The following is a 57671-nucleotide window of genomic DNA, read 5'->3' as shown; positions in this document are numbered from 1 at the left end:
CCGCGCAGACCGCCGTGATCGGCACGTCGGCAACAAACGACAAGGCCTTCTCCAGCGCGGCCTGGATGGTTGGCTCGCTACGTCGCTCGGGCTTGCCGGGCTTGTTCAACCGCTGCCAGCCGGAAAACCCGCCACCGTCGTACTCGACACCCAGCGCCCAACGTTGCAACGAGGTCGGTAACGGCTCCGGAATCACCGCTCCTGGCCGATCTCGCGCAGCAGTTGCTCCGCCTGCTGGCTGGTAGCCACGTCCCCGCTGAGCACCAGTTCGTCCAGCAGTTGGCGGGCGCTGTCGCGGTCACCCAGCTCAAGGTAGGCACGAGCCAGCTCCAGTCGTTCCAACCCGGGCGCGTCGACGTCGAAATCCGTCTCGGTAGCGGGCGCGGACGAAGGACGATTCAGCTTTTGATCGTCGGATCCCGCATGCCAGACCGGCACTGCAGCGGCCCCGGCCATCAACGACGAGTCACTTGAACCCACCGGCACCTTCGACGGCGACGGCTCGGAACCGGCGGCCGCATTGTCGTTCAGCGGTTTCGGCTCATCCGGCGCACTATCGGATCGGGATGGACTCCGGCCATCGGGGAAACCGCTGGCCAAAGTCGATGGCGCCTGGGCCGTGGTCGAAGGCACACGGAACTTCGGTACCGCGACGGCACGCCGACGCGACCACCAGACGCCCAGCAACACCAGCACCAGCAACCCAATGCCGGCCAGGATCCAGGGCAGCCCGGAAACCGCGCCGCCAGCCTCGGCCGCCTGGGCCTGTGCAAGTTGCTGCTGCACCGCGGTCAACTCGCTGTCCTTCATGGTCAGCAATTTCTGCTGGTCGACCTGGAGTTGTTCGAGTTCAGCGATCCGGCTCTCCATGTCTGCCAGCTGTGCATCGCGTGCGGCCAGCGTCTCGGTTGTCTGTTGCAGTTGTTGTCGCACCATGTCGCCTTCGCCTCCGGCACTGATGCCCGATTGTGGCCCCGTCCGGGTCGCGTCGCTGGCGCCCGGCGGAACGATTTGCAGCCGCGCACCGCTGGCTGCGGCCGACGTCGTCGTTGCCTCTGCGGCGGAGGCCGGGTTGGGTTCGCCTTCACCATCGACCAGGGTCGGTTGTGGCACCGGCTGGCTGGCCATCCGCCAGGCCCGGGTCTGTTCGCGGACCTTCGCCATCGCCTGGGCAGCGTCGATGTCCAACACCTCGGCGGCATCGGGGATCCGCAACACCACGCCTTGTTTGAGCAAGTGGATGTTGCCGCCGATGAACGCCTCCGGATTGGACCGCAACAACGCGATCATGGTCTGGTTGAGATTGCCGCCAAGATCCAGCTGTTGCGCGATCTCCGACAACGTGTCTCCGGCCTGGACCTCGGCGGGGTTGCGTCTGGCCGCAGGCGCAGCCGGCACGGCCGTGGTCGCAACGGACGTGGGCGCCGTTGCGATCGCGCTGGCAGCCAGCTCTGCCGGCTCCTCGGCCGTGGCATTCGCATTGGCATCGGCATCCGGAGCCGCGCCCTGCACCATGGATTCGGGCGGACGCAAGATCGTGTTGGAAGGCGTTACCACCGGTGCATCGACCTGTGGCTGCAACGGTGCCGACACGGTGCGCGGCGCGTCCAGCAGCGTCGAGTACTCACGAACCATCCGACCCTGGCCCCAATCGACCTCGACCAGGAAAGTCAGCAGCGATTCGGTGATCGGTTGGGAACTGGTCACCCGGATCACCGGGTTGCCGGCAGCGTCCAGCGCAGACACGAACTGGAGTCCCGCCACCACCCCTTCGGGCGGGCTGAGCCCCACGCGAGCGAACGTTTCCGGCGACGCCAACCCGACCCGCAACTGTTCCAGCTCGCCGGGATCGTTGGAGATAATTGAAATCTCGGCCAGCAATGGCTCGCCCAGCTTGGACTTCACCTCGATCTGGCCCAGACCCAGCGCAGCCACCGAGCTGCTGGCCAGAGCCAGCATCATTATCAGCACCACGCGCATGAATCGCTTCACCGTCACCCCCGACTAACCGTTGATCGCGACTCTAACGGCCGCACGCACTGGCGGCAATGCAACCTCCTATTCACCCGGCGCCAGCTCGGCCATGACCAGTTCGGCCAGCTGGACGGCATTGAGCGCCGCGCCCTTGCGGATATTGTCTGCCACCACCCATAGCGACAGCCCGCGCGGATGGGAGATGTCCTCGCGGATGCGACCGACATACACCGGATCGGTGCCGGAGGCGTGGGTCACCGCCGTCGGGTAACCGCCATCCACCGGCTCGTCGACTACTTCTATCCCGGGTGCGTCCTGCAGCAGCTTGCGCGCATCTGCCGCCGTCAGCTTCGAACCGGTCTCGATATGCAAGGCCTCGGAGTGGCCGAAGAACACCGGCACCCGGGCCACGGTCGCGTTCACCCCGATCGAGTCATCGTCGAGGATCTTGCGGGTTTCCCAGACCAGCTTCATTTCTTCGGTGGTGTAGCCGTTGTCAGTGAACTCACCGCCCTGGGGAATCACGTTGAACGCAATCTGCACCGGGTAGACCTTCGCCTCGACCTCGCGAAAATTGAGCATCCCGGCGGTTTGCCGGCCCAACTCTTCCAGCGCCTGTTGACCGGTGCCCGACACCGACTGGTAGGTCGCCACGTTGATGCGCTCGATGCCCACGGCGCGGTGGATCGGCGCCAGGGCGACCAGCATCTGCATGGTCGAGCAGTTCGGGTTGGCGATGATCCCGCGTGGCCGGTTGCGCGCGGCTTGCGGATTCACCTCGAACACCACCAGCGGCACGTCGTCGTCCTGGCGGAATGCCGATGAGTTGTCGATCACCACCGCACCGGCAGCCACGAACTTCGGCGCATGCAGCTTCGACACCTCGGCGCCGGCGGAGAACAAGGCAATATCCACCCCGGCCGGATCGAACGTGGCCAGGTCCTGCACGACCAGTTGGCGGGCGCCGTACTCGAGCTTCTCGCCAGCGGAGCGCTCACTGGCCAATACATGCAGCTGACCGACCGGGAACTGACGCTCGGCAAGGATCTTCAGCATCGCGGTGCCGACAGCGCCGGTGGCGCCAACGACAGCTACGTTCACGGTCTTGCTCATCGAATTACCTGGGAAGTAGGAAGGAACATCATTCGGACGCGGTGCCCGGGATACGCGGAGAAACGTCGCCGACATCGCCGCATTGCGCACGGTGGCGCAGCGCCTGGTCGATCAGCACCAACGCGACCATCGCCTCGCAGATCGGCGTGGCACGGATACCGACGCAAGGGTCGTGGCGGCCGGTGGTGACCACCTCTACGGGGTTGCCGTGCACGTCCACGCTGTCCACCGGCAGGCGCAGGCTGGAAGTGGGCTTGAACGCGACCGAGCAACGCAACCGCTGGCCGGTGCTGATGCCGCCCAGGATCCCGCCCGCGTGATTGGATTCGAACCCGGACTGGCGGATGGCGTCGCGATGCTGGCTGCCCTTCTGCCCGACACAAGCGAAACCGTCGCCAATCTCCACGCCCTTGACCGCGTTAATGCCCATCAACGCGCCAGCCAACTCGCCATCTAGCTTGCCGTAGATCGGCTCGCCCCACCCCGGCGGCAGCCCGTCGGCGATGACGTCTATCCGCGCACCGACCGAATCACCGGACTTGCGCAGCGCGTCCATGTACGTCTCCAGCGCCGGTACCTGCGCGGCATCCGGCCAGAAGAACGGGTTGTCTTCGATCACCGACAAGTCAATGGCGCCGGGCGTGATATCGCCGATCTGCGACAGGAATCCCTGCACCCTCACGCCATATCGATCAGCCAGCCACCTCTTCGCGATCACCCCGGCGGCGACCCGCATCGTGGTCTCGCGCGCGGACGAGCGGCCGCCACCGCGCGGGTCGCGGATCCCGTATTTCTGCCAGTAGGTGTAGTCGGCATGACCCGGGCGGAACTGCTCGGCGATCTTCGCGTAATCCTTGCTGCGCGCATCGGTGTTGCGGATCAACAGCGCGATCGGGGTCCCGGTGGTGACGCCTTCATGCACGCCCGAGAGGATCTCGACCTCATCGGCTTCATGCCGGGCGGACGTATGCCGGCTCTTGCCGGTAGCGCGACGGGCCAGGTCGTGGCGGAAGTCGTCCGCGGCAATCGCCATGCCCGGGGGACAGCCATCGATCACGCAGCCGATCGCCGGCCCGTGGCTTTCGCCGAAGGTGGTGACCGCGAATATCTTCCCGAAGGTGTTGCTGGCCAATGGCTACTCCGCGCTGACCCGACGCCGGACATCGGCCAAGGCCTTGATCCTCGCATGGTGGGCGAGCAGGTCCGCGCGCTCGGCCACGAAGATGCCCATCTGGCCCACCTTGAACTCGACCCATGCCAGCGGCAATTCCGGCAACAGCGCCACCAGCGCACGCTCCGCTTCTCCCACCTCGCACACCAGCAGGCCGGCCTCGGAAAGATGCTTCGGCGCATCGCGCAGGATCTCCAACACCAGGTCCAGGCCATCGTCGCCGGCCCGCAGGCCCAGCTCGGGTTCGTGGACGTACTCGGCCGGCAGCGCGTCGGTCTCGTCGTTGGTCACGTAGGGCGGGTTGGTCACGATCAGGTCATAGACCTCGCCGTCCAGGTCGTTGAACAGGTCCGACTTGCGCAGGGTGACGTTGTCGGCCAGCAGCCGCGCCTGGTTCTCGGCTGCCAGCGCCAGCGCGGCGTCGTCGATATCGACCCCGTCGACGTGCCACTGCGGATGGTAGTGGGCGGTTGCAATGGCGATGCAGCCCGAGCCGGTGCACAGATCGAGCACGCGGTTGATCTCGCGCCCGCCCAGCCAGGGTTCGTAGCTGGTCTCGATCAACTCGGCGATTGGCGAACGCGGTACCAGCGCGCGCGGATCGCTCTTGAAACTCAGCCCGGCAAACCACGCCTCACCGGTCAGGTAGGCCGCAGGGATACGCTCGTTGATGCGACGCTCGAACAGCGCCAGCACCTCGCGCTTCTCGTCGCTGGTCACCCGCGAGGCGCCATACACCGGGCTCAGGTCGTGCGGCATCCGCAGCACATGCAGCACCAGTTGGGTCGCCTCATCCAGGGCGTTGTCGTAGCTGTGGCCGAACGCGAGGTCGGCGTGGCCGAAGCGGCTACCGCCAAAACGGATCAGGTCGATGATCGAGACTTGCTCGAAGCAGGCGGAGCCGAAATCGGCGCGTTCGACGGTCATGGCGAGGGGTTCGACGGATGGGCGGCAATTATAGCCGCTGCGGCCCGCTATCATGGGCGTTGCCTTCGCCTCAAGACGGTCAACCATGTTCAACCGCAACACCATCATCATCCTCGTCATCGCAGTCGCCATGGGGCTGGGCTTGTGGGCCTCGCAAAGCTATTTCAGCCAGTCGGGTTCTCCGTCCTGGCCGGAGACCCGGGCGGTGAGCCTGTTCGATCCGCCACGCAACCTGCCCGACTTCAGCCTGCGCCAGTCCGACGGCACCCAGTTGGTACCCGGCGAACTGAAGGGCCACTGGACCCTGGTATTCCTGGGTTTCACCCACTGCCCGGACGTGTGTCCGCTGACCCTGACCCAGATGGCGCAGGCGCAGCAGCAATGGGAGTCGATCCCCGACGCGATCCGCCCGCGGGTGCTGTTTATCTCGGTCGATCCCGAGCGCGATACCCCTGACCGGATTGGCGAGTACGCCAATGCGTTCCACCGCGACACGCTTGCCGCCACTGCCGACATCCCGGCGCTGGAGAACTTCGCCCGCTCGTTGAGCCTGGTGTTCGTCAAGGTGGCGCCGGAAGATGGCGCGCCCGCCAACCAATACTCGGTCGACCACAGCGCCACGATGGCGGTGCTGGATCCCCAGGGACGCATGGCCGGTGTACTGCAACCACCCTTCGAGCCCAATGCGATCGCCGCCGACATGGCCGCGCTCACCAGCGCCGCGGCACCCTGAGCGATGAGCTTGGCAACCCGCATCACCCACCTGCTGCCGCATCGCCTGCTGTCCGGGCTGGCGCGACGGATCGCCTACTCCGACCATCCACGCACCAAGCAATGGCTGATCGACACGGTGACCCGCAAGTTCGGGGTCAATCTCGATGAGGCACTGCAGTCGGATCCGAGTGCCTATCCGACCTTCAATGCATTCTTTACCCGCGCCCTGAAGCCGGGGGTCCGCGTGGCCGATCCCGATCCGCGCGCGTTGCTGATGCCCGCGGACGGGCGCATCAGCCAATGCGGGCCAATCGGCAGCGCGGGTGAGGATGCCGGCAGGATCTTCCAGGCCAAGGGCCAGTCATTCACTGCCGCAGAACTGCTGGGTGACGAGCAGGCGGCGCGGGCATACGACGGCGGCCTGTTTGCGACCGTGTACCTGTCGCCGAAGGACTACCACCGCGTGCACATGCCATGGAGCGGGCGGTTGCGCGAGACCGTGCACGTACCGGGACGGTTGTTCAGCGTCGGTCCGGCCGCGGTGCAACACGTGCCGCGCCTGTTCGCCCGCAATGAGCGGCTGGCCTGCCATTTCGACACCGAATTCGGCCCGATGGCCATGGTGATGGTCGGCGCGATGCTGGTGTCAGGCGTGGAAACCGTGTGGAGCGGCGAAGAGATCCCGGCATATGGCCACGCCATCAAGCACAAGGACTACCGCGGCGAGAACATCACCGTGGCGCGCTTCGAGGAGATGGCCCGGTTCAACTATGGCTCGACAGTGATCGTGTTGCTGCCACCGGGGGTCGCCGAACTGGCGCCGGGCCTGTCGGCGGAATCCCCGGTACGGCTTGGCCAGCGGCTGGCGACCCTGCGCGGCTGAGTTTCCTCAGCCGCGACAACCAGCAAGCTCCAGCGATTGCCCGGGACGAAGCCGATGTTGCGGACCCTTGATGTCGTTGGCCCGCACCAGTTCACCCACGTCACACTGGAACTTCTTCGCGATCGAGGCGACTGTCTCGCCGCGCTGGACCTGGTAGTGCCGCGGCGCGTCCGCTGCCGGGAGCGCTGACGAAACTGCGGCAGGCACCATCGGTCCCACCTGGACCACAGGCGCAACCTGCCCGCTCACGATGGCCATTGCCGGGTCACTGGCCACCAGCTCGCGCGCCATGTCCGCAAGCCGGCCATCCACGCACTGGCGCTTGTACAAGCCAACGATCCGGTTGGTGGCCTCCAGGACGGTGCCGGCGGGCAGCCAGTCATCGGCGCGATAACGCGGGTTGAGGTTGCGCAATACCCGCATGTAGCCCTCGCGCGCTCGCCGATTGCCCAGGCAAATGGTCAACTGGTAGATCGACGCAGGCTGTTCCAGCCGCAGCTGTGAGGGCTCCGGGTCAAGCTTCGGCAAGGTCAACCCATACTCCCTGGGATGCAGGAACAGCCAGGCGGCCGCAATCACCATCGGCACGTAGTCCCGTGTCTCCGGCGGAAACTGATGGTAGACATCCTCGTGCCAGAAGCTTTTGCCGGGGTTGGCCTGGTGGATTCGCCGCGCCCGCCCTTCGCCGCCGTTGTAAGCCGCCAGTGCCAGTTCGATATCACGATTGAGCTCACCCATCCGCTCGTTGAGATAGGCGACGCTGGCCTCGGAGGCCGCATACGGGTCGTAGCGGGTATCGAAGCCGGTGCCGTCGTCGCCCAAGCCAAAACGCTGGCCGGTGGCGTACATGAACTGCATCGGCCCGGCCGCGCCAGCGCGCGAGGTGGAATGCACGCGGCCGTTGGACTCCTTGGCCAGGATGCCGAACAACAACGCCTCCGGCAGCCCGGCACGCTGGTACTGCGGCCACATCAGGTGGCGCATGTGCTGGTAATTCTCATAACTGGTCAGGAACGCGCCGCGCATGTCGGTCAACCAGCGGCGGATCCCCTCCTGGACGGCCGGGTTGTACTGGACCATCCGGTCGAAGTGGTGGCCATTGTCGGCCCCCAGCAAGCTGGCAGCGCGGGCGGCTTCCGGCACGTCGCCGGACACCGTGCCGGGGGCGCTGGGCAGAACCGACGGATCGATGTGGTGCCCGATCTCCCGCTGCGCCAGAGACTCCTCGGCCAGCAAGTCCTCATCAGCTTCCAGGTCGGCGTTGAGCTTGAGCAGGCGCTCGTAGGACGTCAGCAACGACGGTACCGAACACCCCCGCTGCGCCGCGCAGGCCACAACCACGTCCTCCATGTCTTCCAGCGCCGTATTGGCCTGTGCAGGACCCGCCGGGTCGGCGTTGCCGATCTTGACCAGCGCGTCGCGGTAGCCGGACTCCGCCACTTGCATGCGCTGATGGATGTCATCAACGGCCGCCTGGTCCCGACTGGAAATCGCGCCTGCATCAAACGGGACCAACACCAACAAGGAGACGACAAGCAGCGCCGCAGCGCGCGGAAAACAGGCATTCACGGACATGGATGGCAACAAGAGGGATTCGTGCTTCAGAGTAGTCGGGCCGATGGGATGCCGCAATTGCAGGGACGCAGCAATTCCGGTGACCCGTCACAAGCCATAGAATCAACCGCAATCCATCAAGGAAGTCGATATGCCACCCATCCCCGCGCCGATCCTGGTCGGCAAAGCCGTCACCACGCCCGATTCATTGCCCGAAAGCCGTGGCCAGGTATTCCTGCAGCCGCGGCTCGCCAACCGCCATGGCCTGGTCGCCGGCGCGACCGGCACCGGCAAGACCGTGACGCTGATGACGCTGGCGGAGGGGTTTTCGAGGATAGGGGTGCCGGTGTTCATGGCCGACGTCAAGGGTGACGTGGCCGGCCTTGCCATGCCCGGCACGACCAGCGAGAAGCTGCAGGCCCGGCTCGACCAGATCGGCATCGACGATTACGCCAACGAAGGCAACCCGACGGTGCTGTGGGACCTGTTCGGCAAATCCGGCCACCCGGTCCGGGCGACCGTGAGCGAAATCGGCCCGACGCTGTTGTCGCGCATGCTCGAGCTGAACGACACCCAGTCCGGCGTGCTCGACATTACCTTCAAGCTCGCCGACGACCGCGGGCTTTTGCTGCTCGACCTGGCCGACCTGCGTGCGCTGCTCAACCTGGTAGCCGAGCAGCGCAAGGCCATCTCGACCGAGTACGGGCTGGTCAACAATTCATCGATTGGCGCGATCATGCGCGCGCTGCTGCGACTGGAGTCCGACGGCGGTGAGATGTTCTTCGGCGAACCGGCGCTGGAGCTGAGCGACCTGATGCGCACCACCACCGACGGTCGCGGGGTGATCAACATCCTGTGTGCCGAGACCCTGATCCTGAAACCCCGGCTGTACTCCAGCTTCCTGCTGTGGCTGTTGTCGGAGCTGTTCGAGCAGTTGCCCGAAGTCGGTGACCTGGACAAGCCGAAGCTGGTGTTCGTGTTCGACGAGGCACACCTGTTGTTCGAGGACGCGCCCAAGGCGCTGCAGCAGCGGGTCGAGCAAGTGGTACGGATCATCCGTTCCAAGGGCGTGGGCGTGTACTTCTGCTCGCAGTTCCCCGACGACGTACCCGACGACATCCTCGGCCAGCTCGGCAACCGGGTGCAGCATGCCCTGCGCGCCTTCACCCCGCGCGACCAGAAGGCGGTGCGGACCGCGGCGCAGACTTTTGTCAGCAACCCGGCATTGGACGTTGCCGAGGCGATTGGCCAGCTGGGTACTGGCGAGGCACTGGTATCGACGCTGCAGGACAAGGGCATCCCGATGCCTGTGGAACGCACGTTGATCGCGCCCCCACGCTGCCGCATGGGGGCGCTCAGCGAACTGGAACGCACCCAGGTCCGTGCCGGCAGCCCGGTCGGCGCGAAGTACGACCAGCGCGTCGATCGCGAATCGGCGATGGAAATACTGGCCGGCAAGGCGGAAGCGGCGACCGAGCAAGCCGAGGCGCCGCCGGCCAAGGCGGTCGAGGATGATGAAGGCGGTTTCGGCACGGCCATCCGCAACGCCGTGTTCGGCACCAAGCGTCGCCAGGGCATGGTCGAAACCATGGCCAAGCAGACCGCGCGCACGGTCGGCAACCAGATCGGCCGCAAGATCCTGCGTGGCGTGCTGGGCGGCATCTTCGGCGGCAGCCGCTGACGTCGGCGTTTCATTCACTTACGCGCAAGTACGTTCACCCGCACCAAGTTCCCACCGAAAGGAGTCACTACATGACCAAGTCGCTGCTTGCCCTCGCCTGCCTGACCGTGCTCACTGTCGCCGCCTGCAAACCCCAGTCGGCCGAGCCGGCCGCGGACACGCCTGCCGTCACCGAAACCACGCCGGCCGCAGTCGATGTCGTTTCCACCGGCGACAACATGCCCTCCGACAACCAGCCCTCCGACAACGCCAACTTCGACATGCGCGGTTTTGCCGGCACGTTCAGCGCGACCCTGCCGTGCGCCAGCTGCCCGGGCATCGACACCACTCTGGTGCTCAACGCCGACGGCAGCTACGAGTTGAGCGAGACCTACCAGGACGAGGACGGCGCACCGGTCAGGACGGATGGCACCTGGACGGTCCTGGCCAAGCAGATCCGCCTGGATCCCAACAGCAAGTCCGAGCCGGACCGGCTGTTTGCGATCACCTCGCAGCAGGAGATCACTTTGCTTGATGCGTCGGGCCACATGGCGGAAAGCGGACTGGATTACAGCCTCGACCGCCAGGCCGAAAACTGACGGCGACTGCGTGTTTCCAGACCAGCTGATGCCAGCGCCTGCCAAGGAGTGAAACCCGTGCAACCTGCTCCTGTCCCTCCCGCGCCCGCGGTACCCTTCTGGCATCGCCTGCGCGAAATCAGCTCGTACCCGGTGCGCGGAGCCGCGTTATACAGCCTGCTGGCGTTGACCTTTGCCAGCTTGCTCGGATTGATCCCAGTGATCGGCTGGGTGGTCCTGATCCTGGTCTGGGTTGGAGCCTACAAGTACGCGTTCGAGATCCTGCAGGCCACTGCCGACGGACGCATGGAAGCGCCCGAGGGGATGCTCGGGGTCGACAACGGCGTCGTCCTGCGACTGCTGCTCATGCACCTCGTCTTCCTGCTGGTAATCGTGATCGCGATGGAGGTTGGCGGCCCGGGCATCGGTCTGGCAACGATCGCCTTCATCGCGTTCCTGCAGCCCGGTTGCGTGATGTCATTGGCCATCGACGGCAGCCTGCCACATGCACTCAACCCGGCGACTCCCTTGCGGCTGGTCCAGCGGATCGGCTGGCCATACCTGGCGGTGGTCGGCTTGCTGTTCGTGATCCAGGCCAGCAAATTCACCGCGACCGTCTGGCTCGCCAAAGTAATGCCGCCGGTGCTGGTCGACCTGGCAACGACTGCGGTCGCGTTCTGGGGTCTGTTCGCCGCCTTCCACCTGATGGGTTATCTGGTCTACCAGTACCACGAAGTACTGGGCTACCAGCCAGTTGGCCCACAGGCGCTGCCGGGTCGCCACACCCCTGACGCCGACCTTCTGGCCGAGGCCGAAGGCTACGTGCAGGACGGCCAACTCGACACCGCGCTGGAACTGTTGCGTGGCGAGATCCGCAGCCGTGCGGTCAGTGTTGAAACCCACGACCTGTACCGTCGCTTGCTGCTCCGCAACGGCGATGCTGCCGCAGTATCGGAGCATGCGCGCGAGTACCTCAATGTGCTGTTGCTGGAGAAGCAGGATCGGCGCGCACTGGGCTTGTTGCGCGAGTCGCTCGACGCCAATCCCGATTTCGTGCCAATGCAGGTCGAACATGCCGAGCACCTGATTGAGCGTGCCCGCCTCGCCGGCCAGAACCAGCTTGCGCTCGACTGTCTGCAGTCGCTGCTACGTGCCCATCCACGGCACCAGACTGCACCGCGCTGGGGCCTGGACGCGGCGCTGCTGATGGTTGACAGGATGGACCGCGACGAAGAGGCACGCGCATTGCTGCAGCAGGCGCGCGAGGGCTGCCAGGACAGCGGGGACGACGGGTTGCTGACCAGGATCGAGGCCGCTCTGACCGCCTTGCAGGTGCCGGCAAACGGCTAGGACCACCCGGCAGTCATGCCGTGGATGCCCCATCACCATGGCCCGCCACCAAGCCGGCCAGCAGGAATTGCGCCTTGGTCGCCTGCGGCTGTTGCGGGTAACGCTTCACCAGCATCCGCAGCGCCCGGGCATGGGCCTCGGCCTGATGCTCATCGCGCCGGGCCAACGCCAGCTGGAACCACAGCCGTGCATGCTCCGGTGCGTCCGCGGCCGAGCCGATGGACGCCAGCCCCGCCTCGGCGGCGTCGAGTTCACCGGCCTCCAACCAGCGCCGCACGAGCGTCATGCGCAAGCCCTGCTCCAGGACAATTCCGGCATCGTCCAATTCCAGCAACACGGTGCGCTGCGCCGCGACTTCATCAGCATCGACAACAGGGAGCTGGAGCAGCCCGGTCGCGCGCTGCGCCACGGCCCCGGCTTGCTTGCCATTGCACGCGACCCGATAAAGTGCCAGCCGCACCTCGAACCGTTCGGGTTGTTCCCGCGTCAACTCCAGCAGCAGCGTTTCGGCCTGCAGCAATCGCATACGGCCAAGATCGGCTTGCGCGCGCTCCCAGCGATCATCAGGTAGTGCGGCCGCATCATCCTTGCCGATGAACCCGTTGCGCACCTGACCCAGGCCCACCAGCACCGCCCCCATCAGTGCGCCGCTGATGATCCCGCCCGCGTGGGCGTCGAACCCGACCCCGAGATCTTCATTGACCAGCAGGTTGTAGACCTCCCAGCCCAGCCACAGCGGCAGCAACCAGATTGCCGGCGCACGCACGTAGTCGAATACCACCCCGAACCAGTAGAAGAAGCGCACCGGCTGGCGGCCCCAGACCACGCAGAACGCGCCCATCAACGCCGCCACCGCGCCCGATGCCCCCAGGCCGCCACTGGCTTCGCCCCAGCGCCACAACAGCGACACTGCACTGGAGGCGAGCGCGCCAAGCAGGTACACACCCAGGAAGCGACCCGAGCCAATCGCACCTTCGACCAACAACCCCAGTGCAAGCAGGAACAGCATGTTTCCAACCAGATGCATCAGCCCGCCGTGCAGGAACGCCGAACTCAACATCCGCCACGGGTCGACCTCGGAACTGCGCAGCAGGTGGCGCAGGGTGAATACCTCGCCCAGCAACGCGTCGTACTCCACCCGCAGCGGCTGCCATGCCTGGAAGTCGGCAACCTGTTCGAACCCCTCGCCCGACTGCAGCATGGCGACAAATGCGACGTCGGTCAGCGTGATCCTGGCCACGTAGGCCGGTCGCGCCGACGTCGACACCCGCTCGAATTCCACCAGCGCATCGGTCTGGCTGGTCCCGAGCAAGTGGCGCTCGTAGGCCGGGACTTCGTAACGTCCCAGATCCGCATCCAGGTAGTGTTGCTGCGCGCGCAGCATCGTGGCGTTGTCGCCGACTTGCCAGCCAAGGAACACCAGCGCGTTGATCGCGATCAACACCACCGTCACGAACGGGAACGTTGCGCGGGTGAGCGGGCGATGGAGTGGCAGGATCAGCATGAAAGACGACAATGGCCGGGCAGGACGCAAGATTCCGCGATTCAACCGTCAAAGCGCAAGCCACCGCGCCGGGATGATCGTCCGCCCTTCAAACCTTTTTCACCGACCGCATGGAGTCCTGATGGGCCGTTGGCGTCCTCCCGCAGCAAGCAGTACTGCCCTGATCACCCGCCAGGGCCATGATCGGCTCAAAGCCGAGCTGGAGCAGCTGTGGCGATTCCAGCGCCCGGAGGTGGTCAAGGCCCTCGCGGCTGCCGCGGCCGAGGGTGATCGCTCGGAGAACGCGGAGTACACCTACCGCAAGAAGCAGCTCGGCGAGATCGACCGGCGCGTCCGCTACCTCAGCAAGCGACTGCCGGCACTGCGGGTGGTGGAATCCACACCATCCAACCCGGAAGCGGTGTACTTCGGTGCCACGGTCGATGTCGAAGACAGCGGCAGCGGCGAGACCTTCCGCTACCGCATTGTCGGCCCTGACGAAACCGACGCGAAGCTGGGGTGGATCAGCATCGATTCACCGCTCGCACGGGCGATGCTGAAGAAGTGCCTGGATGACGAGATCCAGGTGCAACTGCCGGCCGGTCCGCAGCATCTGGTGATCGTGCAGGTCCAGTACCCGGGCTGACCGCACCATTGCGCCATGTCACACGTCAGTGCTTCCGGTCGCTCGACACCAGCATTTCCCGCCGGCCCTCAAGCTCGAACAACGCCAGCGGGTCCGGCGTGCCGGACAGATATATCGGCGCAGCCAGCCGGACAGAGCGCAATTCGGGGCCGTAGACGTAGACCTGCTGGCCGTTATCGAGCGTCGCCGGTTCACTGCGCACCACTATCTGCTCGCCGCGATCCAGGTCCCAGCTGATACGCAGGGTTCCCTGCCCGGCCGCATCGTCGTACTGCTCGACGGACAACTCGACCAGCCGCAGCTTTTGCACGGCGGCATCATAGCGATAGCGGTAGCTGCTCACGCGGACGGTGCCCTCACCGGCGAACTGCTCCACCAGCAGCTGCCCGTTATCGACACTGAGCGACACAGAGGATTGTGGCGTGGCCGCCAGCGGGGTCTCACCCAGCAAGTGCGCACCCAGGCGTGCGGGATCCCCGCGACCTTCGATGACGCCCAGCACCCGCTCGTCGCTGTCGGTGGCGACATAGACCAGCTCCGCCCGCCCATCGCCAGTGAGGTCCACGTCCAGCCGCGCCCCCAGCTCCAACGCGCCCAGGTAAACCCGAATGTCCTCATCGCCGATGGCCGCCGAGCCGTACGCCAGCGCCGGCAACAGCAGACCGGCACAGCAGGCCACACAGGGCACCAGCAACCACTTCATGCTGCCTCCACGGCATGCGGTCGGCACGCGCCAGGCCGTGGCCCGGTGCGTGCATTGTCGACCCTACATAAGCAGATACGCGGTGTGCGCCCGTGTCAGGCCACCGGTAGTTCAATCCCCGAAGGAAACCTCGCCGAACAAGTCGTGCTCGTCGCTGCCCATGATCTCCACGTCGGCAAAATCACCCGGCTTCAGGCCGGCGAAGTAGCCGTTCTGGATTTGCACCACGCCGTCGATTTCCGGCGCATCGGCCATCGAGCGGGCAATGGCCAGTTCGCCATCGACGGCATCAACGATGCAACGCTGCACGCTGCCGACCTTGGCCTCAAGCTTCTCGGCGGAGATCCCGGCCTGGCGCTGCATGAAACGCGCCAGCCGCTCCTGCTTCACGTCCTCGTCGACCGGGTCCGGCAACTCGTTCGCCTTGGCCCCGGTGACCGGCGAATAGGCAAATGCACCAACCCGATCAAGCTGCGCCTCGTCGAGGAAGTCCAGCAACTCCTCGAACTCCGCCTCGGTCTCGCCCGGGAAGCCGACGATGAACGTCGACCGGATCGTCAGCTCGGGGCAAACCTTGCGCCAGTTCTGGATGCGCGCCAGTGTCTTGTCGATCGCTCCCGGACGCTTCATCAGCTTCAGCACGCGCGGGCTGGCGTGCTGGAACGGGATATCCAGGTAGGGCAGGATCTTGCCATCCGCCATCAGCGGAATGATGTCGTCCACGTGCGGGTACGGATAGACGTAGTGCAGTCGCGTCCACAGGCCCAGCTCGCCCAGCCCTTCGCACAGCGCCTTCATCCGGGTCTGGTAGCTCTTGCCGCGCCACTCGTGCTCGGCATAGCGCACGTCCACGCCATAGGCCGAGGTGTCCTGCGAGATCACCAGCAGCTCCCTGACCCCGCCCATCGCGAGCTTCTCGGCCTCGCGCAGCACCTGGTCGATCGGCCGCGACACCAGGTTGCCGCGCATCGAGGGGATGATGCAGAAGCTGCAACGGTGGTTGCAGCCCTCGGAAATCTTCAGGTACGCGTAATGCTTCGGGGTCAGCTTGATGCCAGTGTCCGGCACCAGGCTGATGAACGGATCGTGCCGCGGCGGCACGGCGGCATGCACGGCGGTCAGCACGCTGTCGTAATCCTGCGGGCCGCTGATCGATAGCACGCCCGGGTGCGCCTCGCGAATCACCTCGGCGCGCTTGCCCAGGCAGCCGGTCACGATGACCTTGCCGTTCTCGGCCATCGCCTCGCCAATCGCGTCCAGCGACTCGGCTACGGCCGAATCGATGAAGCCGCAGGTGTTGACCACCACCACGTCGGCATCGTCATAACTGGGCACCAGGTCGTAACCCTCCACCCGCAACTGGGTGAGGATGCGCTCGGAATCGACCAGTGCCTTGGGGCAACCAAGGCTGATGAAGCCGACTTTCGGGGTTTTGGACAGCGTGTCTTGCAGGGGCATGTTGCGACCAGGTAGCGAAGGTTTTCCGATGCGAATTATAACCTTGGCGTTAGAATCAACCCGAAAGACCACCCAGCCAAGCTGAACGGAGCTGACATGAACCGCTGGATTGATCTGGAAACCCCCCACGGTCCCGTACGTGCGCGGCGCTGCGAGCCGGCCGGACCGTCACGCGGCGCGGTGGTGGTGATTCAGGAGATCTTTGGTGTCAACCGCCATATCCGCCATGTTGCCGAGCAGTTTGCGCAGGACGGCTTCATCGCCATGGCCCCCGCGTTGTTCGATCCGATCGAGAAAGCGGTGGAGCTCGATTACGACGCGGCGGGTATCGCCCGTGGCCGAAAATTGGCCAACGCTGTGGGCATGGAGACGGCAGTGGACGTAGTCGGCACCGCCGCCGACCAGTTGCACAGCGAGGGCTTGCGTACCGCGGCGGTAGGGTTTTGCTGGGGTGGCACCGTCGCCCTGCTCGCCAATACCCGCCTCGGGCTGCCTGCGGTCAGCTACTACGGGGCCCGCAACGTGCCGTTCCTCGATGAGCCGCTACGCGCGCCCATCCAATTCCACTTCGGCCAGCGCGACCGCAACATCTCCGCCGCTGACGTGCAGCTGCACCGTGACAAGCATCCCGGCGCAACTGTCCACGTCTACCCGGCCGGACACGGCTTCAACTGCGAGCTGCGCGATGACCACGAGCCTGCCAGCGCAACCCTGGCCTGGCAACGCACCACCGGATTTCTGGCGGAGAACCTGCGATGAGCCACCGACAAGACCACGGCTGGCAGCTCGACCCACGGCTGGCCGATGACACCCATCCCGTCGCGATGTTGGAGCTGAGCGAATTGCGCCTGATGGACGATGCCAACCACCCCTGGCTGATCCTGGTGCCACGGATCGAACACATGGTGGAGTGGATCGACCTGGATCCCGACCAGCAAGCGGAACTGACCCGCGAAATCGCCCTCACCAGCCGGGCGCTGCAGCAGGCCTTCCGGCCCCACAAGCTCAACGTCGCCGCCCTCGGCAACCAGGTCTCGCAATTGCACGTGCATGTGATTGCACGTTTTGAAAGCGACATCGCGTGGCCTCGGCCGGTCTGGGGCAGCGCTACCGCCCGACCGTATTCGCCAGAACAGCTGATTGCCCGAATCCGGCAATTGCAGGCCGTCCTGCCGGACTGACCGCGACTGGCTGATCAGGTGCGCGGCAACGTGACCCCACGCTGGCCCTGGTACTTGCCACCGCGATCCTTGTAGGACGTCTCGCAGACGTCGTCGGCGTCAGCCTGGAAAAACAGCATCTGCGCGACGCCTTCGTTAGCGTAGATCCGCGCCGGCAACGGAGTGGTGTTGGAAAATTCCAACGTCACGTGGCCTTCCCACTCCGGTTCCAACGGGGTCACGTTGACGATGATCCCGCAACGCGCATAAGTGCTCTTGCCCAGGCACACCACCAGGGTGTCACGCGGGATGCGGAAATACTCGACCGTGCTGGCCAGCGCGAACGAGTTGGGCGGGATGATGCACTCGTCGGCCTCGATGTCCACGAAACTGCGCGGGTCGAAGTTCTTCGGGTCGACGATCGTGGAATTGATGTTGGTGAAAACCTTGAACTGGCGCGAGCAGCGCACGTCGTAACCGTAACTCGACGTGCCGTAGCTGACGATGCGCTCGCCGTTGAGCTGCTTTACTTGACCGGACTCATATGGCTCGATCATTGCCTGCTGCTCGGCCATTTGCCGGATCCAGCGATCGGATTTGATGCTCATGCAGTACTTCCCCGTGCGGTCGCGCCAAGCCCACGCGGCAATCCCCGCAGGCGAATGCAGACGATTGTAATGCCTACAACAGCGAAGCCGAGATCGACGGGGTGACCCGCGGCCGCATGGCCAGGCGTATCGCGATCTGACGGGCCGCATCGCGATAGGCTTTCGCCGCCGCCGAGTCCGGCTGGGCGAGCACGACGGGCACGCCGGCATCGCCCTGCTCACGTATCAAGCGCTCCAGCGGCAGGCTGCCCAACAGCGGCACGTCGTACTGGCTGGCCATGCGTTGACCGCCGCCCTCACCGAACACGTGTTCCGCATGACCGCAATTGCTGCACACGTGGACGGCCATGTTCTCGATCAGGCCCAGCACCGGCACCTCCACCTTTTCGAACATCTTCAGTGCCTTCTTGGCATCCAGCGTCGCCACATCCTGCGGAGTAGTAACGATGACCGCACCGGCGACCGGGATCTTCTGCGCCAGGGTCAGCTGGATATCGCCCGTACCCGGCGGCAAGTCGACGATCAGGTAATCCAGGTCGCTCCAGCGCGTTTCGTTGAGCAACTGGGACAACGCCGAAGTCGCCATCGGCCCGCGCCAGATCATTGGCGTGTCCTGCTCAACCAGAAAACCGATCGACATTGCCTCCACGCCATGGGCCCGCATTGGCTCGATCGACTTGCCGTCCGGGCTGTCCGGGCGGCCACTGATGCCCAGCATCATCGGCACGCTGGGGCCGTAGACGTCGGCATCCAGCACCCCGACCTTCGCGCCATCGGCCGCCAATGCCAGCGCCAGGTTCACCGCTGTGGTCGACTTGCCCACGCCGCCCTTGCCCGAACCCACCGCGATCACGTTGCGAACCTTCTGCAACGGCGACAACTTCGGCTGCACGGCGTGGCTGCTGATGCGCTGGGTCAGCTCCAAGCGGGTCAAGGACAAGTCCTGCTCGAGCAGCATTGCCTTGACCGCCGCCTCCAGCTCATCACGCAGCCAGGCGATCGGCACCCCGAGGTCAATCGCCACCGCGACGCTGCCATCGGCCTGCGCCACCCGTACGCGCGCGCCAAGCGCTGTCAGCGTGGTATCGCTGCCCGGCAACAACAAGCCGCCGATGCGGCTCTGCAACAGATCAGTCACTGGAAATCCTCGTCAAATCCGCGTCTGGGAGGCCATTGTCGCAGGCTCATCAAGATGCGGACTGATGTGGGTCAATCAGGGACCAAAAGGACAGTGCGCACACACGTTAAATGCCAATCCGCAGCGTTCAGGCAAAGGGATGATGAACGTACGCACAACATTGTGGCTAAAGTATTAACGTCATGTTAATGTCGAATTTGCGGCAAATTTTGTGATGACCGCACGGTTGGGGATGGCCGAAGCACCAGTAAAAACTAACTTTTAGGGGATGAAGAATGTCGAAAAGTAGCTTGGGGCTGCAACGCAGCCGATTGAGTGCCGCACTGTTTGCCGCGCTTTTGATACCGATGACAGGCACGGTATTCGCTCAGGACACCGCCGACCAGGAAGACCAGCAGCCGGCAACCTCGCAGCAGAAGGCGACCGATATTGATGCGGTCACCGTGGTCGGTTCGCGGATCAAACGTACTCAAATCGAGGGTCCCGCACCGGTCACCGTGATTACGCGAACCGACATGGAGCGCGAAGGGCACCAAACGGTATTCGATGCACTGCAGACCCTGACTCAGAACTCCACTGATGTTCAGGGCGAGATGTTTACCAGCGGCTTCACTCCCAACGCCAGCGTGATCAACCTCCGCGGCATTGGTCCCGGCTACACCCTCCTGCTGGTCAATGGGCGTCGCATGGCTGAGTACCCCCAGCCCTACAACAGCCAGAGCAACTTCGTAAACGCCGCCGCCATTCCGTCATCGATGATTGAGCGGATTGAAGTCCTTGCCGGTGGTGCATCAGCCATCTACGGGTCTGACGCCGTAGCTGGCGTGATTAACGTGGTTTTGCGTTCAAACCTCCAGGGCGACGAAGTCCGCCTGACCGGAGGCACCACCACCGAGGGAGGTGGTGACTCCGGTCACGTGCAGTGGACTGGTGGCCGATCCGGCGATCGCTGGAGTGTCACCTACGCTCTGGAGCACCTGGAGCGCGAACCGATCTTCGGAACCCAACGCGACTTCATCGACTCGGTCTTCGACGGCCCCAACGCGAATCCCGGCCCTTCACTTGCGCTTATTGCCATCGACGCGGTCGGAGGCGTGGGCCCTGTCGGACATGCCGCCTATTATCCCGGCGCGGAGACGTGCGGAAAATTCGGCTATCGCACCTTCGAATCGCAGACTCGCGGCCTGATCTGCGGCCCGGATGACGATGCCGCCCTGCAGACAATCCGCCGCAAGCAGTCCAATAGCGCCGGCTATCTATATGGCACCTTCGACATCACCAACAGCACCCAGATGTGGGCCAGCGCGATGGCCTGGGATTCCGAGGCCATCTCAAGTGGCGGCACCGAGTGGTGGGGAAATACCAGTGACCCGCACAGCGGGTACTTCTACGAACCCACACTTGGAACCATCGTCCAGTTGCAGCGTATCTTCCGGCCTGAGGAGTACGGCGGGCTGGATAAAGTTGCCGCTACTTACAAGGAGCGGGCAACCGAGTTTGCCGCTGGAGTCCGCGGCACCATATTCGAGGATTTCGATTGGGACCTCACGGTGGCCCAGTCCCGGTACAAATACGAGAACGACCGCCCTCGCCTGCTGGCCCAGGCTGCCCACGACAAATTCCTGACCCGGGTTCCCGGCGAGGTCGATCCGTTCTTCGGGGCATACCCGGTCTTTGATCTGGACTTCGATGCTTGGCATAACCCGCTGACACCCGAGCAATATCGCGCGATGTCCACTCGCGTCGTCAACAAAGGGACTTCCAAGGCAACCACCGCGAACTTCGTTGTCTCCGGTGATCTGTTCGACTTGCCTGCCGGCCCGCTTGGCTTTGCCGCCGTGATGGAGTGGGCGTCACAGGAATATGATCTCAACGCCGACCCGCGCATCCTGCCTTCCTACCCTACGACCGCACCCGACAAGCCGTTCAACCTCACGGGAACCGGCGGCGGCGGTGAGCGTGATCGTTATGCCGTCGGCGCGGAGTTGAGCATCCCCATCTTCGACAGCCTCCGCGCAACCATGGCCGGTCGCTACGACAAGTACGACGACGTTACGTCCGTAGACGGTGCCTCCACCTGGCAAGCGGGCCTGGAATGGCGCCCGTTTGACAGCCTGCTGATCCGCGGCAACTACGGCACGAGCTTCCGTGCACCCGACATGCACTATGTGTTTGCCGAACAAAGCGGCAGCTTTTCTACCGTATTCGATGAATACGCGTGCCGAGAGGCCGGCAGGACGGTATCGGATTGCAACATGACCGGAGACCCCACCCTCTACAGCGCTTTCGGGCTCCGCGAGGGAACCCGGGGACTGCGAGAGGAGACGGGCAACTCGTGGACTGCCGGATTCGTCTGGGACATCATGGAAGGCATGTCGACCACGGTCGACTACTACTCGATCGAACTGGAAGACCAGGTGGGCGATATCACCAACTCCTGGATCATGCAGCAGGAAGCAGACTGCCGCCTGGGCGTGAAACGCGACGGCAGCCCGGCTGACAACCCGCTCGGCTCGAGCTTCTGTCAGGACATCCTGGCGCGCATCACCCGCAACGTTGAGCCGGGCACAGCCTTCGACGGTAGGGTTGATGAAATTATCCGTGGCCCCATCAACCGAGCCTATCGCAAGGTGGATGGCCTGGATGCCACTTGGAGCTATCGTCTGGTAACCGATCGCCTGGGCTCATTCAATACCCAGCTTGCCTACTCGCATATCCTGGGATCGGAAAGTCAGGAGCGCTCGGACACCCCAAGGGTCCAGTTGCGTGACCACATGCAGAACTTCGAGCACCGTAGCCGGGTTCGCGGTGCGATCACGTGGCAGATGGATGACTGGACCACAACGCTGTTCGGACTGCGTTACGGCTCGATCCCCAACTGGGGTGAAACCAGCCGTCTCCCGCCGTACATCACCTGGAACTTCAACGTCGGTAAAAAAATCACCAATGACCTTAAGGTGACGGTGTTGGTCAACAACGTTTTCAACAACACCCATCTGAAGGACTCCTCCCACACAAGCTGGCCATATTTCAACTTTTGGGGAGGACAGAGCCCGATCGGACGCGAGGTATTCGTGCAAGCGGACTACCGGTTCTGATACACCACTAAAAGTACCTTCGAAGCCCGGCGCAAGCCGGGCTTCTTTTTTTGGTGCGTCCAATATTCAAACCGGGAATCTGTAATTTCGGCTGCCCGGAAGGTGCGACGTACGATGGGAGCGGAAAGACGTCGCCCCCATCACGATCTGCTTTCGCCCTACCTCGGCGACACAGACATCGCGCCGATCTATTTCATCCCGATGTGGCGATCAAAGAAATCGAGCATCTCGGTATAGAGCTTGAGATTGTTCTCTTCCTTGTAAAAACCGTGCATCTCCCCCGACTGGATGATCATTCCTTCGGGTACGTTGCCCGCTGCAGCCAAAGCCTTATACATGGCTTCGGTATGTTCGGGCGGGCAGCGCGGGTCACGGGCACCGGCCGCCAGATATACGGGAAGCTTGATCTGGTCTACATGATTGATCGGCGACATTGCATCCTGTTCGGCGCGGCTACTGCCAAACGCCCGCAACAGGTAGCGCTGTCCGTCGTTACTTTTGCTCGTATCGCTTCTCGTCATCTGGATCTGGGCGTCATAGAGACCCACGTAACCGAATGCACACTTGAACATTCCAGGCGCGCGCGCCGGTGCCATCAATGACGCATAACCACCAAAACTGCCCCCATAGATGCAGACCCGCTCGGCATCGGCATGACCTTGCTCAATTACCCACTTGGTCGCATCAATGACGTCATTCATGATTCCCTCGGCCCATTGCCCATAGGCCTTGTCCTGGAATCCCTTGCCAAAGCCACCCGAGCCGCGGTAGTTGACCTGCATCACCATGTAGCCACGGCTGGCGAGCAACTGCGCCTCTGAATTGAAGCCCCAGTTGTCGCGGGGCCCCATCGGCCCACCGTGCGGATTGACGATCATCGGCAGATTCTTGCCGTCAGAACCATGCGGAATGGTCAGATATCCATGGATCTTCAAGCCATCGCGCGTCGTCAGTGAAAACGGCTTGACGCTTCCCATCTGCTCCGCATCCAGCCACTGGCGGCCCTGCATCAAAAATTGCGCCTGGCCACTGTCACGGTTGTAGAGGTACAACTCACCGGGGTTGCGGTCGCTCGATACCGAAACGACGATCTGCTTGCCGTCCTGCGTAGCGCTGCTGAAATTGACGAACTGCCCCGGGAATGCTGCCGCCAGCGAGCTGTAGATCAGCGCATCCGAATGGGATTCCTCAATGAGCTGGACCCTGGGAGCGCCTGCCTGGGTAACCACGCCAATCACGGTTTCGCCATCGGTAGCCATGATCAGGCTCGAAGGGTCCGATACCGGGTCATGGAACAACTGCTCGAATTCACCGGTTTCCTGATTGATAATTCCGAACGCTGACGTTCCCAAGCCATCGCGCTGGGATGCGTACACGCGACCATCGCGGGAAGTGCCCATCACGAACAGCGTCTTGCCGGATGACTTGGAGCTGTTGACCAATGTCCAGCGGCCATCTTCGCCACGACGATACAGTTCGCTATGGGAGTCGTATTCACCCTGCTCGTTCTGCGAATCGTGACAAATCGCAAATCGCGCTTCCTTGTCGGCATCCAGCGCAATCGAGCAATTCTCGCGTGGCGCGCGCGCCAGGACCTTGTGGCGCCCGGAAATGGTGTCGAACAGCACCACTTCGGTCCCCATACCTTCCGATGATCGCGCGTAGTTGGCTTCCATCAATACATTGACACCGTCATTTTCCAGCGTATCCAGCAGGCTGAAACGCTTGTTGCCGGTCTGCTTTCCCCTTTCGGTGACATTGCGGGTACCGGAGAAAACCAGCGGCTTTGGGTGGCTGCCGTCCGCATTGACCGCATACCACTCACCCGTCGAGAACGGTTGTGCATAACTTCCAAATTTGCGGATCGAGTTGAACATCAACCGATCGGAACTGGTCCAGTAGAAGCTGCCGACGCTCTTGGAATCGGGCAACTGATTGACCTTGACCAGCGACAGGTCTTTGGTCCTGAGCACAGTGAGCACATCCTGCTCACCGCGGTCCACCGTCATCGCCAGGTACTCCCCGCCTGGTGATATCTTCACGCCACTGTAAGTCGGATGACGTACGAAATCCTCGATCGAAGCCGCAGCACTTGCTGCTTGGATGGTGGAAAGCAGTCCCAACCCCATGATCATCGCGCAAAGCCTTTTCATGCCGCACACTCCCCTTTGATAGTGCTCGCAAAAAACAAATCCCCACTGGGATTTTATCCCAACACCGAGGGGCCCACACATGTTCACCCCGATGCAGCAGCTCGGCGCCGCCGGCTGGCTTACACATACCCTCAGGAGCTCCGGAAACGGCTTGCGTTGCTGGGTCTTCGCGCTGCCCCTGCTGGCGGTGCCGCTTTCCGCCGCCTTCAATCGCGACACTTGATGAACCGCAGCGGCGGGTTATCGCGGATTATCGGCCGGATGCGGTATAAAGATCCGCACTGTCCCCTGCTTCCGGAGGAAACAATATGCGTATGAAGTTGCTCGCGTTGCTGCTGGTACTGCCGATGTCTGCACTCGCCCAGCAAACCCCGATTGGCACCTGGACGACCATCGACGATGACACCGGCAAGGCCAAGTCGACGGTGGAAATCTACCAGGCCGACAACGGCACGCTCTCCGGCCGGGTGCTCGAAGTGATGCAGTCCGCACAGGGCGACAACCCGGTTTGCAGCGAGTGCGACGGCGAACGCAAGAACCAGCCCATCGAGGGAATGGTGATCCTGTGGGATGCCAAGCAGGACGGCGCCGTCTGGAAGGGCGGCAAGATCCTCGACCCGGCCAAGGGCAAGGTCTACTCATTGAAATTGCAGCCGGTCGATGACGGCGCCAAGTTGGAGGTCCGCGGCTTCATGGGCTTCTCGTTGCTCGGCCGCACGCAGACCTGGATCCGCAGATAACGCCGATCGCAAGCGTTTACGCGCAAGGTTTGCACCCCTCGACGGCCCGCTCTTGCGGGCCGTCTTCGTTGGCGCGGGTGCCGGACTGGCGGACACGAACCGGCCGTTGCCTGACGGGTGGGGCAGCTGCTGGCGCATGCGACAATGAAGGTTCTGTCACCGCCGATCCCGCCCATGTCCCGCGAGCTCCTCGTCACCTGCGCCCTGCCCTATGCCAATGGCCCGCTGCATCTGGGCCACCTGGTCGGTTACATCCAGGGCGACATCTTCACCCGCGCGCAGCGCCTGTCCGGAAACACCGCCCACTTCGTCTGTGCCGACGACACCCACGGCACCCCGATCATGCTGGCGGCGGAAAAGGCGGGAATGACGCCTGAGGCCTACATCGCCGGCATCCAGGCCAGCCATGAGCGCGACTTCGCGGATTTCGGAGTGGCCTTTGATCATTACGACTCGACCAACTCGCCGCGCAACCGCGCCTTGACCGAGGCGATCTACACCAAGCTCGACAACAACGGCCACATCAAGCGGCGTTCGGTCGCCCAGCTGTACGACCCAGCCAAGGGCATGTTCCTGCCCGACCGCTTCGTCAAGGGCATCTGCCCGAAATGCGGTACGCCGGACCAGTACGGCGACAACTGCGAGCACTGCGGGGCAACGTACTCACCGACCGAGCTGAAGGAACCGCGCTCGGTGGTCAGCGGCGCGGAACCGGAGCTGCGCGAGTCGGAGCACTTCTTCTTCGAGGTGGGCGATTTTGATGCCTTCCTGCGCGACTGGCTGTCAGGCGACGTCGCCAATCCGGGTGTGAAGGCCAAGCTGCAGGAATGGCTGGACGCCGAGGGCGGCCTGCGCGCCTGGGACATCTCCCGCGATGCGCCCTACTTCGGCTTCCAGATCCCCGGCCATCCGGGCAAGTACCTGTATGTCTGGATCGACGCGCCGATTGGCTACCTGGCCAGCTTCCAGGCGCTGTGCGAGCGCGAGGGGCTGGATTTCTTCAGCTATCTTGCCCGCGACAGCCAATCGGAACTGCACCACTTCATCGGCAAGGACATCGTCAACTTCCACGGCCTGTTCTGGCCGGCTGTTCTGCATGGCGCGGGGTTCCGCGCGCCGACCCGGCTGCACGTCAACGGCTACCTGACCGTGGACGGCGCCAAGATGTCCAAGTCACGCGGCACCTTCGTGATGGCGCGCACCTATCTCGATGTCGGCCTGGAGCCGGAAGCGCTGCGCTACTACTTCGCCACCAAGACTTCCGGCGGTGTGGACGACCTGGATCTCAACCTGGCCGACTTTACCCAGCGGGTAAACGCCGACCTGGTCGGCAAGTTCGTCAACCTCGCCAGCCGCTGCGCGGGATTCATCAGCAAGCGCTTCGACGGTCAGCTCGCCGATGCCTTGCCCGACCCGGCGATGTACGCGCGATTCGTCGAACAACTGGCGCCGATCGCAGCCGCCTACCACCGCAACGAAGCTGCCACCGCGCTGCGGATGACGATGGCCCTGGCCGACGAGGCCAACCGCTATATCGACGAGCACAAACCGTGGGTGATCGCCAAGCAGGAAGGCGCGGATGCGCAACTGCAGGCGGTGTGCAGCCAGGGCCTGAATCTGTTCCGCGTGCTCAACACCGCGCTCAAGCCGGTGCTACCCCGGGTCACGACGCAAGCCGAAGCGTTCCTCGATGCGCCGGTAGCCGATTGGCGCACGCTGGACGCGCCACTTGTTGGCCACCGCATCCACGCCTATTCACCGTTGTTTACCCGGATTGACCCGAAGCTGATCGATGCCATGACCGAAGCCAGCAAGGATTCCATGAAAGCACCCGATGCCCCGCAAACCCCGGCGAACGTCACGCCGACATCCATCGCCCAGCCCGCTCCGGCCGCTACTGCGAAGCCGGCAACGCCCGATGCATCGCAGGCCGCCACGCAGGCCGTCACCATCGGCATCGACGACTTCGCCAAGCTCGACCTGCGCATCGGCAGGGTGCTGGTCTGCGAATTGGTCGAAGGCTCGAACAAGCTGCTGCGCTTCGAGCTCGACGGCGGCGATCTGGGCACCCGGCAGATCTTTTCCGGTATCCGCGCGTCGTACCCGGAGCCAGGCAAACTGGTCGGCCGCAACGTGGTGTTCATCGCCAACCTCACGCCGCGCAAGATGCGGTTCGGGATGAGCGAGGGCATGATCCTCTCCGCCGGTTTCGACGCCGACGCGCTGGCCTTGCTGGATGCCGACAGCAGCGCGCAGGCTGGCATGCCGGTGCGTTGATAACGTTCCAGGCAACGCCATGGCCGACCTGACCGAGCGACTCGACCGCCTGTTGCCGCAAACCCAGTGCGGCCAATGCGGTTATCCGGGCTGCCGGCCGTACGCCGAGGCGATGGCGGCAGGCGATGCGGATATCGACCGCTGCCCTCCCGGCGGCGATGCCGGCGCACTGGCGCTGGCCCGGGCGCTCGGCGTCGAGCCCAAAGCCTTCGACCGCCATCGCGGCGAGCACAAACCGGCCCAGGTCGCGCTGGTCATCGAGGACGACTGCATCGGTTGCACCAAATGCATCCAGGCCTGCCCGGTCGATGCGATCGTGGGCGGCGCCAAGTACATGCACACGGTGATCGAGCCGCTATGCACCGGTTGCGAATTGTGCGTGCCTGCCTGCCCGGTGGATTGCATCACGATGGAGTTTGTGGCCCCTCTGGCGGCGGAATCGAGTCGCTGAGCGCGGCTTCACAAGCCGAGCAGATACGCTCGACCTGGTAACCGTGATCGCGCAGCAGCTCCACGACACCGTCATCCCCGAGCAGGTGCAAGGCACCGACCACCACCATGACATCATCATGATGATTCTCATCGAGCATCTGTCGTAGCTGGGGCAGCCACGACAGGTTCCGCTCCTGGTTGATGGCCCGGTAGGTCTGCGGGGTCTTTTCCAGCATTTCCTGCCGGGTCAGGGCATCCAGCGCTTCAATGTCACCGTCGCGCCAGACCTGGTGCAGATCGGCCAGCATCGCGGGCATCTCCTGCGGGCGGTCGATAAAATCCTTCAGCCCGATCACCTGCTCGTGCATCGGCGCGGCGTCCAGCGCCTGCAATTGGTCATCAATCGACTCAAGCCCGGAGGTCGGTTTGCCGGAGCTGGCCGCGCGCTCCATCAAATGACGATCCAGCCCCAGCTCGGCGCTGAAGCCCAACGATCGTGACAAGCCCAGCATCAGCGACAAATTCACGAACCAGGGGTTGTACTGGTTCACCTGTTCGAGCCCGCTGCCCTGCCGGGCCAACAGTCGGTGCAGCTTCTCGCGCAGTCGCGGCGGCAGCACGTCGGCGAGCACCCGTCCGTCCTCATAGCCGGCGGCCTCAAGGAATTTTTGCCCCGTCGTCGGGTCATCAAGCTCGGCAGGCGCAACCTCGAATACGATCCGGTCCGCCAGCTCATACGCGGCATCAATATCGCCCGATAGCGGGTAGTCATCCTGCTTCAGCAAGTGGAACGATCCCAGCAGGTAGATCGCGTTGTCGGCATCGGAGACTTTCCACAGCAGCGGCACGGGCGGGCTGTACGGCGGCAGCTCGGCAATCTCCACCCCGGGCGGCGGCAAGGTGTCCTGCAGCGCCTCCACGGTACCGACGGCTCCCGCCGACACCGTGGCGCACACGGCCAGCAGCCCGGCCAGCACGATCTTCACTGGTTGCATGTCGCTACTCGGCTTGTGGCGCGGCTGGGTTTCAGGGAGCGTCCCCGACGACATAGGATTTTTCGCCGGCGGTCACCGCCAGGTCCAACCGGTTTTCCAGCGGCGGCAACGGGCAGGTGGCAAATGCGGTGAAAGCGCAGGGCGGGTTGTAGGCCTGGTTGAAGTCAACGACCAGTCGGCCGTCAGCGTCGGGCTTGGGGACATACACAAAGCGACCGGCACCGTAGCTGCCGTGCCCGTTGGTGCGGTCGGCGAAGACAAGGAACAATGTGTCACCGCCTTCGTCGATCGCTTCCAACTGGTAGCTCACCCCATCACGCTCGAACTCGACCAGTCCCGGATTGGCCACCTCATCGAATGCACCGATGATGTTGGCAATCTCCATCGTCTGTCCTGCCGGGTGCGGAACGAATCGCGCCGGCACCACCCATTCGGGGTCTGCCGGCCAATACTCCAATCCGGCAAACCCGGTCCTTGTGGGCGCCTGGGCATGACGGACGCGCAGCGCAAGCCGATCATTGCGCTTGATTACCACCGCGCGCCCATCACCACCGTCGAACCCCAGCGTGGTCGGGCCGGCAGGATCATCGTCCGCGCGCAGCCAGGCCTCACCGGTCAACGGCTCACCGTCCACCGTCAACGCCACGCCGGCCTCGGGCACCAGGCGGACCTGGTCGCCACGCAACTCGATCATGCCCATGTGCTCCGGACCCATCGCCAGGCGCATGCCGTTGTCCGCATCGCTGCCCAGATAGTGCGCGCCCGGCTCGATCCAGTGCAGGCCCACCAGGCTGGTCCAGCCGTCAGCCGCAACCAGCCCGACACGACGCTGCTCACGCCAGGCTTGCTGGCTTTGCTTGAAGGCAAACTCTTCGGCGGACATCGAAACCTCATCATTGGTGGAAGACAGATTATTGCGCTCGCAGCCACCCAGGGCCACGCCGAGAGTGGCCAGGCACAGCAGCACGAGCAGTTGGTGGAGTTTTGTCATATCAGCGTCCGCGCAGGAACCAGTGATCGATCTGGGACAGGTTGAACGCCGCCCAGGTGGGCCGGCCATGGTTGCACTGGCCGGATCGTTCGGTGACTTCCATCTCGCGCAGCAACGCGTCCATCTCCGGCAGGGTCAGGCGCCGGTTGGCGCGCACGGCACCGTGGCAGGCCATGGTCGACAGCAATTCGTCGCGCGCCGCGGCGACCCGTATCCCGCCCAGTGGCGAAGCACCACCATGCTCGCGCAGGTCGCCGATGACATCGCGCAACAACGCCTCGACATCCCCGTGGGCCAGCAGCGCCGGCACCGATCGCAAGGTCAGCGACTGCGGACCGGCACGGGTCACTTCAAACCCGAGCGCGTCCAGCGTCGCCGCTTCGCTCTCGGCGACATCGGCTTCGGGCTCCGATACCGCCAGCGTCGCGGGCACCAGCAGCGGCTGGCTGCGCAGGCCCTCACCATCGTGCGCACGCTTGAGCCGCTCGTACCCGATGCGCTCGTGGGCGGCGTGCATGTCGACCACGATCAAGCCGTCACGCGATTGGGCAAGGATGTAGATCCCGTGCAACTGGGCGATCGCATGGCCCAGCGGTGGCAGCGTCGGCTCGCTGCTGGCAGGCAGGGAGCCGCCGGCCGGGAAGGTCGATCCCGGGGACTGGGCAACAGGGAACGCCGATGCTGCGCTCGCTTCGCTGCTTCCATAAAGTGCCGCGAAACCGGCACGCGCTTCGGCCACCTGCAGCCCCAGCGGTGCCTGCGGCGGGTGCCAGCGCTGCGCAAACCCCTGGTCCTGCTGGGCACCGGCCGCCGCGCCGCCATCGCCCTCCGCTGATGCTCCGGTCATGGCCGAGCCCGCCAGGCCGGCACGCGTCCCGGCGAGGGCGGTCTGCACGGTCCTGTAGACAAAATCGTGGATCAGTCTCGAATCGCGAAAACGCACCTCATGCTTGGCCGGGTGCACGTTGACGTCGACCCGGACCGGGTCGAGCTCCAGGAACAATACATAGGCAGGTTGGCGCCCATGGAACAGCACATCGGCGTAACCCTGCTTGACCGCATGGGCAATGCTGCGGTCACGGATCGCACGACCGTTGCAGTACAGGTACTGCTGGTCGGTACTGGCCCGGTTGTAGGACGGCTGCGCAATCCAGCCATGCAGGCGCAAACCTGCCCCTTGATGGTCCAGGGGCAGGACGTTGTTGGCAAATTCCTCGCCCAGGGTCTCGTGCAACCGTGCGTCCGACAGCCCGGCCTTGTCGAGCATGTCCACATCGCCTTTCCAGCGCCGTGACGGCTTGCCGTTGTGCGACACACGCAACTCGACATCGGGGCGGGCCAACGCCAGTTGCCGCAGCCACTCCTCGATATGGGACAGCTCGGTACGTTCGGCACGCAGGAACTTGCGCCGCGCCGGCACGTTGAAGAACAAGTCGCGGACCTCGACGGTGCTGCCTTGCGGGTGCGGTTTCGGGCCGACTTCTCCAACCCGGCCACCGTCGACTTCCAGCATCGAGCCGTGTTCGGCCCATGCAGTCCGGGAGACCAGGATGAATCGGCTGACCGATGCAATCGATGGCAACGCCTCGCCGCGGAAGCCCAAGGTGAGCACGCGCTCCAGGTCATCAAGGGAGGCGATCTTGCTGGTGGCATGGCGCGAGATGGCCAGCGCCAGCTCTGCGGCGGGGATGCCTGCACCGTCGTCCCGGACCCGGATCAGCCGGGCGCCGCCTTCCTCAAGGTCGATGTCGATCCGCTGGGCACCGGCGTCAAGAGCGTTCTCGACCAGCTCTTTCACCACCGATGCAGGACGCTCGACGACCTCGCCCGCAGCAATCTGGTTGATCAGTGTGTCAGGAAGCGGCTGGATCGGCACTGTGGCGGGAGGTCCGTGAGTGGGCTGGCAGACCTTCGATCATAACCGAGTGTCGCCGCCAACCGACCCCGTCCGGAAGCTACGGACTGCCGCCAGCGGCTCCCGCCGAAGCCGTCGTGACGGCCGCCCGAGCGGCATACATCGTGCCTGGCGGTGGCTGCCGGGTGAAGAATGTATTGACGCCGTCGAGCACCGCGCTCGCCAACTTGCGCTGGAACGCGGGTTGCTGCAGACGGATCTCTTCGGCCGGGTTGGAGATGAAGGCGGTCTCCACCAGCATCGCCGGCATGTCGGAGGTCCGCAGCACGGCGAAGTTGGCGCGTTCGATGTGCGGCTTGTGGATGTTGCCTACCCGCTTGAGGCCATCGAGGATCTCCTCGGCGGCGTCCGCGGAGGCCTTCATATGACCACTCTGGGTCAAATCGAGCAGTACCGAAGCCAAAGTATTGTTGGTCTGTGCCAGGCGTACCCCGCCCACCAGGTCGGAGGAGTTTTCCTTGTCGGCCAACCAGCGTGCGCGCTGCGAAGAGGCACCGCGCAGCGACAGTACGTAGACCGAAGAGCCGTCAGCCCCGCGGTTCTCGGCGGCATCGGCGTGGATCGAGATAAACAGGTCGGCCTTGGCCGCGCGCGCCAGGCGGGCACGCTTGTTCAACGGAATGAATACGTCGTTATCCCGGGTCAGGTAGGACTTCAGGCCGGGCGTGGCGTCGATCTGGCGCGCCAGCTCCTTGCTGATCGCGAGCACGACATCCTTCTCGCGCGTACCATTCTTGCCGATCGCACCGGGATCCTGGCCACCGTGCCCGGGATCGATCGCGATCACCAGCGGACGCATACCGCGACCCTGCATGATCTGCTCCAGGGTCTTCACCGGATCGCTCGCCGCTCGGGCGGGAGCCGCTGGGACCGCAGGCTTTCCAGTGGCAACCCGGGTAGGAATGCCGGTGGCAACCGTGGTCGGAACCACAGCTGCGGTCGTCGGTTCGGCAGCAGCGACGCGCGCCGCAATTTGCGATATCAAGCGACTGGTCGCCTCGGCGGATGCTGCCGTCTGGTCAACCGCTGGCGCGTCGGAAACGGGAGCGGCGACAGCCTGGGCAACGACAACATTGTCGACCACTGCCTGCGGCTCGACGCCGGGCTTGTTGACCGGCGCAGGAGTAGACGCAAGCGCCGCCGCACCGTCGCCCGGCCATTGCACTACCAGACGCGGGCCTGAAGGACCCGATTCGATCCGTGGCGTGATCGCGGTAATCGATTGGCCAAGATCAAAGACAATCCGGACGGTGCCGGGAACCGGCTGACCGGTACGGACGGCCGTGACCACGCCGGCGCCGGCCGGAACCTGCAGGTTTGCCGCCAGCGACGATGCCGGCAGGTCGATCACCAGCCGGTCCGGGCCGGCCAGGCTGATGATGTTGAACTCACCTGCCTTGTCCAACGCGATCTCGGCACGGGTGCCGGTCGCACCATTGCTCAACTGCACGCCCTGAACCTGGCTGGCGCCCGCGATGCCCCAAGCCGACGCCGATACCAGCGTCAAACCCAGCAGGAAATTCTTGAAGGTGGCGCCATCGACTCGCATGGGCGGTAGTCAATCACTGCTTCCCTTCGATTGCAAGCACTTTTTCCCTTAAGAATCCGACACCTGCCGCATACTCTTGTGGAAACGTTCAGGAGTTGATCATGATCGGGGGGTGATTTTCCATCCGATCCAGCCAAGCCTGCCCCACCGGCGTTTGCGGCAGCAACTGCACGCTCCGGCCATCTTTCTGCACCGCCAGCTCGATCAACAGGTCCGGCGACGGCAGGTGACCGCTGCCACGTTCCGGCCACTCCACCAGCCACAGAACCGGGTCCTCGCCATCCAGGCCCAGGTATTCCAGCTCACCGGGATCGCCAATCCGGTACAGGTCGAGGTGCCAGGCCTCACCGCCGCTGGACAACGGATACCGCTCAACCAGGGTGTAGGTGGGGCTGCGGATTGCCCCCTGCACGCCGAGCCCCCGCAGCAGAGCACGGGCAAGACTGGACTTGCCGGCACCCAGCTCTCCGCGCAGGTGCACCACCGCTTGCGGCGGGAGGGACGCCGCAAGCGACCGGCCAAGCTGATCGGTACTGGACGGGTCGGGCAACCAGAACAGGCTCATCGTGGCAATTCCGGATTGGCGAGCTCGCGCAACCAGGGCATCAGGTCGCTCGGCAACAGTCCGCGCTCACCGTCCCGGGCGGCCGCAGCATCTCCGGCAGCGGCATGCAGCAGCGCGCCACAACTGGCGGCATCGAAGGCCTCCAGGCCTTGCGCGCGCAACGCGGCGATAACCCCGCTCAACACATCGCCCATGCCGCCAACCGCCATCCCGGGATTGCCGGCATCAATCAAACGCGGCGTCCGGCCTGGTGCGGCAACGATGCTGCCGGCTCCCTTCAGTACCACCACGGCGTCGAACTGCGTCGCCAGCGCGGTGGCGGCGGCAAATCGATCCCGCTGGATATCGGCGGTATCGCAATCCAGCAAACGCGCCGCTTCACCCGGATGCGGGGTAAGCACCGTATTGGCTGGGGTCGCAAGCGACTGCTTCGCGATCAGGTTCAGCGCATCGGCGTCCAGTACCAACGGCTTGGGTGATTGCAGAACCTGTTGCAGCAACGCACGCGCCCAGTCGCCCTGCCCCAGGCCGGGACCCGCCATGACCACGTTGGCACTGGCTAGAAAATGGCTATCCAGCGCATCGGCATCATCGGCATGACCGTGGACCATGGCCTCGGGCAACCTGGCCAGTAGTGCAGCCACATGCGCGCTGCGGGTCACCACGTCGACCAGGCCTGCACCACTGCGCAGCGCCGCCTCGGCGGCCAGCATGATCGCCCCGCCATGGCCGTGCTCGCCACCGATGCACAGCACCCGGCCATTGCGGCCCTTGTGGCTGTCGCGGCGTCGCGGCGGCAGCCACCGCTGCAGATCGATGGCCTGCAGACGCTCGGCCATCGGGGTGATCCCGTCAAACAATCCGTCGTCCAGCCCGAGGCAGAAGCGCTGCACTTTGCCGACGTGATCGCGTGCCGCGCCGGTGCGCATGCCCGCCTTGGAAACGATGAACTCCAACGTGCATGCGGCATCAACCGCTTCGCCCGCCACCGCGCCGGTCGCCGAATCCACGCCGCTGGGCACGTCCAGCGCAAGCACCGGCGCCGGATGCCGGTTGATCGCCCTGATCAACGCCACCGCCAGCGGGTCGGGCGTCCGTGTCAGGCCGATTCCGAACAGCGCGTCCACCACCAGCTCGGCCGCCGGCAACGCGTCCTCAAACTCGACCACGGCGCCGCCAGTGGCCAGGTAAGCCGCGGCGGCGAGGCGCGCCGGGTCGGTCCTCGGCGAATGGCCTGGCAACCGCACAACCTGGACCTGCCTGCCCGCTTGCCTGGCATGGTGTGCGAGCACGTACCCATCGCCACCGTTGTTGCCTGGGCCGCATACCACCAACAACGACTGGGTCGCCGGCCAACGCTGCAGCACCACTCGCCATGCGCCTTGACCGGCGCGCTGCATCAACTCGGCACTGTCGCCCAACCCCGCCAGCGCGCGGGCCTCGACCTCGCGCACGGCGGCGACGGAAAACAGGGCGGCGGCAGCAAGCATGCAGCGATTCTATACTTGGCAAGCCGTGACCCATACCCGACTGCCCACCGCCCTGCCCCCGGCCACGCCCAGTGACGCTGCGCTGGCGCCCGACTACTCCGCAGTCGCCCAGCGTATCGGCGAGCTTGCCCGCGAGTTCGGGTTCCAGCACTGCGGTATCAGTGGCATCGAACTGGGTGAAGACGAGGCCCACCTGCGTGACTGGCTCGCAAAGGGCCTGTATGGATCGATGGAATGGATGGCGCGCCATGGTGATGCACGGTCACGCCCGGCCGAGCTGATTCCGGGCACGTTGCGGGTGGTATCGGTCGGCCTCGACTACGGACGTCGCGACGACGAAGAGGCCTGGCAAACCCTGGACGATGGCGAGCGCGCCTACGTTGCCCGCTACGCGCTGGGCCGCGATTACCACAAGCTCATGCGCCAACGCCTGCAGCGGCTGGCAACGCGGATCGCCGATCTGGTCGGCCCCTTCGGCCACCGGGTGTTCGTCGATTCCGCCCCGGTGCTGGAGCGGGCACTGGCGCGAAACGCCGGACTGGGCTGGATCGGCAAGCACACCTGCCTGATCGACAAGGATGGTGGCTCGTGGTTTTTCCTGGGCGAGATCTATCTCGACCTGCCGCTGCCCATCAGCGAGCCGGCTACCGCCCATTGCGGCACCTGCACGCGCTGCATCGATGTCTGCCCGACCGGTGCGATCACCGCGCCCTACCGGCTCGACGCGCGGCGCTGCATCTCCTACCTGACCATCGAGCACGAAGGGTCGATCCCGCTGGAGTTTCGCGAGCCGATCGGCAACCGCATTTTCGGTTGCGACGACTGCCAACTGGTGTGTCCGTGGAACAAGTTCGCCAAGCGCACCGACGAGCCCGATTTCCGCGCCCGCAACCATCTGGACCAGGCCAGCCTGGCAGAGCTGTTTGCGTGGACGCCGGAAGAGTTCCTGCAACGCACCGAAGGCTCGGCAATCCGCCGCAGCGGGCACCAGCGCTGGTTGCGCAATATCGCTGTCGCGCTGGGCAACGCACCGTCGACACCGCAGGTTCTGGCCGCGCTGGAATCACGCCGCGACAGCGAAGACCCACTGATCCGCGAACACGTCCAGTGGGCATTGCAGCAACACGCCGCCCGGGCGCAGACCATGGCGCCCGACTGACCGACTCGGCGACGGGCGTGCTACCGCCGCAACAAGCCCGTCAGGCAACCGCCTGGGGCGGAATCGAGTTGTTGGTGTGAGTCAGCCGATTGTCACTGTCGACATAGACCAGGGTCGGCTTGTACTTCGCCGCTTCGGCCTCGTCGAACTCGGCGTAGGCACAGATGATCACCAGATCGCCGGGCTTCGCGCGATGCGCGGCCGCCCCGTTGATCGAAATCACCCCGCTGCCTTCCTCGCCACGGATCGCATAAGTGATGAAGCGCTGCCCGCTGTTGATGTTGAAGATGTGGATCTGTTCGTACTCACGGATGCCGGAAATATCCAGCAACCGGCCGTCAATCGCGCACGAACCTTCGTAATGCAGTTCGGCATGCGTGACGGTGGCACGGTGGATCTTGGCCTTGAGCAGGTTCAGTTGCATTGCGATGGCTCCAACGCGGCGCGCAGGTGTTTCAGGGCATTGAAGTTTACCAGTCGATGGCGCGGCGCAACATGAGCGCGCGCCAAACACCGGTTGCGATCAGCGCCTGAATTCGAGGTTGTCGATCAGCCGGGTGCTGCCCAGGCGCGCGGCAACCAGCGCGACCCGGGCATCCGGGTCATCGGTACCGGGTGACTGCGCCGACTGCGTGGGCGTCGGTACGGTCAGGTCGGGGCGCCTGAGGACCGCGTAATCCACTTCGAAGCCGGCCTCGGCAAGGCGCTGCACGGCATCGGACTCCACCGTTTCCCGAGCCTGCCCGGCCTGGCTGGCGTGCCGCATCGCCTGCAGGCACGACTGGATCTGCGCCGCGACCGGACGCTCGCTGGCCGACAAGTACTGATTGCGCGAACTCATCGCCAGCCCGTCGGTCTCACGCAGGGTGGGAGCCGCCAGCAGCTCGACCGGAAATGCCAGGTCACGGACCAGGTAACGGATCACGGCCAACTGCTGGTAGTCCTTGCGTCCGAATACCGCCACGTCCGGCTGGACCTGATTGAACAGACGCGACACCACGGTCGACACACCGTCGAAATGGCCCGGGCGACGCGCACCCTCCAGCACTTCGGTCACGCCGGGCACCCGCACCTGCACGGTGGCCTCGACGCCGTATGGGTACATGGTCGGGACCGATGGCAGCCACATCAGGTCGGCGCCGGCGGCGTCCAGCCCGGCCGCATCGGCATCGGCGGTACGCGGGTAGCGATCGAAGTCCTCGTCGGGACCGAACTGGGTCGGGTTGACGAACACACTGGCGATCACCCGGTCGGTACTCTGGCCGGCGAGTTTCACCAGCGAGTGGTGGCCGGGGTGCAGGTTGCCCATGGTCGGCACGAAGCCGACCCGCAGGCCCGCGCGCTTCCACTCACCGACGCGCTCGCGCAGCGCGGACAGTTCCGTGACGGTCTCGATCATCGCGTCTGCAACCCGTCAGGCGTAGGAATGCGCGGCGTCGGGGAACCGACCTTCGCGTACCGCGGCCGCATACGCCTGCATCGCGCCAAGGACGGATCCACCCTCGGCAAGAAAATCCTTGACGAACTTGGGCCGACGCGAGCCGCCTGCCAGGCCGAGCATGTCGTGCAGCACCAACACCTGGCCATCGCATTGCGGGCCGGCGCCGATGCCGATGGTCGGGATTTCCAACTCGGCGGTGATGCGTGCTGCCACCGGGGTTGGCACGCACTCGAGCACCAGCAACTCCGCACCGGCCGCAGCAACGGCGCGTGCATCCTCGAGCAATTGCTCCGCCGCTGCGTCATCCCTGCCCTGCACCCGATAGCCGCCCAGCCGCAGCACCGACTGCGGGGTCAGGCCGAGGTGGGAACACACCGGTATCTCGCGTTCCACCAGGTAGCGGATCACGTCAAGCTTGGGCCCCGCGCCTTCGATCTTGACCATGGCCGCACCGGCCTGCAGGAACCGGGTCGCCGCATCCAGCGCACGCAGCGGCGTGGCGTCGGACTGGAACGGCATGTCGGCCACCAGCAAGGCGGTCGCCAACCCACGTCGGACGCAGGCGGTGTGGTACGCAATGTCATCGACCGTCACCGGCAAGGTGCTGTCGTGCCCCTGTACGACCATCCCCAGCGAGTCGCCAATGAGAACCAGGTCGATACCTGCGGCGTCCACCACGCGGGCAAACCCGGCGTCGTAACAGGTCAGCATCACCAGTTTTCGGTCATCGTTCTTGGCCGCGCGCAGCAACGGAACGGTCCAGGGCTTGCGGTCAGCCGGAACGGCGGCGGAGGTATACATGATTGCGCTCTTCGCTTAACGAGCCGCGTCAGTCCGCGGCGGGAGTGCATACGGTAGCGCTTCGATGTCGTCGGTGGCCATCGCGGCGAGCAACTCACGCGCCAGGCCCCGGCCGGGAATCCGGGCATCGGGCGCGATCTCCACCAGCGGCAGCAGCGCAAACGCACGCTCATGCAGGTGCGGGTGCGGAACCTGCAGGCCGGGTTGATCGATCACCTGGTCGCCATATAACAACAGGTCGAGATCCAGTGTGCGCGGGCCCCAGCGGTCGCGGCCATCATCGCGGCGTGTCCGGCCGGCGTCGCGTTCGATGCCCAGCATCGCCGCCAGCAGTGATTGCGCGGCCGATGTGGTTTCCAGCAACGCCACTGCGTTGAGGAAATCCGGCTGCGCGGTCAGTCCCCACGCCGGGGTGCGATACAGGCGCGAGGCCTTCAACACACGGGTGCCGGGCAAGGCGTCCAGCGCGCCCAGGGCGGACCCGATGATGGTGGCGCTGTCGCCCAGGTTGCTGCCAAGGCCAACGAACACCGCGACGCCGGGGTTCATTCGTCGGCAGCCGCCGTGCGCCGACTGCGCCGTCGTGGCCGTGGCTTGGAAGGCTTGCCGGCGTCGGCCGAGTCACCTGGGTATGGTTCGTCGTCCCCGTCGTGCTGGGTTGCCAACAACGGCCCGTACTCCTTTTGGGCCTGGAGCCAGAAATCGACATCCTCGGCGTGCTCGTCCGACACCCCGAGCCGAAGCGTGAGGAAGTCGAACGCGGCGCGAAAACGCGGGTGGGAGAGCATCCGCGACACCCGCTTGCCCTGGCGAAGTGAGAAACGCGATTGCAGCAGCCAGATTTCCTGCATCGGGATCGAGAACCGGCGCGGCAACGCGACCATCGCCAGCTCGTGCACGGTGACGCGGTCGGCTGCGCGGCGCTGGGCCTCGATCGCCTGCACCCCTTGCGCCTGCAATGCCATCAGTGTCCGGCAATACGCCGGCCAAAGAAGCAAGGCAAACAGGAACGCCGGCGACACCGGCTCGCCATCCGCGACACGCTGGTCGGTTCCGCGCAGGCCGTCGAGTACCATCTTGCGCAGCGCGCCACTGCGGTTGGCCGTCAGTGCAGCAGCGCTTTCGGGCAACAGCATCGGCAGCAGGCCGTGTTTTTCCAGGCCCAGGAAGCTCTCGACCGCGTGACCGGACAAGAACAGCTTCAAGCACTCCTCGAACAAGCGCGCCGGTGCCGAGTCGGCCAACAGCGGTGCCAGCGGCCGGATCGGTGCAGCGGTGGCGGGCTCGATCTGGAAGCCCAGCTTGGCGGCCAGCCGGACAGCGCGCAGCATCCGCACCGGGTCTTCCCGGTAGCGTGTTTCCGGGTCGCCAATCAGCCGCATCAGGCGGTTCTGCACGTCCTCGAAGCCACCGGTGTAATCGCGTACCGAAAAATCCTCGATGCCGTAATACAGCGCGTTGGCGGTGAAGTCGCGGCGGACCGCGTCGTCCTCGATGGTGCCGTAAACGTTGTCACGCAGCAGGCGGCCGCCTTCGTGCTGCTCGCGGTCGCCGCTGCCATCGTCGGTGTTGGCGCGGAAGGTGGCGACCTCGATGATCTCGCGACCGAACACCACATGCGCCAGCCGGAACCGGCGACCGATCAGGCGGCAGTTGCGGAACAGCTGCTTGACCTGTTCGGGTGTCGCCGCGGTGGCGATATCGAAGTCCTTGGGCGCGCGGCCAGCCAACAGGTCGCGCACGGCGCCGCCGACCAGGTAGGCAGCGAAACCACCATCGCGCAGGCGGTAAAGCACCCGCAAGGCATTGGGACTGATGTCCTTGCGCGATACGTTGTGCTGATCGCGAGGGATGATCCGCAGGGCGGGAACGGGAAGTTGATTTTTGTCTGGCATCGGGCGGGCGTCGCCGCAGTTGGGAGGACAGTTGGGAGGATCGGGGAAATATTTCATGAATAGCCGTTGCCGATGGCTACGGCGCGCCATATACTAGCAGGCCGCACAACGGTGAGAGTCCGGTGCGGGCTTGCTCCCTTCGTCTAGAGGCCTAGGACGTGGCCCTCTCACGGCTAAAACACGAGTTCGAATCTCGTAGGGAGCACCAACACCGAAAGCCCGTGCAGCGATGTACGGGCTTTCTTCTTTTCCGCCCTTGAGCCCGACCAAACGGGGAGTCCGATCAATGCCCTTCGTCGTCACCGAGAGCTGCATCAAGTGCAAGTACACCGATTGCGTGGAGGTGTGCCCGGTGGACTGCTTCCACGAGGGTCCAAATTTCCTGGTGATCGACCCGGACGAATGCATTGATTGCACCTTGTGTGAACCCGAGTGCCCGGTCAATGCCATCTATCCCGAGGACGACGTCCCTGGCGGGCAGGAGGAGTTCGTGCAGCTCAATGCCGAGCTTGCCAAACAATGGCCGGTGATCTCGATGCGCAAGGACGCCCCGGCCGACGCGGCCGAATGGGACGACAAGACCGGCAAACTGCCACTGCTTGAGCGCTGAGGCGGCCGACAAGCGCCGCCCCCGCTTGGGCCTCGGTTACTGGCCGCCCAACGCCGCCTTCAACGCGGTGATCAGCGCTACCGGCGCCTCGTCGACCGCCGGCATGCCACGCGGATCAACCGCGGACACATACGCACCGGCTTCGGTTTCACTCACCCGGACCAGAAAGTTGCTGTCGCGGTAGTTCACGTCAAACGCCCCCAGCAACTTGGCCCGGCTGGCAACGGTAACCCCGTCGACTTCAGCCAGCGCCGCGTCGACCTGGGCGAAGACCTCGTCACGACTGCCCGGGACGACAAACCCGGCTCCCGCCGAGCCCATCTGCGCCGGTGCCGCAGTCGCGGCCGAACCCGGACTGGCGGCCGCTGCCGCGACGGTTTCCGACGCCGTTGCCGAGCCAACCGGCATTTCCACCGCCGCGCCGGTACGCGGCAAGTCAAGGTCGGGCGGCACTTCCAACGGGCGGGTTTGCTGGGCATACAGCTCATCGGTCTTGGAAAACCAGCTGCAACCGGAACCGGCGGCCAGGCCAACCAGCAAAATGCCGGCGACGGCGGCTTGGGACAACGAAATGGTGGAACGCATGGGCAATCTCCAGGTCAGTCCGCGACGGGGTCGCAGGCCAGTTCAAGTTCGCGGATGATCGCAGCAATCCTGGCTGCAGTCTCATGATGGGATGGCGATAGTGGCAGCAGTGGCAGGCGCAGGCCGCAACCCACGCCTTGCGCGGCAAGCAGGGCCTTGATCGGGATCGGGTTGGACTCCACGCCGAGGAATTTATACACCGCCGCCATCCGCCCGTCCCAGGCCTGCGCCGCCGCTTGCTTGTCGTGGCGCGCCAACTCACACAGGCGCCGGAAGGCACGCGGCAATACATTGGAGGCGACCGATACAACGCCGTCGGCACCGGCCAGCATCGCCCGGCAAGCGGTCGGATCGTCGCCGCTGAATACCACAAAGTCCGCCGACTGCAGGGCCAGCAGGTCCGTCATGCGTTCCGGCTCCGGCTGTGCCTCCTTGACGCCGATGATGCGCGAATGGCCGGCCAGCGCCGCCACGGTCTCGGGCAACATATCGCTGCCGGTACGTCCCGGTACGTTGTAGAGCATCACCGGCAAGGCGCCGTCGTCGGCAATCGCACGGTAATGGGCGACCAGGCCGGCCTGGGTCGGACGGACGTACGGGGGAGTCACTACCAATGCCAGGTCGGCGCCCAATGCCTCGGCGCGCCGGGTCTGCTCGATCGACTTGGCGGTGTTGGACTGCCCGGTGCCCGCGATGACCGGGACTTGCCCGGCGACCACTTCCACGGCGGTGCGCAACAGGAGGTCGAACTCCGCGTCATACAACGCGGCCGCTTCCCCGGTCGAGCCAGCCACCACGACCGCCTGGGTCCCCGCTTCCAACTGCGTCCGGACAAGGCGTCGCCACGCATCCAGGTCAAGTTCGCCATCAGCGCCAAAAGGTGTCGCCAACGCGGTGATACTGCCGGAAAGTCGCAAGTCGAGGTCCTGTGATGAATTCAATGGCGAGGGTGCAGTCAAAAGGGCCGTCGCAAGTTGATGTTACTTGCGGCGCGAAAGCACGGGCAAGTATGCTGCTTCCAGCCCCGGCCCGTTTGCGGTCCGCCGTTCAGCCTCCGGGCGATGCAGTCCGCGCGTCGCGCCGAAGCCAGTCATCTCCTTGCAGGCGCTGCCTTGACCGACCCCAATCCCCGACCGTCACCGAACGAAAACCACCTGTTGATCAATGCCTGGTCGACACATCCGGAATCCCCCCTGTTGCCGGTCTCCCGGCGGATCAACGACAGCGGCTGCAACCTGATCGATGCACGTCTGTCGACCGTGGGGCGCGATGTCTCGGTGACGGCGCTCGCGCTGGGCTCGTGGGACGCGGTGGCCAAGCTGGAAGCGATGCTGGTCCGGTTGGAGCGCGAGGAGAAAATCAAGCTGGTCTGGTACCGCACCGACGAGAAGCAGGTACAGACCAACTTGCTGCCGTATATCGTCGAGGTGGTGGCGGCCGACAAGCCGGGCATCACCTTCCAGCTGTCGGATTTCTTCGATCGCCAGGGCATCACCATCGAGAGCCTGCATTGCACCCGGTACCGGGCCATGCAGACGGGTGCCGAGATGTTCTCCGCGCAGATCACGATCGGGGTGCCGGCAAGCATGCACATTGCCGCGTTGCGTGATGACTTCCTGGAGTTCTGCGATCACCTCAATCTTGATGCGATCCTCGATCCGATGAAGTTCTGACCCGATAAAGTCCTGACCCGATGAAATCCTGAGGAGTCACATCGATGCTTGATACCGGTGACAACGTTCCCGCCGACCTGCCGTTGAAGCTGTCCAGCGACCAGACCGTGAGCCTTGCCGATTATCAGGGCCAGTGGCTGGTGTTGTATTTCTACCCCAAGGACAGCACCCCGGGCTGCACCACCGAGGGCAACGACTTCACCGCACTGCTGCCGGAATTCGCCAAGCTCGGCGCGACCGTGCTCGGAGTGTCGCGCGACACGGTGAAGTCGCACCAGAACTTCCGTGCCAAGCAGGGTTTCACGTTCGACCTGGTCAGCGACCAGGACGAGGCCCTGTGCAACGCGTTCGGCGTGATCCGGGAAAAGAACATGTACGGGCGCAAGGTGATGGGAATCGTGCGCAGCACCTACCTGATCGACCCGGAGGGTGTCATCGCCCGGTCATGGCAACCGGTCAAGGTTCCGGGCCACGCCCAGGCAGTACTCGACGAGCTCAAGGCTGCCGTCACCCGGTGACCCGGCCCGCTTCACGCCCCCTCGCCACCCCGCCTCTCGGGCGTGTGCCGTCATTATTTCCCACCCGGAGCTCGCGATGACAAAAGGCAAGCGGATCTACGTGCTCGACACGAACGTGCTGATGCACGACCCGACCGCGCTGTTCAAGTTCGAGGAACATGACGTCTACCTGCCAATGCAGGTCATCGAGGAGCTGGACAACGGCAAGAAAGGCACCACGGACGCCAGCCGCAACGCGCGCCAGGTAAGCCGCTTCCTCAACGAGTTGATCGAGGCCGAAGGCAGCGACCGGATTGCGTCCGGGATCCCGCTGGTGCAGCCGCACGGCTTGAAGCTGCGTGACGCCGGCAACATCGGATGCCTGCGCTTCCAGACCGGCAATTTCGATGCCGGCAAACGTTTCGGCGCGGTAGTACCCGACAACGCGATCCTCGGTGCGATCCTGGCGTTGACCGAAGCCGAGCCGGAAGCGTCGGTGGTGTTCGTCTCCAAGGACATCAACCTGCGGATCAAGTCCGCCATTGCCGGCATCATCTCGGAGGACTACGAGAACGACCGCGCGCTGGATGACTTCAGCCTGCTCTACACCGGCGCAACCGAATTGCCGGAGGATTTCTGGAAGCGCTACGGCAAGGATCTGCGATCCTGGACCGACGGCGGTCGCACTTACTACGAAGTATCCCGGGTGGAAGGCGATGACTGGTATCCCAACCAGTTCCTGCATCTGCCGGGCGACGACGAGGCCGAGCTCAAGGTCACCGGCGTCGACGAGAACAAGGTTGTGCTGCGGATCGTGGATGATTTCCGCCACGGCCAGCACGCGGTGTGGGGCATCACCGCGCGCAACCGCGAGCAGAACTTCGCGCTCAACGCGCTGATGGATCCGGAGATCGACTTTGTCACCCTGCTGGGCACCGCCGGTACCGGCAAGACCCTGCTCGCACTCGCCGCCGGGCTGGCCCAGACAATGGACCAGCAACGCTACCGGGAGATCATCATGACCCGCGCAACGGTGAGCGTCGGCGATGACATCGGCTTCCTGCCCGGTACCGAGGAGGAGAAGATGACGCCCTGGATGGGCGCGCTGACCGACAACCTCGAAGTGCTCACGCACAACCAGGAAGGCGGCAGTTGGGGGCGTGCGGCGACCAACGACCTGCTTGCCAGCCGGATCAAGATCCGCTCGTTGAACTTCATGCGGGGGCGCACTTTCCTGAGCCGGTGGCTGATCCTGGATGAAGCGCAGAACCTGACCCCCAAGCAGATGAAGACCCTGATCACCCGCGCCGGCCCGGGCACCAAGATCATCTGCCTGGGCAACGTCGAACAGATCGACACGCCTTACCTGACCGAAACCACCTCAGGCCTCACCTACGCGGTGGATCGCTTCAAGCACTGGCCGCACAGCGCACACGTGACCCTGCGCCGGGGCGAGCGTTCGCGGCTGGCCGACTATGCCTCCGAGGTGATGTAACCCGGTGGCAAGTCGATTTGCCACGTGGGTCTGGGTCGGCGCGGCGGCCCTGGCCTGCGTGGCGGGTATCGTCAACGTGATCGGCTTCCTGGGCTACCAGCAGCAAGCCATCACCCACCTCACCGGCAACACCTCGTTGCTGGGTGCGGCACTGGTCGCCGGCGACACCCTGGCCACCACCCACCTGGCCGGCATGATCGTCGCCTATGTGGTGGGTGCGATGTTGAGTGGCCTGATCGTCCAGGACAGTACCCTGCAGTTGGGGCGGCGCTACGGCGTGGTACTGACGATCGAGTCGGTCATGCTGCTTGCCGCGATCCCGTTGTTCCGCCAGCAACACCTGGCCGGCCCCCTGCTGGCCGCCATGGCCTGCGGCCTGCAGAACGCGATGACGACTACCTACAGCGGCGCGCTCATCCGGACCAGTCATTTGAGCGGGATGTTTACCGACCTGGGAATCATGCTCGGCCATGCCATGCGCGGACTTGCGCTGGGTCGACGGCGGCTGGCGTTGTGCGTGCTGATCATCAGTTTTTTCTTCATCGGCGGCTTGCTGGGCGCATGGTTGTTCGCACGATTCGACTATGGCGCGCTGTATTTGCCGGTGATCCTGACCGGTTGCACCGGCGTGGCGTATGCCCTCTACCGGCATACCCATCCCCCCGCGGCGCTGTAGCGACCAGGCGCACCATCCCCGCACCCGGCCGCGTGCGGCAGAATCCGTGACAATGGCGCCATGACCATCGACCAAGACCTTCGCCCGACCTGCGCACTCACGATCGCCGGCTCCGACTCCGGCGGCGGCGCCGGCATCCAGGCGGATCTGAAGACCTTCGCCGCACACCGCGTCCACGGCCTGAGTGCGATCGCCGCGCTGACCGCGCAACACACCCGCGGAGTGATCGCGGTGCATGTGCCCGACACCGGCTTCCTGCGTGCCCAGATCGATGCCTGCTTTGATGACTTCCGCATCGGCGTGGTCAAACTGGGAATGTTGGCCAACGCAGAAGTCATCCACGCGGTCACCGATGCGCTGGAGCACTACCGCCCAGGGCACATCGTGCTGGACCCGGTGATGGTCGCCACCTCCGGCGCACGTCTGTTGGAGCCCGCCGCCCTGGACGCGCTGCATAACCGGCTGATGCCGATCGCCAGCCTGATCACTCCAAACCTGCCCGAGGCAGAGCTGCTGCTCGGCCACCCGATTACCACCCTGGAGGCCATGCGGGCGGCCTGCGACGAGTTGTTGTCCACCGGAGCCAACGCGGCATTGCTCAAGGGCGGCCATCTGCACGATGGCGGCGATGTCATCGACCTGCTTGCCGCCAACGACACCATTCTCCCGATCCAGCACCCGCGCCTGACGCTCGAAGCCCATGGCACCGGCTGCACGCTGGCGTCCGCGATCGCCGCCAACCTCGCCCTGGGCAAGACCCTGGTCCAGGCGTGCATCGACGCATCCGATTACGTGCATGCGGCGCTGCTCGGCGGATATCGGCCGGGCCACAGCGATATCGTGGTTCTGGACCACTTTGCGCTGGGTCACTTTGCGGCGACCGCATCCCACCGGGCCGATGCCAGCAGTGGACAGCAGTGATCCAGGCACGGGAACTGCCGGTCGAGGCCGGTGATGGCCACCGCTGGAACCTGCTGGCACGCATCCCCGACCGACCGTCCTCCAGCCTGTTATGGCTACCGGCGCTCGGCGTGGCGGCGCGTCATTACCTGCCCTTCGCCGACGCCCTGGCCACGCGCGGCATCGCGGTATTCCTGCACGAGTGGCGTGGCCACGGCAGCAGTAGTCGACGCGCCGGGAACCAGTGCGATTGGGGCTATCGGGAGTTGCTCGACAGCGACCTGCCCACCAGTGAGGCTGCATTGACGGAACTCGTGGCGACCGGGTTGCCGGCGATCATCGGCGGGCACAGCCTGGGTGGCCAACTCGCCAGTTGCCGCATCGCGATGACCCCCGGACTGGAGCGCAGGCTGTGGCTGGTCGCGAGTGGTGCGCCGTACTGGCGGGCGTTCCCGTCGCCCACGCGGTGGTGGTTGCCGTTGGCCTATCGCTTCCTGCCCTGGCTGGCCGGCCGGTGCGGCGCCCTGCCCGGCCGCCGCATCGGCTTTGGCGGCCTGGAAGCCCGCGGCGTGATCGAGGACTGGTCGCGCACCGCACTCAGCGGACGTTATGCCGCCCGCGGCCTGGACACCGACCTGGAGGCGGCACTGGCCATCTCCACGCCGCAAATCCGCGCGGTGGTGTTGACGCACGATTGGTTGGCGCCCGCTACATCACTGCGTTTTCTGCTGTCGAAGATGCTGCAGGCCGACGCGACGGTCGACCAGCTTGGCCAGCAAGCGCTGGGCGTTGCCGCGGACCATTTCCAGTGGATGAAGCAACCCGGCGCGGTCGCGTCCGCGTTGCTCGACTGACCGGCGTTTCCGCCAGCAACCCGCACTCAACGCAACGCAACCGTCTCGACCGGTTGTCGTGGCGTCGCCATTGCATGGCGTGCCACCACGGGTCGTTCCGTGGCGGGTGCGACGTCACTGTCCGCATAGCCGTCCGGGTTCATCCATTGCCAGCGCCAGGCGTCCTGGCACATCGCGTCGACGCCGAGTTCGGCGCGCCAACCCAATAACTGCCGAGCCAGGCCCGGATCCGCGTACACCTCGGCCACGTCTCCCATTCGCCGATCAACGATCTGGTAAGGAACCCGCTTGCCCGATGCACGCTCGAATGCCTTGACCAGCTGCAAGACACTGATGCCGTGGCCGGTGCCGAGGTTGATGGTCGCGCTGCGGTCCTCGCGGACCATGAATTCCAGCGCATCGGCGTGCGCACGGGCCAGGTCCATGACATGGATGTAGTCGCGCACGCCGGTGCCGTCAATCGTGGGCCAGTCGCCACCGTATACCGCCAGTTGCTTGCGTCGACCAACCGCGACCTGGGAGATGTAGGGCATCAGGTTGTTTGGCACGCCGCCGGGATCCTCGCCTATCAGGCCCGAGGGATGGGCTCCGACGGGATTGAAGTAGCGCAGGTTGACCGCGCGGAAGCTCGAATCGCGCTCGCACAAGTCCTCGATCAGCTGCTCCATCACCAACTTGCTGCGGCCATACGGGTTGGTCACCCGCAGCGGCGCGTCCTCACGGACCGGCACCGACTCGGGGTCGCCGTAGACCGTCGCCGATGAACTGAACACCAGGCGGCCGACGCCGGCGGCACGCATCGCCTGCAACAGGTGGATGGTGCCGGATATGTTGTTGTCGAAGTAGTCCAGCGGTCGCTCGCAGGACTCCCCCACCGCCTTGAGGGCGGCGAAGTGAACGACTGCGTCGAAACGGGTCGTGGCAAACAGTCCCGACAAGGCATCCGCGTCCCGCAGGTCCAGCTGATGCGCCACCAGCGGCACGCCCGTGAGCTGCCGCAGCCGCGGCAGTACTGCCGGCGAGCTGTTGACGAAGCTGTCGGCAATCACCACCCGGTGTCCGCGTTCGACCAACTGCACGCAAGTGTGGCAACCGATGTAGCCCGCACCGCCAGTCACGAGGATATGCATCTATTCCCCTCTGTTCTGCCTGAATGACGGATACAACGGAAAAGGACACCTTTGCCGGCCCTGAACCTTCGGGGTCCGCGAGGGTTCCGCTACGACATGGCCGGGTTGAGCCGGTTGCATCGTTCAAAGTTGCGTACCCGGGGAAAACACCAAATGATGATCCAGCGAACCTTTGCCGTTTTATACCTGCCGACCTGTCTGTGCCTGCTGTTGGCCGCCTGTGCCAGCGGCGGTCGCTCCCAGGCCGCGGCGCCGCCGGCCGAACTGCCGAACGCGATCGACTCCTACCTGATCGGCGTCGACGACATCGTCCAGGTCACGGTGTGGCGCAACCCGGAACTGGGTATCACCGTGCCGGTCCGCCCCGACGGCAAGATCTCCGTGCCGCTGATCGGCGACGTCGCCGCCGCCGGATCGGCGCCGGAGGACGTGGCCAGGGATATCCAGCAAAAGCTGGGCGCGTTCGTCCGCGACCCCCAGGTTGCGGTCATCCTGACCGACCTGCGCAGCCACGAATACCTGTCCCGCGTGCGTGTCACCGGGGCCGTGCAACAACCAGTGTCTATCCCGTATCGCCAGGGCATGACCGTCCTCGATGCCGTGCTGGCCGCCGGTGGCGTCACCGAGTTCGCCTCACCCGCCCGCTCCGACCTGCATCGCAAGAGCGACGATGGCTCGCAGACCTATGGCGTACGGCTGGACCTGATCCTCGACCGCGGCGACCTGGCGACCAACTATCCGGTCGCGCCCGGCGACGTGATCACGGTACCGGAGCGCACGTTCTGATGAACTCGGTCGCGCTTCCTGCCAGGCGCTCCGCGGCGGCGACACACGAGGTGCTGCCGCCGAACGAGCTGGTCCCGGTCCTGTTGAAGGAGTGCCGGCGGCACGCACTGCCAATGGCGACGACCTTCGCGGTGGTCGCGATGATTACGTTGTTGATCGGGCTGTTCCTGCTGCCCCGGAACTATGTTGCCTCGACCACTATCCTGGCGCGCGAGAGCGACATCATCCAGCCTTTGCTGGAAGGTCGAGCCGTGGCGACCGGGGTGACCGACCGCGCCGGCATGGCGCGGCAGGTGATATTCAGCCGCAAGGTGCTCGAGGACATCCTGCAGACCGGCGGCTGGCTGGCGGGTGACCCCTCGCCAATAGAACGCGATCGCCTGATCGAGCAGGTCCAGGATCGCATCCGGGTCACCGGTCCACGGGTGGACCTGGTGCATATCGCCTACAGCGATACGGACGCCGAACGGACCTTTCAGGTCACCGAGCGGCTGGCCGAGCTGTTCATCGCCGAAAGCCTCGCCACCAAGGAGCGCGAGAGCCGCGATGCCTACCAGTTCATAGACAGCCAGGTACAGGCCTACCACCGCAAGCTGATCGAGGCCGAGAACAGCCTTCAGGCCTATCGATCAAGCAATGCCGACGCCCAACCGGACAGTTCGGCCGACGTGAACAGCCGGATCTCCACTCTGCGAACACAGCTCAGCCAAACCCGCATGACACAACTCGAACAACAGTCGCGCGCGGCGGCCCTGACGTCACAGCTTTCGACCGAGTCGGCAGTCACTGCGGTGCAGACGCGCGCCAACCTCTACGGCGCGCAACTGGTGGAGTTGCAGAGTCAGGTGGATCTTCTGCTGTTGAGCTATACCGAGCAATATCCGGACGTGGTACGGCTCCGAAATCAAATTGCCGATATCAGGAAAGCGATGCAGGAAGAAGCGCAGCGTCCCGAGTCATTGGTCCAGAGCGGCACGCCCTTTGAAAGCGCACAGCTCAATCCGCATTACCAGGAGCTCCGGCAGCAACGTGCCGAAACACTCCGCGAGATGGCCGCCACTGGCGCGCGCCTGGGCGTGTCGCAGTCGATGTTGGATGACGAGCTCGGTCGGCGGCGCAACATTGTCAACGCCGAGGGCGCGCTGGCGGAGCTGACCAGGGACTACGAAGTCAATCGCGACCTTTATCAGGACCTTTTGCGACGCCGTGAGAACGCACGGGTCTCGATGCAGCTCGACCAGGAGGAACGCGGCCTGACATTGCGTGTGCAGGATCCCGCCACTATGCCGTTGCGGCCGACGGGCCTGCGGTTCATGCATTTCGCGGCCGGCGGGCTGCTGCTGGCCATCCTGCTGCCACTGGGCGTGGTATTCCTGCGCGCACGCTTCGATCCGCGTATGCGCTCCGCGACGCACTTCTCCCGCCGCATTGGCATGCCCTTGCTGGCCGTGATCCCGACCTACCACACGCCGCACGAACGGCGTCAACAAATCGTCCGCATGACGCTGAGCTTCGCGATCATCGCGGCGGTCTTCGTTACCTATGGGCTCGTCTATGGGTACAAGCAGCTACACGCATGACATCAACGCCATGACCAAACCAAGCCTCAAGCAAGTCCCACTGGCCTCGGTTGTCGACGGTGCGGGAGCAATCCGGGACCCGGCACCCGAGCCCCGCACCCTCGCGCGCTTCACGGGGCCAAATGCACTCAGCGTGCAGAAGCTCGAGGAGCGTCGCCTGATCCACCGGCACGATTCCGTGCGGGTACAGGCCGATGCCTTCCGCGAGCTGCGGACCCGTCTGTTGGCGCTGGGAGGGGACCAGAGTTTCGTCACCCTGGTCGCTCCGATCGGCCGGGGATGTGGCGGCAGTTTCGTCGCGCGCAACCTGGCCGCCGCCTTTGCGTTCGATGAATCGAAAAAGTCGCTACTGATCGACTGCGATGCGCGGTACCCGGCGCAGCACACCGCCCTCGGCATCGAGGCCACCGAGGGCGGCTTGATGGACTACCTGGAAGATCCGTCGATCGACGTCAGCGACGTCCTGTATCCGACCGGCTTGCCGCGCCTGGACATGATCCCAAGCGGGCGTACACGCGAGATCACCGGCGAGTCGTTCACCTCGTTCCGCATGCGCGCAATGATCGATTCCCTGCGTGGTCGCTACAACGACCGCTACGTGATCCTCGACGGCCCGTCGGTACAGGGTTCGCCCGATGCTCGGATCCTGTCGGACCTCGCCGATTTCGTGGTGCTGGTCGCGGGTTACGGCCGCGTCACCATGGCCGCGGTCGAAAAGACCATGGGCAGTTTCCCACCGGAGAAGCTTGCCGGCGTGGTGTTCAACAACAGCCCATGAATTCGCAGGAACCAGGGAGCAGGTACATGCGTGGAAAGCGGCTCGGCACGACCACTGCATTCGCAACCGCGCTTGCGGTCCTGCCCGGCATCGCCACCGCAGTCCAGTTGGACTATAGCGTCGATGTCGGCGTGGAGCGTAACGACAACGTGGTAATGAGCGAGGTCGATCCGATCGAGGAGGACATCCTGCGTTCCGGCCTCGGCTTCGAGCTGACCCATGACACCTCGGCTATCCAGAGCAGCATTGCCGGGCGCGCCGAGTACCGCAGCTACCTGGGCGATACCTTTTCCGATACGGTCGACGGCACCCTGGAAGGCCGCTTCAACTGGTTCGCGCTGCCCGAGCGGCTCAGCTTCACGGTCGAGGACAGCCTCGCAGTACAGGCGGTGAACACGCTCGCGGCAAACACGCCGGGCAATCGCCAGCAGGTCAACGTGTTGTCACTTGGGCCGAACCTGTACTTCGATCTGGGCAACACCCTTCGAGGCCGGGCGGAACTACGCTACACGGACAGCGACGCCGAGATAACCGACGAATTCAACTCACAGCGGCTGGGCCTGGCCGTCCGCACCGTCAAGGAACTGAGCCCAACCAGCCAGGTCTCGCTGAACCTGCAGGGACAACGCGTCGACTTCGCCGATGACGTCGTGGCCCGCGATTACACCCGATACGACATCTTCGGCCGCTACGTCCGCGACTTGGCGAACTTCAGCCTGGGCCTGGATGCCGGTTACTCCCAGCTCGCATACCGCACCGGCGACGGCGACCGCTCGGAGCCGCTATTGCGCACCAACATCGACTGGGTCCCGAATGATCGGCATCGTTTGTCCCTGGCCGGCTCCCAGCAATTTTCGGATGCCGCGACCGACGCACTGGTCGGCATCGGTGAGGCCGCGGCCGCAACACCGGGTCCATCGCTTGTGGGCGACGCGGTGGTCAACGCGTCGCCCTACAAGGAGCGCCGGCTGTCGCTGGGTTATACATTCACCGGGACGCGCCTCGGTGTGGCGATCGAGCCCTACGTGAACAAGCTCGACTATGTCGATGCCGACGAGTTCGACCAGGAGGGTCATGGTGCCGCTCTCAGCGTCGGCTGGCAGTTGCGGCCGCGGCTGTCCGTCGGCGCCTTCGCCAGCCTCGACCACATCGATTATCTGCAACTCGGGATCGAACAAGAGACCCGGCGCTACGGCATCCACCTGCAACGCGACTGGTCCAGGCATTGGAGCAGCCGCATTGAATGGGCGCGATACGAGCGCCGGAGCAGTTTGCCGGGCGATGACGCCGACCAGGACCTGCTTTACCTGAGCGTCACCTACCACCGCTAAGGAGAAGTGCCATGTCTTCGGATCAAGTACCGCGCGCGCGTCACGTCCATAGGTCTGGCGTATTTGTCTGGCGCGGCAGAGCAGCAGTTCTGCTTTATCTCGTGTCGTTAGCTGCCGCGTGCGGATTCCCGGAAACCGGCAACCCCGGCCCACCGGTGACATCACAAGAGCCGGACCCCGCCGCCCTCACCAAGCCCATGACGCCCGCGTCCGACGATGACATGGAGCCCGGCATCCCGCTCGACCTGTCTTACGTGGACCTCAACTCGGACGAGTACCGGCGTTTCAAGTCGTTCGTGGACAGCGCAGTGGGCGGGAACCCCGGTTACGCGTTCGCAGCCACGGACGCGGCCCTGATGTTCCGCCTGTCCAGCAAGGACAAGTACTGCGAGCTTGCGGTGGCAATGGTCGAACAGCAGGTCGCCGAGGCTGAAGTCGCGATCGCGCGTGGCGACCGTCCCGCAGTCGCCGGCGACTCCTATCTGCAGGTCGGACCGATGATTTCCGACCTCTCGCTGACGCTCGACACCTGCGCCGCAGGCGTAACCCCCGAGCAACACCAGCGCTGGTCGGCCTATGCCGAGCAAGCAGTCTGGAACGTGTGGCACCACATCCGGGCGCATTGGGGCAACCGGCCGCACCCATGGACCGGATGGGCCACCGACAACCCCGGCAACAACTACTACTACAGCTTCCTGGAAGCCACCATGTACTGGGCCCTGGCCAGCGGCAACGCCGGGTGGATGGCCGAGCTGCGCGAGGACAAGCTGCCGCCGCTGCAGGCCTATTTCGCCAAGCTCGATGGGGGAGGCAGCCGCGAAGGCACCGGGTACGGCGCCGCGCACATGCGCCTGTTTTCGCTATACCGCCTGTGGCGCGACGCCACAGGCGAGGACCTCGCCAATGCCAACAGCCATGCCACCGACAGCATCGACTACTGGGTCCATGCGACCGTCCCCACGCTCGACAGGTTCGCGCCGCTCGGCGACCAGTCACGCAACTCCGTGCCCGAACTGTATGACTACCACCGCCGGCTGGTACTGGAAGCGCGCGCACTGACCACGGATCCAGGCCCCCGCGAAACGGCGGCGTGGTGGCTGCGGAACATTTCCGTCCCGGAGATGTCGTCTGGCTTCAACTTTCGCCACGATCTGCTGCCCGCCGGCGATGCCGAGGCGCCGCCCGCCGGGTTGATCCACTATGCCAAGGGCACAGGGCACCTGTTCGCGCGCACCGGTTGGGACGACGATGCGATGTGGATCGCGATCGTCGCTGGACCCTACGAGGAAAGCCACGCCCATCAGGACCAAGGTGGGTTCACGCTGTTCGCGGACGACTGGCTCGCCGTCACCGAGAACATCTGGAGCCACAGTGGCATCCAGCAAGGCACCGAGGTCCACAATGTGGTCCGGTTCGAGCGGACGAACGGGGACGCGCGGCAATGCAACCGGCCCGCCGGTGACACCGTGGTGCATCAATGCGCGCCCACCCGTTCAAGCATGACCGTGAACCCCGGTCCCGACGGATCGTTCTCCGCGACCGCCGACCTGACCGAGGCCTACGCCGGCAACCCCGCGGTGCACGGCTGGCAGCGTCGGTTCGATTTCGCCGACCGCCGCCTTACCGTGCGCGACACGTTTGAACTGGGCACCGGCACCCGCGCGATATTCCAGATCAACGTACCAACCCGGCCCGAGATCAATGGCAACGAAGCCACGGCCGGCGGCCTGCGGGTCAGGGTGCTCGAACCGGCCAATGCCGTGCTGACCGCGCATGACTGGAGCAGCGTGGACGCGCAGGAATTCAGGCGCGGCTGGCGCATCGACATCAGTGGCAGCGATACCGGCTACGTGGTCGAACTCAGCGAAGACTGACGCGCAAGCAGCGTCAGTGCCGCTTGGCCAGTGCGTTGACTCCGTAGTGCAGGAAATACCGGCAGGCGTCGGCCCAGCCGAGCTTCTCGACCTCGCGGTAGATATGCCACTGCCACCGCGCCGCCTTGAACTTGTCGGCCGAAAGCGAGCCTGCGCGCACCCGGTAGAACGCGAGCGGTTCCGGGTGCATCGCGCAGACCGCGATACCCGCCCGACGGACCATCTGCAGCCAGAACACATAGTCCTCGTGCCCCACGCGCTGGAAGCGGCCATCCCCGAGACTGCGGTCGTACAAGCCGGTTAGGTTCCCGATGCGGTTGCTCTTGAGCATGTCGGCATACCGCACGGTCGCCGGCGGCCGCACCGTCGACAGCGGTTTGCCAGCCTCGTCCACGCGCTGGTAACCGGCGTAACTGACCCGCGCCCCGGCCGCACGCATCTGCACCAGCTGGACCTCCAGCTTGCCCGGGTGCCACCAGTCGTCGCTGTCGAGGAATGCCAGGTAGTCGCCGGTGGCAGCCTGGATACCGGCGTTGCGCGCCGCCGCCACCCCGCCGTTGCACGGCAAGCGCAAAATCGCGACCCGCGGATCGGTGCGGGCGATACCCTCCACCACCTCCGCTGAGCCATCATTTGAGCAGTCATCGATCACAACCAGCTCCAGCCCGGCGTACGTCTGCTCCAGGACCGATCGCATGGATTGGGCTACGGTGTCGGCGGCGTTGTAGACCGGCATCACCACGCTCACTTTCGGGCTGCCATCCGTTCTCGAGCGGCCACCCGGCCCGAAGCCGTCGCTCGAACTGGCGTCGATATCCGCCTGGCTCACGAGCCCGCCCTCGCCCCGGCCCATGATGAACGCGGCGGCGGCAGCACATGGTCGCGATACTGTCCGGGGTCACCCTCCAGTCCGGCCTCGGCCGCCTTGACGATGTTGTAGACCTCGCGCGCGGTCACATAATGCAGCACGTGGTGCACGCCATCGTTGTAGCGATGCTCAAGGTGCGTGTGCATGGCATCGACCTGGGCGCCCAGCAGGGTATCCATGTCGTGTTCCTGGGTGCCATGAGTGTGGATCTTGACGAACACCCAGTCCGGCCGACCTTCCACGTGGACTGCGGTTTTCACCCATGCATCGACCCGAGCCGGTGTCGGCGGGCAACTGTGGCGCACGTCCGCGTTCTCGATGCGCGGCATGATCCCGAAGCGGCGCTCGCGCCAGTTCAGGCCCAGCGGCCCCTGCACCAGCATCAGGTCACCTTCGGCACGCCCGCCGACCCGCACCGGCACGCCGGTGTCATGCGACTTGGGGCGTATCGGGTCATCGGTGGCGTAATAGATCGAGTTGATCGTGCGGGTCTGGGTATCGCTGGGCGCCGACGGCAAGGTGAAGTCCGCATAGCAGCCCAACTCGCGCAACAACACCAACTCGTTGTCGATACCGCACCAGCGGCCATCGCAGCGCGAGTTGTCCAGGCTCCAGTTGCCGTGGATGAAGCCGAAACGAAGCTGTCCGGTGTCCGGGTCGCGCGACAACGCACCGTGGCGCTCGTGCAGGATGTGTCCGAAGCGGGTGATGCATTCGCGGAAGTTGGCCTCGGTGTCGTTGTCGTGGTGCAGGTGGATCTCGATCTCGCCATAGCCGTCGGCACACAACGCCGCCAGCTTGTCGAGGTGTTCGGGGGCGTACTCCTCTTCCGGATAAAAGAAGCTGTGCTGGGGTGGACGACCATCGGCATCGCGATGACGTGACGCCATGACCCGATAGTCCCGACACCAGCGGTCGACCCGGGCACGCTGGACCTGCAGGTCCGCGCCGTGCCACATCGGTTCGAAGTGGTCGACGAAGCAGAACATCACGTGCACCGGACGACCAGCCACCCGCGTAACCCTTCGCCGCAGGTAGCTGCCGATCCACACCTGCATGTTGCGCGCGCGCAGCAGCTGCCATCCGACCAATCCTGCCGCGACCACGGCCAGCATCATCAGCAACGCGAGCCAGCCGAGCACGCTCAATGGACACCTTCCTTCCGGCTGGCGCAATTACGCATGGGGCGCCATCGCCTCGAACGTGAAGCCTCGCGCGCTCCATTCGGGAACCAGCGTTGCCAGCATCTGCAACGAGATCGTGCTGTCGTCGTGCATCAGAATGATGTCGCGCCCCCGCGGCGGATGCCGCCGTGCAATGTCGATCAATCCCGGCGCCGGTTGGCGGCCGTAATCGAGGCTGTCATAGGACCAGTACGCAATCGGGCGGCGATCCCGGACGAAATGCGCCAGC

Annotated in this window: 54 protein-coding genes and 1 tRNA gene (2 of these 55 running past the window's edge); 26 read left to right on the top strand and 29 right to left on the bottom strand. The window is 64.8% G+C overall.

From position 1 onward, the window contains the following. From truA to prmB, 5 genes are all read right to left on the bottom strand, one after another. On the bottom strand, positions 1-169 hold the beginning of the coding sequence (truA, locus tag ACW7G0_RS04840) for a tRNA pseudouridine(38-40) synthase TruA (RefSeq protein ID WP_456987997.1). It extends 626 nt beyond the left edge of the window; the window shows 169 of its 795 coding nt (coding positions 1-169); the start codon lies at positions 167-169; the stop codon falls past the left edge of the window. Positions 170-192: 23 nt separating this feature from the next. After that, positions 193-1992: a type IV pilus assembly protein FimV gene (locus tag ACW7G0_RS04835; protein ID WP_456987995.1), complete on the bottom strand. Its 1800-nt coding sequence runs from the start codon at positions 1990-1992 to the stop codon at positions 193-195. Positions 1993-2058: 66 nt separating this feature from the next. Further along, entirely contained in the window at positions 2059-3087 is a 1029-nt protein-coding gene (locus ACW7G0_RS04830) for an aspartate-semialdehyde dehydrogenase (RefSeq protein WP_456987993.1), read from the bottom strand. Between the two features lie 28 nt (positions 3088-3115). After that, on the bottom strand, positions 3116-4219 hold the full coding sequence (aroC, locus tag ACW7G0_RS04825; protein WP_456987992.1) for a chorismate synthase: 1104 nt from the start codon (positions 4217-4219) through the stop codon (positions 3116-3118). Positions 4220-4222: 3 nt separating this feature from the next. Continuing rightward, positions 4223-5185, bottom strand: coding sequence for a 50S ribosomal protein L3 N(5)-glutamine methyltransferase (prmB, locus tag ACW7G0_RS04820; protein WP_456987991.1), 963 nt, complete (start codon positions 5183-5185; stop codon positions 4223-4225). Between the two features lie 85 nt (positions 5186-5270). Here prmB and ACW7G0_RS04815 point away from each other — a divergent pair, with 85 nt between their 5' ends. Together ACW7G0_RS04815 and asd are read left to right on the top strand one after the other, a co-directional pair. Continuing rightward, entirely contained in the window at positions 5271-5918 is a 648-nt protein-coding gene (locus ACW7G0_RS04815) for an SCO family protein (RefSeq protein ID WP_456961738.1), read from the top strand. Positions 5919-5921: 3 nt separating this feature from the next. Further along, positions 5922-6782, top strand: a complete 861-nt coding sequence (gene asd, locus ACW7G0_RS04810; protein WP_456987989.1) for an archaetidylserine decarboxylase — start codon at positions 5922-5924, stop codon at positions 6780-6782. Between the two features lie 6 nt (positions 6783-6788). Here asd and ACW7G0_RS04805 read toward each other — a convergent pair whose 3' ends face one another. After that, on the bottom strand, positions 6789-8357 hold the full coding sequence (locus ACW7G0_RS04805) for a transglycosylase SLT domain-containing protein (RefSeq protein ID WP_456987987.1): 1569 nt from the start codon (positions 8355-8357) through the stop codon (positions 6789-6791). 130 nt (positions 8358-8487) lie between these two features. Here ACW7G0_RS04805 and ACW7G0_RS04800 point away from each other — a divergent pair, with 130 nt between their 5' ends. The 3 genes from ACW7G0_RS04800 (at position 8488) to ACW7G0_RS04790 (ending at position 11924) form a co-directional block, all read left to right on the top strand. Then, positions 8488-10017 (top strand): helicase HerA-like domain-containing protein, encoded by a 1530-nt coding sequence (locus tag ACW7G0_RS04800; protein ID WP_456987985.1) that lies wholly within the window; start codon positions 8488-8490, stop codon positions 10015-10017. A gap of 71 nt (positions 10018-10088) precedes the next feature. After that, complete coding sequence (locus tag ACW7G0_RS04795) at positions 10089-10595, top strand: copper resistance protein NlpE (RefSeq protein ID WP_456987983.1); 507 nt, start codon at positions 10089-10091, stop codon at positions 10593-10595. Between the two features lie 57 nt (positions 10596-10652). Continuing rightward, entirely contained in the window at positions 10653-11924 is a 1272-nt protein-coding gene (locus ACW7G0_RS04790; RefSeq protein WP_456987981.1) for a hypothetical protein, read from the top strand. Positions 11925-11937: 13 nt separating this feature from the next. Here the strand turns inward: ACW7G0_RS04790 and ACW7G0_RS04785 are convergent, their stop codons facing one another. Further along, a complete protein-coding gene (locus ACW7G0_RS04785; RefSeq protein WP_456987979.1) occupies positions 11938-13428 on the bottom strand; it encodes a rhomboid family intramembrane serine protease in 1491 nt (496 codons plus the stop codon). 121 nt (positions 13429-13549) lie between these two features. On the opposite strand from ACW7G0_RS04785, the gene greB reads away from it, so the two are divergent. Next, positions 13550-14053, top strand: a complete 504-nt coding sequence (gene greB / locus ACW7G0_RS04780; RefSeq protein ID WP_456987977.1) for a transcription elongation factor GreB — start codon at positions 13550-13552, stop codon at positions 14051-14053. Between the two features lie 25 nt (positions 14054-14078). Here the strand turns inward: greB and ACW7G0_RS04775 are convergent, their stop codons facing one another. Then, complete coding sequence (locus ACW7G0_RS04775) at positions 14079-14756, bottom strand: hypothetical protein (RefSeq protein ID WP_456987976.1); 678 nt, start codon at positions 14754-14756, stop codon at positions 14079-14081. A gap of 111 nt (positions 14757-14867) precedes the next feature. Continuing rightward, positions 14868-16214 carry a 30S ribosomal protein S12 methylthiotransferase RimO gene (rimO, locus tag ACW7G0_RS04770; RefSeq protein WP_456987974.1) on the bottom strand — a complete coding sequence of 449 codons (1347 nt, stop codon included), beginning with the start codon at positions 16212-16214 and terminating at the stop codon, positions 14868-14870. A 96-nt stretch (positions 16215-16310) separates the two neighbouring features. Here rimO and ACW7G0_RS04765 point away from each other — a divergent pair, with 96 nt between their 5' ends. Next, the gene (locus ACW7G0_RS04765; protein ID WP_456987972.1) at positions 16311-16973 is read left to right on the top strand and encodes a dienelactone hydrolase family protein; all 663 of its coding nucleotides are present in this window, start codon (positions 16311-16313) and stop codon (positions 16971-16973) included. Continuing rightward, on the top strand, positions 16970-17395 hold the full coding sequence (locus tag ACW7G0_RS04760; RefSeq protein ID WP_456987971.1) for an HIT family protein: 426 nt from the start codon (positions 16970-16972) through the stop codon (positions 17393-17395). The genes ACW7G0_RS04765 and ACW7G0_RS04760 overlap by 4 nt, the downstream gene beginning before the upstream one ends. Positions 17396-17409: 14 nt before the next feature. Here the strand turns inward: ACW7G0_RS04760 and dcd are convergent, their stop codons facing one another. Together dcd and apbC are read right to left on the bottom strand one after the other, a co-directional pair. Next, positions 17410-17982, bottom strand: coding sequence for a dCTP deaminase (gene dcd / locus ACW7G0_RS04755; protein ID WP_456987969.1), 573 nt, complete (start codon positions 17980-17982; stop codon positions 17410-17412). A 73-nt stretch (positions 17983-18055) separates the two neighbouring features. Continuing rightward, entirely contained in the window at positions 18056-19120 is a 1065-nt protein-coding gene (apbC, locus tag ACW7G0_RS04750) for an iron-sulfur cluster carrier protein ApbC (RefSeq protein ID WP_456987968.1), read from the bottom strand. Positions 19121-19395: 275 nt separating this feature from the next. Between apbC and ACW7G0_RS04745 the strand changes: the two genes are divergently transcribed. Next, entirely contained in the window at positions 19396-22218 is a 2823-nt protein-coding gene (locus tag ACW7G0_RS04745; RefSeq protein WP_456987967.1) for a TonB-dependent receptor plug domain-containing protein, read from the top strand. Between the two features lie 188 nt (positions 22219-22406). Here ACW7G0_RS04745 and ACW7G0_RS04740 read toward each other — a convergent pair whose 3' ends face one another. Continuing rightward, a complete protein-coding gene (locus ACW7G0_RS04740) occupies positions 22407-24590 on the bottom strand; it encodes an alpha/beta hydrolase family protein (RefSeq protein ID WP_456987965.1) in 2184 nt (727 codons plus the stop codon). 89 nt (positions 24591-24679) lie between these two features. On the opposite strand from ACW7G0_RS04740, the gene ACW7G0_RS04735 reads away from it, so the two are divergent. From ACW7G0_RS04735 to rnfB, 3 genes are all read left to right on the top strand, one after another. Continuing rightward, positions 24680-25111 (top strand): DUF2147 domain-containing protein, encoded by a 432-nt coding sequence (locus tag ACW7G0_RS04735; RefSeq protein WP_456987963.1) that lies wholly within the window; start codon positions 24680-24682, stop codon positions 25109-25111. Between the two features lie 174 nt (positions 25112-25285). Continuing rightward, entirely contained in the window at positions 25286-27388 is a 2103-nt protein-coding gene (metG, locus tag ACW7G0_RS04730) for a methionine--tRNA ligase (protein ID WP_456987962.1), read from the top strand. A gap of 19 nt (positions 27389-27407) precedes the next feature. Further along, on the top strand, positions 27408-27839 hold the full coding sequence (gene rnfB / locus ACW7G0_RS04725; RefSeq protein ID WP_456987961.1) for an Rnf electron transport complex subunit RnfB: 432 nt from the start codon (positions 27408-27410) through the stop codon (positions 27837-27839). Here the strand turns inward: rnfB and ACW7G0_RS04720 are convergent. The 6 genes from ACW7G0_RS04720 to ACW7G0_RS04695 all read right to left on the bottom strand — a co-directional run bounded on the left by ACW7G0_RS04720 (position 27793) and on the right by ACW7G0_RS04695 (position 35325). Further along, positions 27793-28815: a TraB/GumN family protein gene (locus tag ACW7G0_RS04720; protein WP_456987960.1), complete on the bottom strand. Its 1023-nt coding sequence runs from the start codon at positions 28813-28815 to the stop codon at positions 27793-27795. The genes rnfB and ACW7G0_RS04720 overlap by 47 nt on opposite strands. 31 nt (positions 28816-28846) lie before the next feature. Beyond that, entirely contained in the window at positions 28847-29806 is a 960-nt protein-coding gene (locus ACW7G0_RS04715; protein ID WP_456987959.1) for a DUF1684 domain-containing protein, read from the bottom strand. Between the two features lies 1 nt (position 29807). Further along, on the bottom strand, positions 29808-31682 hold the full coding sequence (gene mutL, locus ACW7G0_RS04710) for a DNA mismatch repair endonuclease MutL (protein WP_456987957.1): 1875 nt from the start codon (positions 31680-31682) through the stop codon (positions 29808-29810). Between the two features lie 79 nt (positions 31683-31761). Next, positions 31762-33270, bottom strand: coding sequence for an N-acetylmuramoyl-L-alanine amidase (locus ACW7G0_RS04705; protein WP_456987956.1), 1509 nt, complete (start codon positions 33268-33270; stop codon positions 31762-31764). An 88-nt stretch (positions 33271-33358) separates the two neighbouring features. Next, positions 33359-33835, bottom strand: a complete 477-nt coding sequence (gene tsaE, locus ACW7G0_RS04700; RefSeq protein ID WP_456987955.1) for a tRNA (adenosine(37)-N6)-threonylcarbamoyltransferase complex ATPase subunit type 1 TsaE — start codon at positions 33833-33835, stop codon at positions 33359-33361. After that, positions 33832-35325 (bottom strand): NAD(P)H-hydrate dehydratase, encoded by a 1494-nt coding sequence (locus ACW7G0_RS04695; RefSeq protein WP_456987953.1) that lies wholly within the window; start codon positions 35323-35325, stop codon positions 33832-33834. The genes tsaE and ACW7G0_RS04695 overlap by 4 nt, the downstream gene beginning before the upstream one ends. Between ACW7G0_RS04695 and queG the strand changes: the two genes are divergently transcribed. Continuing rightward, the gene (gene queG / locus ACW7G0_RS04690; protein WP_456987951.1) at positions 35324-36484 is read left to right on the top strand and encodes a tRNA epoxyqueuosine(34) reductase QueG; all 1161 of its coding nucleotides are present in this window, start codon (positions 35324-35326) and stop codon (positions 36482-36484) included. The genes ACW7G0_RS04695 and queG overlap by 2 nt on opposite strands. A gap of 40 nt (positions 36485-36524) precedes the next feature. On the opposite strand, the gene panD is transcribed toward queG, so the two are convergent. From panD to pcnB, 5 genes are all read right to left on the bottom strand, one after another. After that, positions 36525-36908, bottom strand: a complete 384-nt coding sequence (panD, locus tag ACW7G0_RS04685; RefSeq protein ID WP_456961763.1) for an aspartate 1-decarboxylase — start codon at positions 36906-36908, stop codon at positions 36525-36527. 99 nt (positions 36909-37007) lie between these two features. Then, a complete protein-coding gene (gene panC / locus ACW7G0_RS04680; RefSeq protein WP_456987950.1) occupies positions 37008-37883 on the bottom strand; it encodes a pantoate--beta-alanine ligase in 876 nt (291 codons plus the stop codon). A gap of 15 nt (positions 37884-37898) precedes the next feature. Then, positions 37899-38726, bottom strand: a complete 828-nt coding sequence (gene panB / locus ACW7G0_RS04675; protein ID WP_456987948.1) for a 3-methyl-2-oxobutanoate hydroxymethyltransferase — start codon at positions 38724-38726, stop codon at positions 37899-37901. A 15-nt stretch (positions 38727-38741) separates the two neighbouring features. Further along, the gene (folK, locus tag ACW7G0_RS04670) at positions 38742-39275 is read right to left on the bottom strand and encodes a 2-amino-4-hydroxy-6-hydroxymethyldihydropteridine diphosphokinase (protein ID WP_456987946.1); all 534 of its coding nucleotides are present in this window, start codon (positions 39273-39275) and stop codon (positions 38742-38744) included. After that, entirely contained in the window at positions 39272-40621 is a 1350-nt protein-coding gene (gene pcnB, locus ACW7G0_RS04665) for a polynucleotide adenylyltransferase PcnB (RefSeq protein WP_456987944.1), read from the bottom strand. Before pcnB ends, folK begins: the two co-directional genes overlap by 4 nt. 132 nt (positions 40622-40753) lie before the next feature. Between pcnB and ACW7G0_RS04660 the strand changes: the two genes are divergently transcribed. Continuing rightward, positions 40754-40829 (top strand) — tRNA-Glu (locus tag ACW7G0_RS04660). Positions 40830-40907: 78 nt separating this feature from the next. Continuing rightward, positions 40908-41231, top strand: a complete 324-nt coding sequence (fdxA, locus tag ACW7G0_RS04655; RefSeq protein ID WP_456961768.1) for a ferredoxin FdxA — start codon at positions 40908-40910, stop codon at positions 41229-41231. 36 nt (positions 41232-41267) lie between these two features. Here fdxA and ACW7G0_RS04650 read toward each other — a convergent pair whose 3' ends face one another. Both ACW7G0_RS04650 and dapA read right to left on the bottom strand, forming a co-directional pair. Then, complete coding sequence (locus ACW7G0_RS04650) at positions 41268-41816, bottom strand: hypothetical protein (protein ID WP_456987942.1); 549 nt, start codon at positions 41814-41816, stop codon at positions 41268-41270. Positions 41817-41830: 14 nt separating this feature from the next. Next, on the bottom strand, positions 41831-42733 hold the full coding sequence (gene dapA / locus ACW7G0_RS04645; protein ID WP_456987940.1) for a 4-hydroxy-tetrahydrodipicolinate synthase: 903 nt from the start codon (positions 42731-42733) through the stop codon (positions 41831-41833). A gap of 144 nt (positions 42734-42877) precedes the next feature. Between dapA and ACW7G0_RS04640 the strand changes: the two genes are divergently transcribed. The 6 genes from ACW7G0_RS04640 (at position 42878) to ACW7G0_RS04615 (ending at position 47911) form a co-directional block, all read left to right on the top strand. Continuing rightward, positions 42878-43489: a glycine cleavage system protein R gene (locus ACW7G0_RS04640; RefSeq protein ID WP_456987938.1), complete on the top strand. Its 612-nt coding sequence runs from the start codon at positions 42878-42880 to the stop codon at positions 43487-43489. A 44-nt stretch (positions 43490-43533) separates the two neighbouring features. Next, a complete protein-coding gene (locus ACW7G0_RS04635) occupies positions 43534-44007 on the top strand; it encodes a peroxiredoxin (RefSeq protein WP_456987936.1) in 474 nt (157 codons plus the stop codon). Between the two features lie 76 nt (positions 44008-44083). Beyond that, positions 44084-45481: a PhoH family protein gene (locus tag ACW7G0_RS04630; RefSeq protein ID WP_456961773.1), complete on the top strand. Its 1398-nt coding sequence runs from the start codon at positions 44084-44086 to the stop codon at positions 45479-45481. 4 nt (positions 45482-45485) lie between these two features. Next, positions 45486-46157: a YoaK family protein gene (locus ACW7G0_RS04625; protein WP_456987935.1), complete on the top strand. Its 672-nt coding sequence runs from the start codon at positions 45486-45488 to the stop codon at positions 46155-46157. Between the two features lie 60 nt (positions 46158-46217). Next, a complete protein-coding gene (gene thiD, locus ACW7G0_RS04620) occupies positions 46218-47078 on the top strand; it encodes a bifunctional hydroxymethylpyrimidine kinase/phosphomethylpyrimidine kinase (RefSeq protein ID WP_456987933.1) in 861 nt (286 codons plus the stop codon). Beyond that, complete coding sequence (locus tag ACW7G0_RS04615) at positions 47075-47911, top strand: alpha/beta hydrolase family protein (protein ID WP_456987932.1); 837 nt, start codon at positions 47075-47077, stop codon at positions 47909-47911. Before thiD ends, ACW7G0_RS04615 begins: the two co-directional genes overlap by 4 nt. Before the next feature lie 26 nt (positions 47912-47937). Here ACW7G0_RS04615 and galE read toward each other — a convergent pair whose 3' ends face one another. Then, positions 47938-49041 carry a UDP-glucose 4-epimerase GalE gene (gene galE, locus ACW7G0_RS04610; protein ID WP_456987930.1) on the bottom strand — a complete coding sequence of 368 codons (1104 nt, stop codon included), beginning with the start codon at positions 49039-49041 and terminating at the stop codon, positions 47938-47940. 153 nt (positions 49042-49194) lie between these two features. On the opposite strand from galE, the gene ACW7G0_RS04605 reads away from it, so the two are divergent. The 5 genes from ACW7G0_RS04605 to ACW7G0_RS04585 all read left to right on the top strand — a co-directional run bounded on the left by ACW7G0_RS04605 (position 49195) and on the right by ACW7G0_RS04585 (position 55390). After that, complete coding sequence (locus ACW7G0_RS04605) at positions 49195-49827, top strand: XrtA/PEP-CTERM system exopolysaccharide export protein (RefSeq protein WP_456987929.1); 633 nt, start codon at positions 49195-49197, stop codon at positions 49825-49827. A 113-nt stretch (positions 49828-49940) separates the two neighbouring features. Further along, entirely contained in the window at positions 49941-51407 is a 1467-nt protein-coding gene (locus ACW7G0_RS04600) for an XrtA system polysaccharide chain length determinant (RefSeq protein ID WP_456987928.1), read from the top strand. 10 nt (positions 51408-51417) lie between these two features. Further along, entirely contained in the window at positions 51418-52185 is a 768-nt protein-coding gene (locus ACW7G0_RS04595; RefSeq protein ID WP_456987926.1) for a polysaccharide biosynthesis protein, read from the top strand. Between the two features lie 26 nt (positions 52186-52211). Continuing rightward, complete coding sequence (locus tag ACW7G0_RS04590; RefSeq protein ID WP_456987925.1) at positions 52212-53516, top strand: hypothetical protein; 1305 nt, start codon at positions 52212-52214, stop codon at positions 53514-53516. Between the two features lie 197 nt (positions 53517-53713). Continuing rightward, complete coding sequence (locus ACW7G0_RS04585; protein WP_456987923.1) at positions 53714-55390, top strand: hypothetical protein; 1677 nt, start codon at positions 53714-53716, stop codon at positions 55388-55390. A gap of 13 nt (positions 55391-55403) precedes the next feature. On the opposite strand, the gene ACW7G0_RS04580 is transcribed toward ACW7G0_RS04585, so the two are convergent. The 3 genes in view from ACW7G0_RS04580 to ACW7G0_RS04570 are tightly spaced (at most 33 nt apart) and all read right to left on the bottom strand, a layout consistent with a single transcriptional unit that may run on beyond the window. Further along, entirely contained in the window at positions 55404-56219 is an 816-nt protein-coding gene (locus ACW7G0_RS04580) for a glycosyltransferase family 2 protein (RefSeq protein WP_456987921.1), read from the bottom strand. Beyond that, positions 56216-57400: a hypothetical protein gene (locus ACW7G0_RS04575; protein WP_456989451.1), complete on the bottom strand. Its 1185-nt coding sequence runs from the start codon at positions 57398-57400 to the stop codon at positions 56216-56218. Before ACW7G0_RS04575 ends, ACW7G0_RS04580 begins: the two co-directional genes overlap by 4 nt. Before the next feature lie 33 nt (positions 57401-57433). After that, on the bottom strand, positions 57434-57671 hold the final stretch of the coding sequence (locus ACW7G0_RS04570; RefSeq protein ID WP_456987919.1) for a polysaccharide deacetylase family protein. The gene runs 416 nt beyond the window's last position; the window shows 238 of its 654 coding nt (coding positions 417-654); the start codon falls outside the window, past its right edge; it ends in the stop codon at positions 57434-57436.

The organism is Lysobacter sp. A286 (genome assembly GCF_054052105.1).
The sequence above is the reverse complement of the archived record's forward strand: the minus strand, read 5'-3'. Positions and strand labels throughout refer to the sequence as shown.

Coding starts and splice junctions, on each gene's coding strand:
- ACW7G0_RS04830 (WP_456987993.1), bottom strand. CDS start 3,087: ATGAGCAAGACCGTGAACGTAGCTGTCGTTGGCGCCACCGGCGCTGTC.
- prmB (WP_456987991.1), bottom strand. CDS start 5,185: ATGACCGTCGAACGCGCCGATTTCGGCTCCGCCTGCTTCGAGCAAGTC.
- ACW7G0_RS04815 (WP_456961738.1), top strand. CDS start 5,271: ATGTTCAACCGCAACACCATCATCATCCTCGTCATCGCAGTCGCCATG.
- asd (WP_456987989.1), top strand. CDS start 5,922: ATGAGCTTGGCAACCCGCATCACCCACCTGCTGCCGCATCGCCTGCTG.
- ACW7G0_RS04805 (WP_456987987.1), bottom strand. CDS start 8,357: ATGTCCGTGAATGCCTGTTTTCCGCGCGCTGCGGCGCTGCTTGTCGTC.
- ACW7G0_RS04800 (WP_456987985.1), top strand. CDS start 8,488: ATGCCACCCATCCCCGCGCCGATCCTGGTCGGCAAAGCCGTCACCACG.
- ACW7G0_RS04795 (WP_456987983.1), top strand. CDS start 10,089: ATGACCAAGTCGCTGCTTGCCCTCGCCTGCCTGACCGTGCTCACTGTC.
- ACW7G0_RS04785 (WP_456987979.1), bottom strand. CDS start 13,428: ATGCTGATCCTGCCACTCCATCGCCCGCTCACCCGCGCAACGTTCCCG.
- greB (WP_456987977.1), top strand. CDS start 13,550: ATGGGCCGTTGGCGTCCTCCCGCAGCAAGCAGTACTGCCCTGATCACC.
- ACW7G0_RS04775 (WP_456987976.1), bottom strand. CDS start 14,756: ATGAAGTGGTTGCTGGTGCCCTGTGTGGCCTGCTGTGCCGGTCTGCTG.
- rimO (WP_456987974.1), bottom strand. CDS start 16,214: ATGCCCCTGCAAGACACGCTGTCCAAAACCCCGAAAGTCGGCTTCATC.
- ACW7G0_RS04765 (WP_456987972.1), top strand. CDS start 16,311: ATGAACCGCTGGATTGATCTGGAAACCCCCCACGGTCCCGTACGTGCG.
- ACW7G0_RS04760 (WP_456987971.1), top strand. CDS start 16,970: ATGAGCCACCGACAAGACCACGGCTGGCAGCTCGACCCACGGCTGGCC.
- dcd (WP_456987969.1), bottom strand. CDS start 17,982: ATGAGCATCAAATCCGATCGCTGGATCCGGCAAATGGCCGAGCAGCAG.
- ACW7G0_RS04745 (WP_456987967.1), top strand. CDS start 19,396: ATGTCGAAAAGTAGCTTGGGGCTGCAACGCAGCCGATTGAGTGCCGCA.
- ACW7G0_RS04735 (WP_456987963.1), top strand. CDS start 24,680: ATGCGTATGAAGTTGCTCGCGTTGCTGCTGGTACTGCCGATGTCTGCA.
- metG (WP_456987962.1), top strand. CDS start 25,286: ATGTCCCGCGAGCTCCTCGTCACCTGCGCCCTGCCCTATGCCAATGGC.
- rnfB (WP_456987961.1), top strand. CDS start 27,408: ATGGCCGACCTGACCGAGCGACTCGACCGCCTGTTGCCGCAAACCCAG.
- ACW7G0_RS04720 (WP_456987960.1), bottom strand. CDS start 28,815: ATGCAACCAGTGAAGATCGTGCTGGCCGGGCTGCTGGCCGTGTGCGCC.
- ACW7G0_RS04715 (WP_456987959.1), bottom strand. CDS start 29,806: ATGACAAAACTCCACCAACTGCTCGTGCTGCTGTGCCTGGCCACTCTC.
- ACW7G0_RS04705 (WP_456987956.1), bottom strand. CDS start 33,270: ATGCGAGTCGATGGCGCCACCTTCAAGAATTTCCTGCTGGGTTTGACG.
- tsaE (WP_456987955.1), bottom strand. CDS start 33,835: ATGAGCCTGTTCTGGTTGCCCGACCCGTCCAGTACCGATCAGCTTGGC.
- queG (WP_456987951.1), top strand. CDS start 35,324: ATGCAGCGATTCTATACTTGGCAAGCCGTGACCCATACCCGACTGCCC.
- ACW7G0_RS04695 (WP_456987953.1), bottom strand. CDS start 35,325: ATGCTTGCTGCCGCCGCCCTGTTTTCCGTCGCCGCCGTGCGCGAGGTC.
- panD (WP_456961763.1), bottom strand. CDS start 36,908: ATGCAACTGAACCTGCTCAAGGCCAAGATCCACCGTGCCACCGTCACG.
- panC (WP_456987950.1), bottom strand. CDS start 37,883: ATGATCGAGACCGTCACGGAACTGTCCGCGCTGCGCGAGCGCGTCGGT.
- panB (WP_456987948.1), bottom strand. CDS start 38,726: ATGTATACCTCCGCCGCCGTTCCGGCTGACCGCAAGCCCTGGACCGTT.
- folK (WP_456987946.1), bottom strand. CDS start 39,275: ATGAACCCCGGCGTCGCGGTGTTCGTTGGCCTTGGCAGCAACCTGGGC.
- pcnB (WP_456987944.1), bottom strand. CDS start 40,621: ATGCCAGACAAAAATCAACTTCCCGTTCCCGCCCTGCGGATCATCCCT.
- fdxA (WP_456961768.1), top strand. CDS start 40,908: ATGCCCTTCGTCGTCACCGAGAGCTGCATCAAGTGCAAGTACACCGAT.
- ACW7G0_RS04650 (WP_456987942.1), bottom strand. CDS start 41,816: ATGCGTTCCACCATTTCGTTGTCCCAAGCCGCCGTCGCCGGCATTTTG.
- ACW7G0_RS04640 (WP_456987938.1), top strand. CDS start 42,878: ATGCAGTCCGCGCGTCGCGCCGAAGCCAGTCATCTCCTTGCAGGCGCT.
- ACW7G0_RS04635 (WP_456987936.1), top strand. CDS start 43,534: ATGCTTGATACCGGTGACAACGTTCCCGCCGACCTGCCGTTGAAGCTG.
- ACW7G0_RS04630 (WP_456961773.1), top strand. CDS start 44,084: ATGACAAAAGGCAAGCGGATCTACGTGCTCGACACGAACGTGCTGATG.
- thiD (WP_456987933.1), top strand. CDS start 46,218: ATGACCATCGACCAAGACCTTCGCCCGACCTGCGCACTCACGATCGCC.
- galE (WP_456987930.1), bottom strand. CDS start 49,041: ATGCATATCCTCGTGACTGGCGGTGCGGGCTACATCGGTTGCCACACT.
- ACW7G0_RS04605 (WP_456987929.1), top strand. CDS start 49,195: ATGATGATCCAGCGAACCTTTGCCGTTTTATACCTGCCGACCTGTCTG.
- ACW7G0_RS04600 (WP_456987928.1), top strand. CDS start 49,941: ATGGCGACGACCTTCGCGGTGGTCGCGATGATTACGTTGTTGATCGGG.
- ACW7G0_RS04595 (WP_456987926.1), top strand. CDS start 51,418: ATGACCAAACCAAGCCTCAAGCAAGTCCCACTGGCCTCGGTTGTCGAC.
- ACW7G0_RS04590 (WP_456987925.1), top strand. CDS start 52,212: ATGCGTGGAAAGCGGCTCGGCACGACCACTGCATTCGCAACCGCGCTT.
- ACW7G0_RS04585 (WP_456987923.1), top strand. CDS start 53,714: ATGACGCCCGCGTCCGACGATGACATGGAGCCCGGCATCCCGCTCGAC.